At 57.8% G+C, this 57,671-nt stretch carries 50 protein-coding genes, 2 tRNA genes, 1 other RNA gene, 2 pseudogenes and 1 riboswitch; of the genes and pseudogenes, 29 read left to right on the top strand and 26 right to left on the bottom strand.

What is annotated here, in order from left to right:
- Positions 1–67 precede the first annotated feature (67 nt).
- A riboswitch (TPP riboswitch) is annotated at positions 68–163 on the bottom strand.
- Between the two features lie 106 nt (positions 164–269).
- The 3 genes from VB780_RS14775 to VB780_RS14785 all read left to right on the top strand — a co-directional run bounded on the left by VB780_RS14775 (position 270) and on the right by VB780_RS14785 (position 1,324).
- Positions 270–575: a hypothetical protein gene (locus tag VB780_RS14775; protein WP_323351929.1), complete on the top strand. Its 306-nt coding sequence runs from the start codon at positions 270–272 to the stop codon at positions 573–575.
- Positions 563–790 carry a hypothetical protein gene (locus VB780_RS14780; protein ID WP_323351930.1) on the top strand — a complete coding sequence of 76 codons (228 nt, stop codon included), beginning with the start codon at positions 563–565 and terminating at the stop codon, positions 788–790. The genes VB780_RS14775 and VB780_RS14780 overlap by 13 nt, the downstream gene beginning before the upstream one ends.
- A gap of 114 nt (positions 791–904) precedes the next feature.
- Complete coding sequence (locus tag VB780_RS14785) at positions 905–1,324, top strand: ACT domain-containing protein (RefSeq protein ID WP_323351931.1); 420 nt, start codon at positions 905–907, stop codon at positions 1,322–1,324.
- Here the strand turns inward: VB780_RS14785 and VB780_RS14790 are convergent.
- On the bottom strand, positions 1,290–4,283 hold the full coding sequence (locus VB780_RS14790) for a COR domain-containing protein (RefSeq protein ID WP_416349238.1): 2,994 nt from the start codon (positions 4,281–4,283) through the stop codon (positions 1,290–1,292). The two genes, VB780_RS14785 and VB780_RS14790, sit on opposite strands and share 35 nt — an antisense overlap.
- Here VB780_RS14790 and VB780_RS14800 point away from each other — a divergent pair.
- From VB780_RS14800 to VB780_RS14845, 10 genes are all read left to right on the top strand, one after another.
- Positions 4,201–4,398: a hypothetical protein gene (locus VB780_RS14800; RefSeq protein WP_323352299.1), complete on the top strand. Its 198-nt coding sequence runs from the start codon at positions 4,201–4,203 to the stop codon at positions 4,396–4,398. The genes VB780_RS14790 and VB780_RS14800 overlap by 83 nt on opposite strands.
- A 31-nt stretch (positions 4,399–4,429) precedes the next feature.
- Positions 4,430–4,663, top strand: coding sequence for a hypothetical protein (locus VB780_RS14805; RefSeq protein ID WP_323351932.1), 234 nt, complete (start codon positions 4,430–4,432; stop codon positions 4,661–4,663).
- Positions 4,660–4,929: a type II toxin-antitoxin system RelE family toxin gene (locus tag VB780_RS14810; protein WP_323351933.1), complete on the top strand. Its 270-nt coding sequence runs from the start codon at positions 4,660–4,662 to the stop codon at positions 4,927–4,929. Before VB780_RS14805 ends, VB780_RS14810 begins: the two co-directional genes overlap by 4 nt.
- Positions 4,930–5,120: 191 nt before the next feature.
- Positions 5,121–5,417 carry a hypothetical protein gene (locus VB780_RS14815; RefSeq protein ID WP_323351934.1) on the top strand — a complete coding sequence of 99 codons (297 nt, stop codon included), beginning with the start codon at positions 5,121–5,123 and terminating at the stop codon, positions 5,415–5,417.
- A 176-nt stretch (positions 5,418–5,593) separates the two neighbouring features.
- Positions 5,594–6,583, top strand: coding sequence for a glutathione S-transferase family protein (locus tag VB780_RS14820; RefSeq protein WP_323351935.1), 990 nt, complete (start codon positions 5,594–5,596; stop codon positions 6,581–6,583).
- 80 nt (positions 6,584–6,663) lie between these two features.
- Entirely contained in the window at positions 6,664–7,101 is a 438-nt protein-coding gene (locus VB780_RS14825; RefSeq protein ID WP_323351936.1) for a hypothetical protein, read from the top strand.
- An 853-nt stretch (positions 7,102–7,954) separates the two neighbouring features.
- Complete coding sequence (locus VB780_RS14830; RefSeq protein WP_323351937.1) at positions 7,955–9,265, top strand: CmpA/NrtA family ABC transporter substrate-binding protein; 1,311 nt, start codon at positions 7,955–7,957, stop codon at positions 9,263–9,265.
- A gap of 114 nt (positions 9,266–9,379) precedes the next feature.
- Entirely contained in the window at positions 9,380–10,225 is an 846-nt protein-coding gene (gene ntrB / locus VB780_RS14835; RefSeq protein WP_323351938.1) for a nitrate ABC transporter permease, read from the top strand.
- Between the two features lie 230 nt (positions 10,226–10,455).
- Positions 10,456–12,456, top strand: a complete 2,001-nt coding sequence (locus VB780_RS14840) for a nitrate ABC transporter ATP-binding protein (protein WP_323351939.1) — start codon at positions 10,456–10,458, stop codon at positions 12,454–12,456.
- Positions 12,457–12,575: 119 nt separating this feature from the next.
- The gene (locus VB780_RS14845) at positions 12,576–13,412 is read left to right on the top strand and encodes a nitrate ABC transporter ATP-binding protein (protein WP_323351940.1); all 837 of its coding nucleotides are present in this window, start codon (positions 12,576–12,578) and stop codon (positions 13,410–13,412) included.
- A gap of 141 nt (positions 13,413–13,553) precedes the next feature.
- Here the strand turns inward: VB780_RS14845 and VB780_RS14850 are convergent, their stop codons facing one another.
- The 8 genes from VB780_RS14850 to VB780_RS14885 all read right to left on the bottom strand — a co-directional run bounded on the left by VB780_RS14850 (position 13,554) and on the right by VB780_RS14885 (position 26,039).
- Positions 13,554–16,118 (bottom strand): O-antigen ligase family protein, encoded by a 2,565-nt coding sequence (locus tag VB780_RS14850; RefSeq protein WP_323351941.1) that lies wholly within the window; start codon positions 16,116–16,118, stop codon positions 13,554–13,556.
- A 44-nt stretch (positions 16,119–16,162) separates the two neighbouring features.
- Complete coding sequence (locus tag VB780_RS14855; RefSeq protein ID WP_323351942.1) at positions 16,163–18,790, bottom strand: O-antigen ligase family protein; 2,628 nt, start codon at positions 18,788–18,790, stop codon at positions 16,163–16,165.
- Positions 18,787–20,253, bottom strand: coding sequence for a sugar transferase (locus VB780_RS14860; protein ID WP_323351943.1), 1,467 nt, complete (start codon positions 20,251–20,253; stop codon positions 18,787–18,789). Before VB780_RS14860 ends, VB780_RS14855 begins: the two co-directional genes overlap by 4 nt.
- 114 nt (positions 20,254–20,367) lie before the next feature.
- Entirely contained in the window at positions 20,368–21,168 is an 801-nt protein-coding gene (locus VB780_RS14865; RefSeq protein WP_323351944.1) for a WecB/TagA/CpsF family glycosyltransferase, read from the bottom strand.
- Positions 21,169–21,175: 7 nt separating this feature from the next.
- Complete coding sequence (locus tag VB780_RS14870; protein ID WP_323351945.1) at positions 21,176–22,246, bottom strand: NAD-dependent epimerase/dehydratase family protein; 1,071 nt, start codon at positions 22,244–22,246, stop codon at positions 21,176–21,178.
- A gap of 75 nt (positions 22,247–22,321) precedes the next feature.
- Positions 22,322–24,355 (bottom strand): DUF3352 domain-containing protein, encoded by a 2,034-nt coding sequence (locus VB780_RS14875; RefSeq protein ID WP_323351946.1) that lies wholly within the window; start codon positions 24,353–24,355, stop codon positions 22,322–22,324.
- Between the two features lie 77 nt (positions 24,356–24,432).
- The gene (gene mutY, locus VB780_RS14880) at positions 24,433–25,692 is read right to left on the bottom strand and encodes an A/G-specific adenine glycosylase (RefSeq protein WP_323351947.1); all 1,260 of its coding nucleotides are present in this window, start codon (positions 25,690–25,692) and stop codon (positions 24,433–24,435) included.
- Positions 25,689–26,039 carry a DUF760 domain-containing protein gene (locus VB780_RS14885; RefSeq protein ID WP_323351948.1) on the bottom strand — a complete coding sequence of 117 codons (351 nt, stop codon included), beginning with the start codon at positions 26,037–26,039 and terminating at the stop codon, positions 25,689–25,691. Before VB780_RS14885 ends, mutY begins: the two co-directional genes overlap by 4 nt.
- Positions 26,040–26,641: 602 nt before the next feature.
- Here VB780_RS14885 and egtB point away from each other — a divergent pair.
- From egtB to eno, 4 genes and pseudogenes are all read left to right on the top strand, one after another.
- Complete coding sequence (egtB, locus tag VB780_RS14890; protein ID WP_323351949.1) at positions 26,642–27,952, top strand: ergothioneine biosynthesis protein EgtB; 1,311 nt, start codon at positions 26,642–26,644, stop codon at positions 27,950–27,952.
- Positions 27,953–28,037: 85 nt separating this feature from the next.
- Complete coding sequence (gene egtD, locus VB780_RS14895; protein WP_323351950.1) at positions 28,038–29,009, top strand: L-histidine N(alpha)-methyltransferase; 972 nt, start codon at positions 28,038–28,040, stop codon at positions 29,007–29,009.
- Between the two features lie 213 nt (positions 29,010–29,222).
- A pseudogene (locus tag VB780_RS14900) lies at positions 29,223–29,383 on the top strand (transposase); the annotation flags it as partial.
- Between the two features lie 195 nt (positions 29,384–29,578).
- Positions 29,579–30,877 carry a phosphopyruvate hydratase gene (gene eno, locus VB780_RS14905; protein WP_323351951.1) on the top strand — a complete coding sequence of 433 codons (1,299 nt, stop codon included), beginning with the start codon at positions 29,579–29,581 and terminating at the stop codon, positions 30,875–30,877.
- 239 nt (positions 30,878–31,116) lie between these two features.
- On the opposite strand, the gene VB780_RS14910 is transcribed toward eno, so the two are convergent.
- Positions 31,117–33,285: an alpha/beta hydrolase family protein gene (locus tag VB780_RS14910; RefSeq protein ID WP_323351952.1), complete on the bottom strand. Its 2,169-nt coding sequence runs from the start codon at positions 33,283–33,285 to the stop codon at positions 31,117–31,119.
- Between the two features lie 148 nt (positions 33,286–33,433).
- On the opposite strand from VB780_RS14910, the gene VB780_RS14915 reads away from it, so the two are divergent.
- Both VB780_RS14915 and VB780_RS14920 read left to right on the top strand, forming a co-directional pair.
- Complete coding sequence (locus tag VB780_RS14915; protein WP_323351953.1) at positions 33,434–35,866, top strand: CHAT domain-containing protein; 2,433 nt, start codon at positions 33,434–33,436, stop codon at positions 35,864–35,866.
- 55 nt (positions 35,867–35,921) lie between these two features.
- Positions 35,922–37,226, top strand: a complete 1,305-nt coding sequence (locus VB780_RS14920; RefSeq protein WP_323351954.1) for a YegS/Rv2252/BmrU family lipid kinase — start codon at positions 35,922–35,924, stop codon at positions 37,224–37,226.
- 587 nt (positions 37,227–37,813) lie between these two features.
- Here VB780_RS14920 and ssrA read toward each other — a convergent pair.
- Positions 37,814–38,217, bottom strand: a transfer-messenger RNA (tmRNA) gene (ssrA, locus tag VB780_RS14925).
- Positions 38,218–38,591: 374 nt separating this feature from the next.
- Between ssrA and VB780_RS14930 the strand changes: the two genes are divergently transcribed.
- Positions 38,592–39,029: a hypothetical protein gene (locus tag VB780_RS14930; protein WP_323351955.1), complete on the top strand. Its 438-nt coding sequence runs from the start codon at positions 38,592–38,594 to the stop codon at positions 39,027–39,029.
- Between the two features lie 73 nt (positions 39,030–39,102).
- Here the strand turns inward: VB780_RS14930 and rpmA are convergent, their stop codons facing one another.
- Positions 39,103–39,381, bottom strand: a complete 279-nt coding sequence (gene rpmA / locus VB780_RS14935; protein ID WP_323351956.1) for a 50S ribosomal protein L27 — start codon at positions 39,379–39,381, stop codon at positions 39,103–39,105.
- A gap of 53 nt (positions 39,382–39,434) precedes the next feature.
- Positions 39,435–39,833, bottom strand: coding sequence for a 50S ribosomal protein L21 (gene rplU / locus VB780_RS14940; protein ID WP_323351957.1), 399 nt, complete (start codon positions 39,831–39,833; stop codon positions 39,435–39,437).
- 272 nt (positions 39,834–40,105) lie between these two features.
- Between rplU and VB780_RS14945 the strand changes: the two genes are divergently transcribed.
- From VB780_RS14945 to VB780_RS14960, 4 genes are all read left to right on the top strand, one after another.
- Entirely contained in the window at positions 40,106–41,137 is a 1,032-nt protein-coding gene (locus VB780_RS14945) for a GDSL-type esterase/lipase family protein (RefSeq protein ID WP_323351958.1), read from the top strand.
- A 116-nt stretch (positions 41,138–41,253) separates the two neighbouring features.
- Positions 41,254–42,312 (top strand): DUF4268 domain-containing protein, encoded by a 1,059-nt coding sequence (locus VB780_RS14950; RefSeq protein ID WP_323351959.1) that lies wholly within the window; start codon positions 41,254–41,256, stop codon positions 42,310–42,312.
- A 27-nt stretch (positions 42,313–42,339) separates the two neighbouring features.
- A complete protein-coding gene (locus VB780_RS14955; protein WP_323351960.1) occupies positions 42,340–42,816 on the top strand; it encodes a YchJ family protein in 477 nt (158 codons plus the stop codon).
- A gap of 107 nt (positions 42,817–42,923) precedes the next feature.
- Complete coding sequence (locus tag VB780_RS14960; RefSeq protein ID WP_323351961.1) at positions 42,924–43,850, top strand: lysophospholipid acyltransferase family protein; 927 nt, start codon at positions 42,924–42,926, stop codon at positions 43,848–43,850.
- A 207-nt stretch (positions 43,851–44,057) separates the two neighbouring features.
- Here the strand turns inward: VB780_RS14960 and VB780_RS14965 are convergent.
- From VB780_RS14965 to VB780_RS14975, 3 genes are all read right to left on the bottom strand, one after another.
- Positions 44,058–44,129 (bottom strand) — tRNA-Thr (locus VB780_RS14965).
- Between the two features lie 13 nt (positions 44,130–44,142).
- A tRNA-Tyr gene (locus tag VB780_RS14970) sits at positions 44,143–44,224 on the bottom strand.
- 88 nt (positions 44,225–44,312) lie between these two features.
- Positions 44,313–44,693: a hypothetical protein gene (locus VB780_RS14975; RefSeq protein WP_323351962.1), complete on the bottom strand. Its 381-nt coding sequence runs from the start codon at positions 44,691–44,693 to the stop codon at positions 44,313–44,315.
- A gap of 86 nt (positions 44,694–44,779) precedes the next feature.
- Here VB780_RS14975 and VB780_RS14980 point away from each other — a divergent pair, with 86 nt between their 5' ends.
- A complete protein-coding gene (locus VB780_RS14980; RefSeq protein ID WP_323351963.1) occupies positions 44,780–45,082 on the top strand; it encodes a DUF6439 family protein in 303 nt (100 codons plus the stop codon).
- A gap of 56 nt (positions 45,083–45,138) precedes the next feature.
- On the opposite strand, the gene VB780_RS14985 is transcribed toward VB780_RS14980, so the two are convergent.
- From VB780_RS14985 to VB780_RS15000, 4 genes are all read right to left on the bottom strand, one after another.
- On the bottom strand, positions 45,139–45,486 hold the full coding sequence (locus tag VB780_RS14985; RefSeq protein ID WP_323351964.1) for an ATP-binding protein: 348 nt from the start codon (positions 45,484–45,486) through the stop codon (positions 45,139–45,141).
- A gap of 603 nt (positions 45,487–46,089) precedes the next feature.
- Complete coding sequence (nblB, locus tag VB780_RS14990; RefSeq protein WP_323351965.1) at positions 46,090–46,752, bottom strand: phycobilisome degradation protein NblB; 663 nt, start codon at positions 46,750–46,752, stop codon at positions 46,090–46,092.
- A 128-nt stretch (positions 46,753–46,880) separates the two neighbouring features.
- Positions 46,881–47,345 (bottom strand): CBS domain-containing protein, encoded by a 465-nt coding sequence (locus VB780_RS14995; protein ID WP_323351966.1) that lies wholly within the window; start codon positions 47,343–47,345, stop codon positions 46,881–46,883.
- Between the two features lie 84 nt (positions 47,346–47,429).
- Positions 47,430–48,464, bottom strand: coding sequence for a M42 family metallopeptidase (locus VB780_RS15000; protein WP_323351967.1), 1,035 nt, complete (start codon positions 48,462–48,464; stop codon positions 47,430–47,432).
- 215 nt (positions 48,465–48,679) lie between these two features.
- Between VB780_RS15000 and VB780_RS15005 the strand changes: the two genes are divergently transcribed.
- Positions 48,680–50,038 carry a phospholipase D-like domain-containing protein gene (locus VB780_RS15005; protein WP_323351968.1) on the top strand — a complete coding sequence of 453 codons (1,359 nt, stop codon included), beginning with the start codon at positions 48,680–48,682 and terminating at the stop codon, positions 50,036–50,038.
- 2 nt (positions 50,039–50,040) lie between these two features.
- On the opposite strand, the gene VB780_RS15010 is transcribed toward VB780_RS15005, so the two are convergent.
- Positions 50,041–50,373 carry a hypothetical protein gene (locus tag VB780_RS15010; protein ID WP_323351969.1) on the bottom strand — a complete coding sequence of 111 codons (333 nt, stop codon included), beginning with the start codon at positions 50,371–50,373 and terminating at the stop codon, positions 50,041–50,043.
- Between the two features lie 274 nt (positions 50,374–50,647).
- Between VB780_RS15010 and VB780_RS15015 the strand changes: the two genes are divergently transcribed.
- Positions 50,648–51,208, top strand: a complete 561-nt coding sequence (locus VB780_RS15015) for a hypothetical protein (RefSeq protein WP_323351970.1) — start codon at positions 50,648–50,650, stop codon at positions 51,206–51,208.
- A 497-nt stretch (positions 51,209–51,705) separates the two neighbouring features.
- Here the strand turns inward: VB780_RS15015 and VB780_RS15020 are convergent, their stop codons facing one another.
- Entirely contained in the window at positions 51,706–53,106 is a 1,401-nt protein-coding gene (locus VB780_RS15020) for an amidohydrolase (protein WP_323351971.1), read from the bottom strand.
- A 493-nt stretch (positions 53,107–53,599) separates the two neighbouring features.
- Here VB780_RS15020 and VB780_RS15025 point away from each other — a divergent pair, with 493 nt between their 5' ends.
- Positions 53,600–53,848 (top strand): nucleotidyltransferase family protein, encoded by a 249-nt coding sequence (locus VB780_RS15025; protein WP_323351972.1) that lies wholly within the window; start codon positions 53,600–53,602, stop codon positions 53,846–53,848.
- Positions 53,838–54,185 (top strand): annotated as a pseudogene (locus VB780_RS15030) (DUF86 domain-containing protein). Before VB780_RS15025 ends, VB780_RS15030 begins: the two are co-directional and overlap by 11 nt.
- Positions 54,186–54,196: 11 nt before the next feature.
- Here the strand turns inward: VB780_RS15030 and VB780_RS15035 are convergent.
- The 4 genes from VB780_RS15035 to VB780_RS15050 all read right to left on the bottom strand — a co-directional run bounded on the left by VB780_RS15035 (position 54,197) and on the right by VB780_RS15050 (position 57,594).
- Positions 54,197–55,228 (bottom strand): aromatic ring-hydroxylating dioxygenase subunit alpha, encoded by a 1,032-nt coding sequence (locus VB780_RS15035; RefSeq protein ID WP_323351973.1) that lies wholly within the window; start codon positions 55,226–55,228, stop codon positions 54,197–54,199.
- A gap of 35 nt (positions 55,229–55,263) precedes the next feature.
- Positions 55,264–55,572, bottom strand: coding sequence for an isochorismate lyase (locus VB780_RS15040; protein ID WP_323351974.1), 309 nt, complete (start codon positions 55,570–55,572; stop codon positions 55,264–55,266).
- A 32-nt stretch (positions 55,573–55,604) separates the two neighbouring features.
- Complete coding sequence (locus VB780_RS15045; RefSeq protein ID WP_323351975.1) at positions 55,605–56,675, bottom strand: aromatic ring-hydroxylating dioxygenase subunit alpha; 1,071 nt, start codon at positions 56,673–56,675, stop codon at positions 55,605–55,607.
- 82 nt (positions 56,676–56,757) lie between these two features.
- A complete protein-coding gene (locus VB780_RS15050) occupies positions 56,758–57,594 on the bottom strand; it encodes an ABC transporter permease (protein ID WP_323351976.1) in 837 nt (278 codons plus the stop codon).
- Positions 57,595–57,671: the final 77 nt, after the last annotated feature.

Below are 57,671 nucleotides of genomic sequence, written 5' to 3' on the forward strand. Positions count from 1 at the left end.
GCCTCAGAGAACACAAAACTCGCAGAACACGTACAGGTGAGGAGACGTTGCAGCCCAAAGCCGCGCGTAGCCTCAATTCACGCTTTCCTCCGCTGGCATTAACCAGGTCAGGTTCCGAGGGTATGATCTCAGCCCGATTGCTCGGACACCCCTAGCAGCTAGCATCCTACCACTGGTGACGGATCTGGAGCTGGGTGATAATAAAACAACAGACCTGACTGCCGGTGGCGGCTAATCACCTAGCAGCAAGGGACGAAGAAGAGAGGCATATGAACAGGCTTGAGATTCTGACTCCCTTGAACTTCTCTGTTCCCACCTCAGATGACCACTGGCAAAGACTCATTAAAAAACACCCCGACATTGCCGACCTTGAAGCGAAGGTTAGACAAGCCTTGGCAGAACCTGATGAAATTCGTCAGAGTAGTCGTGATGTCAATGTGTTGCTGTTCTACCTGACCCTAAAACAGCAGCGGTGGGTAGCTGTAGTTGCTCGCAGGCTGAATGGAGAAGGCTTTTTAATCACCGCTTACCAGACCGACGCTATCAAAGAAGGAACCCAGCTATGGCACAAGTGAAAATCTATTACGAGCCAGAGCTAGAACTGCTGACGGTATTTTGGCAACCGCCCCGCAAAAATCAAATCGCCACAGAACTGGGCGATGGCGTGATTTTGATCAAAGACGAAACTACTGGGGAGCCTATCGGGATGGAGCTACTCTCCTACCGCCCTAATGACGATCGCTTTGACAGCGTCAGCGTTGAAATGGGCCGCTTGGCCGAAGCACCCTAAGAACTCAGGCCATGGCTGACCCCGTTGCCCTCTAGATATCTATGCCCTATTTGAAGCTTCACTGCCTTTCACCCAACGGACTAATAGCCCAATCGCTCCTCGGTGCCGATGATCATGGCTGGAGAAACTGACCTGACCCAATTGCTCAAAACCATGCAGCCCGTGCTGCGAGAGGGGGAGTATGTGTTTTGCACTTTGCCTGACGCTACACAATGCCCGCCTCACCTCGACCCGGTGGGCTATTTCAAAGAAGATGAAGGGCTAACGCTGATGTTGCCCAAGTCCCAGGCTGATACAGCAGGGCTACCCTACACAGCCGTCTTCGCTCTGATCACGCTGACGGTGCATTCTAGCTTGGAGGCGGTGGGGTTTATGGCGGCGATCGCAACCCACTTAGCCAGCCACGGCATCAGCGTTAACCCGGTCTCGGCCTTTTACCACGACCACCTGTTTGTGCCCACCAAAGATGCTGAGCGGGCAATGGCCCTGCTGCAATCCCTTACCGACTCAGCTTGCTCTCAATCACCCGCTTAATGCCCGTCTCCACGTTCAGCCAGGCGGCATCGCGGTCTTCCCACTGCACCACTGGTTCCCCGTTTTGCGGCAGCCAGCTGAGCTTGTTGAAGGGTGTCCCCCGCCAGTCTACCGGGCGCAGAATGATCGGGATGACTCTGGCATCGCCTGCCTCGTGGCGCTCCATCGCTCGATTCATTTCGATGTCGTAGCAGTAGTCGGAGGCGATGAAGTCGGCGCTGACCAGCAGCAAAATGATGTCGGCGCGGTTGAGGTTGTCGTCGATTTCGCCTGCCCAGTCGTCGCCGGGGAGAATTCGGCGATCATGCCAGGGTTGAATTAGCCCCTGCCGCTGGAGCAACTTCAGGTGGGTCTCAAGCTGCTCGCGCAGCAGGTCGTCTTTGTGGGAATAGCTGAAGAATAGGCGCAGGGCCTGACTGTGGCGATCCATCGCGGTGGTGGGTTGGCGGGTGCCCTCTAAATCTACCCCGTTCAGCAAGTCGCGCACGTTTAGACTGATCAGCCCTTCCCCGGTGAACACATCAAAGCTGGTTTGCCGATGCTCTTCGCGCACCAGCAGTTCTTTGTAGTCCACCGTTACGTCGGGATGCCCTGGCACGGGCACCAGCTCTTTGGGGGTGAACTTAAAGCTGCGGTGGATGCGCTCAAAATCGGAGCGAATCACCGCCAGTAGCCTGCGCCGACTGGCCCCTGGCCCATCCACACTGATGGAAACGCAGCGATCTTGGGGGTCGGCTTTGACCAGGGCGCGGTTGCCCTCAAAGGTGAGAATGACCCCAGTGCGCCAGCGCAGCTGGTGCTCGCTCAGCACGTGGGTACGCACAATGAAGCGGGGCAGCAGCCCCTCGGGCAAGATCGGGTACTGGTAGCGAAAGTTGAGGCAGTTGGCTGGGTCAAACTCGGCGGCGGCGGTGGGCTGCTGCTTGTCGAGCAGGTCGGGGATGAGGTAGCGGTGTTCGTCTTCTTCAAACCGGAAGCACAACTCGAATTTGCGCATTAGCTCTAGCAAAAAACTGTGGCGCTCAGCGGGGTAGTTTTGGGCATCAAGGTTGCGGGAAAGGCAGGCGGCTTCGAGTTCGCCTTTGCTGTGGGCGAGTTCGTCGGCGTTGAGCAGGGTGTAAATGCCACTAGTAACCCAGTGGGGGTTGAGCACGTGGGTATCGCGCAGGCGGGGGTCGTCTTTGTAGTTGAGGGCAATGCCGAGGCTGTGGAGGTGCACGGCGAGGGAGTCTTGCGCCCCATAGTCGGTTTCGCCATCGGTCTGGCAAATAGCCCGATATTGCTCGAAGGAAATGTAGTTATCGGCCATTTCGGACAGCTTGTTTTTGATCGCCACCCAACTGGCGGGGAAGGGATCGCGCAGGTGCTCTAGGGCATCGGTTTCGCGCTCGATGGCGGCGCGGAGGTGGTCAATGCCCTGGCCGGTTTCGCAATCGGTGGTGATAAACTCGCGAATGTTGAGGAATTTTTGCTGCAATGCGCCCCGGTTGACATCGAACGGGTGCTCTTTGATTTTGTTAAGCACAATGATAACCGGGGAATCGCCGCCAAAGCTTTGGATGAGTTCGAGCCAGTACTCGGCATCGGCATCTTCGTGGCCCTGACGACCGTTGAGAACGAGCAGGTAAAGGCTGCGCTCGGTGAGAAAGAACTGGTGGGTGGAGTGCATAATCTCTTGCCCACCAAAATCCCACACATGGAGCTTGATGTCTTCAGTATTGTTGAGAGTAATCGGCCACTGCGTAATTTGAATGCCCTCCGTTTTGGCAGATTTTGGATCAAATTTTTGACAAGTTAAACGATTAACTAGAGATGTTTTTCCAACTGCGCCAAAACCCAAAAAAATCAGCTTTGCTTCATTAAGAGGTGTATCGCTTGCTTGAATGCGAAAGTAGTATTCAAGGATGTCTTGGGGCTTAGCAGCAGTTGCTCCTCGACTAACTTCTTCCCAAGTTGGACCAAGTATTTCAGAAGATAATTCTAAGCCTACATTATCGTGGAGATAAAAGCGATTCAGGTTAACGAGATCTGCAATACTTTTAGGTAATTGAATTAACTGATTTTTATGAAGATAAAGCTCCACCAGAGAATAGATCTTCCCGATGCTATCGGGTATGGTTTTAAGTTGATTTTGGTCGAGATAAAGGCGACTTAGATTGGAAATATTTCCAATTTCACAAGGCATTTCTTGCAGTAGATTTTGAGAAAGATAGAGGCGGTTTAGTTCAACAAGTTTTACAATGCTTTCGGGAACTTCTCGCAGCTTGTTTTTTTGGATATAAAGCTCCTTAAGGCCTTTGATTTCTCCAATGCTTTCAGGTATTTCTGTTAACTGGTTCTGATAAAGATAAAGTCGGGTTAGGTTGATTAACTCACCAATATTCTTGGGTATTGAAGCCAGTTTGTTCTGCTGAATATAAAGTTCTGATAAATTTATAAGATTTTCAATCCATTCAGGTACATTTTTTATGTGATTTTGGTCTATTGAAAGTACGGTTAGTTTGGTAAGATTTTCAATGCTTTTGGGTACTGATTTGAATTGATTTTTGAAGAGATAAAGCTCTGTTAGATTGACAAGGCTACCTATTTCTTTCGGAATCCTTGTCAGTTGGTTCTGAGAAAGATCGAGTACGGTCAGATTAGTAAGTTGACCGATACCTGTAGGAATCACTGTCAGATTTAAGCCAGATAAATCAAGTTCAGTTGCATCACTCTCCAAAGCTTCCTGAATGCGGTGTTCTGCCTCTGCCATCGGGTTAGGCCATTCCCCCACTGGCACGATCGCATCTACCTCCACCCCCAACACCCCAGCGATCGCCCTCACACTCTCCCCACTCACCCGCTTCCCCCGCTCCGGGTGAAACAACCGGCTCACCGTGTCAGCACTCACCCCCGCCCGCTCGGCGATCGCCGCAAATGTCCACCCCCGCTCCGCCTTCGCCGCCTGTAGCAGCTCCAGTCCCTCCGGACTAGCGAGAAAACCGCGCGATGTAGACGACATAGGCGTTGGCGACAAAAAGAGCTTTGTTCAAGGGTATCCGGCGATGCCAGAAACTGGGGCTTTTGCCCCGTAGTACCATTGAGGCATACCAAAGAGGTTTAGCCATGTCCAAGAGCGCTATTGAATACCTCACAGACGTGGAAGGAAATCCTAGAGCCGTGGTCATTCCTATCGACCTGTGGCGGCAGCTCTTACCCCAAGGGGGCGACTCCACTGAAGAGCTAGCTGAGAACCTAGAAGATTATTGTCTCAACAACGCTATGGATGAGGCCCAATCGACGCCCCTGCTAAACCGGGAAGACGCTTTGCAGTTCTTGACTGAGGAAGACGGCGATTGAAGGTTGAATACCGCAAACTCTTCTTAAAAGACCTGAAAAAGCTCAAAAGTCAACCTGTTTACCAGCAAATTTACGATTTAGCCTTCACGGTCTTGCCTGCGGCTACCGATCTCACAACTCTGCCCAACGTCAAAGCCCTAGTGGGTAATACCAACCGCTACCGAATCCAGCTTGGCAACTACCGCATCGGTCTGGAACTAAATGGTGAGACCTTGGAGATTATGCGAGTTTTGCACCGTCGAGATTTTTATCGCTACTTTCCTTAACGATATAGGAGTTGGCGACAAAGAGAGCTTTGTTTAAGAGTATCCGGCGATTTCAGAAACCGCGACATCCGGACCCCAGGGTTCTGCTTGGGCGCAGTATCACCCTTGGCGGTTGGACTAGAACCCTGAGGTCTCTGGTCTGCGATCGCCATTATGATTGAGACACAACTCACCCGGCAGAGCCATTGGCCATGACCGCAATGCCAGAACCTAGAGACTTTCAAAGCGAGGTGCTGGAGCGCCTGGAGCGTCTAGAACAAAGGCTAGACATCAGCGTTGATCGCCTTGAACAAAAACTCGACACTGATATTCAGCGTCTGGATGAGCGCACCAACAAATGGGAAGAGCGTTTTTTGCAGCTGTCGAAAGACAACCTGGCCATTTCACGCACCGTCATCATCGCTGCCGCCACCGTCGTTATTTTTGGTAGTTTGCTCGATAAAGCCGAGATTTTAGTAGAAGGCGCAACCAGGCTGTTTGGAAAGTAGCGATCGCACAATACGCAGCCATATCACTACATCGGTCATCCCTGCTTTAGCGGCCCGTTGAGCCGCTACCGGGTTATGGGGCTCTTGGCTAGGGATTCTTTCCCAGGCCAGAGGACGCTTTTGGGCCGAAGCGATAAGCTAAAACTAATTATGTGAAGAAAAATAAAGGAGACCCCATGGGACTGGGCTTACTCGTCAATGGCCAGTGGCAGCAAAAGCGCGACCAGGAAGATGAGCAGGGTCGCTTTGTGCGACCCGAGACCGACTTTCACCACTGGACTAAGGCCGATGGCAGCAGCGACTTCAAACCAGAGGCAGGGCGCTACCACCTCTACGTCTCTCTGGCCTGCCCCTGGGCCAATCGCACGCTGATCATGCGCGAGCTGAAGGGGCTCACGGATGCGATTTCCCTATCCGTTGTGGATCCTTACATGAGCGATGATGGCTGGTTCTTTAGCGACTACCCTGGCTCAATCCCGGATACGGTAAATGGAGCCAAGTACCTGCGCGAACTCTACACCAAGGCCAAGCCCGATATCTCGGGTCGGGTGACGGTGCCCATTCTGTGGGATAAACACACCGAAACCATCGTTAACAACGAGTCGAGCGAAATTATTCGCATGCTCGACACGGAGTGGAATGAGGTAGCTACTAACGACGTTGATCTATATCCCGACCAGCTACAGTCCGACGTTGACGCGGCGATTGACGCCATCTATCAGCCGATCAACAATGGCGTTTACCGAGCCGGGTTCGCCACCAAGCAGGGGGCTTACGAAGAGGCGGTGACTGACTTGTTCGACGCCCTCGACCATTGGGAAGGCGTGTTAGACAAGCAGCGCTACCTATGCGGCGATCGCATCACCGAAGCCGACATCTGCATGTTTACTACCCTCTATCGCTTCGATGCGGTCTACTACGTGCACTTCAAGTGCAACCTGCGGCGCATTGTGGACTATCCCAACCTGTGGGGCTACCTGCGCGATCTGTATCAGCAGCCCGCCTTCAAGAACACCTGCAATATGGATCACATCAAGCGCCACTACTACATGAGCCACCCCGGCGTGAACCCGCACCAGATTGTGCCTCTGGGGCCGGTGGTTGACTTTGACGAAAAGAGCGATCGCGCCAAACGCTTTAGCCTGACTGCCGGTAGCGCCCGGTAGATGGGGCTGTCGCAAAAACGCCTTGCCGTTGCTGGGCAAAGGGTTTAGCCTATGCGAGACGTTATGCAAACGGTGAGACGATGGATTTAATGGGTATGGTCAACCAGGCGATCGCCTCCTCCGATACTGAAGCTAACGGTAGCCTGATCGGCTCCCTGCTAGGTAACCTCAACAACGCCCCGGTAGACAATAACAAAATTGGCGGCATTGCCAGCAGCCTCCAGGGCGTGCTCCAAGATAAGGGCAGGGGCAATCCGGGGGGACTAATGGGGACGCTGCAAACCGTGGCGGCGACGGGTGCGGTAGAGCGACTGTTGGCCAATGAGCAGATTAGCGCGATCGCCCAGCGAGTTGGGGCCGATCCGGCGATGGTCAAAAGTGTGACCCCACTGATCGCTCAATTCTTGGTCAAAGGGTCGAATGCTCAGGGCGGCGGGCTGCTGCAAAAGGTGCTCTCCGGCGAGGTTGACCTAGGGCAAATGGCCGGCCTGATCGGCATGGCCAACAAATTCCTATAGGGCAAGATGCCTGGTTTAGGGGTTAGGGGTCGGGTCTCTGGGCTAGTTGACAGCGTTGATGCTGAAACTAGCAGAGACCCGACCCCTTTTGAGAATTAGGGTTTGCTGGAGGCGATCGCGCAGGGCCACCAAGCTTGACCAAGCCGCATCCACGCTCGCTCTCCATCGTCCTGAAAGGGGCATCCGCCAGCCCAGACAGGCCCGTCAGCGCCAGCACCGTCAGGTTGGGCACACCATAGTTGCGATCGCTCCTAGAGCAGCCCTCTACACAACGCTCAATCCATCTCCAAGGTTGTGACTGTGGTCCGCGGTGCGCTGAAATCACGGGTCACCCGGCGGATTATGCAAATCCTACATGTTGGTCATGCGATAAAAGGATGGCCTGGTACAAAGCGTAACTAAAAATACAAAACACGTTGCAAAGTTTGAATAATTTAAGCTCAAATACCACAGTAAAAAGCAGCAAAAATGCTGGATTTTACTCGGTATTTTGATCGCTAAAAAATCGCGGGGCTAAGGCTTGGTGAATTCTGAACACTGCTTTGCAAAACGGTTTAACCCTCTGGAGAATTTTTTCTTTGGACAGCGATCAACTAAGCGTCATACTGCTCTAGGGGCAAATCTAAGTCTAAAACCTGCCAATCAATCCCCTAGATTCTCTTTTGTTCTGCCAACGTTGCAACAGTTTGTCTTAGCAACTTCTGTTTCTATGGAGAGCTAAACCCTGGCATCGGTGGAGCAAAAAAATAGGTGAGATGCAGGTCTTCTCTGGACTAACTACAACGGTGAGACGCCGATACCCCGATTATTTTTCCTAATTCACCGCATTGCATAACGTTGGAGTGAGTGCAACATGACTCGACTAAATCGCCGTAGATTTTTGATGACCACTGGCACCGCCGCTGCCGGTACTGTGCTGCTCCATGCATGCAGTCAGGGTGGGTCTAACCAAGCTTCAGATACCCCAACAGAGGTGGCCCTTGACCCCGCCGAGGCACCAGAAGTTACTACCGCCAAGCTGGGCTTTATTGCCCTGACCGACTCGGCCCCGCTGATCATCGCCAAGGTCAAAGGCTTTTACGACAAGTACGGCATGACCGACGTGTCGGTGGAAAAGCAAGCATCCTGGGGCACCACCCGCGACAACCTGGTGCTGGGCTCGGGCGGCGGCGGCATCGACGGGGCACACATTCTCACCCCCATGCCCTACCTAATCTCTGAGGGCATTGTCACCGATGGCAATAAGGTGCCGATGTATATTCTGGCCCGCCTCAACGTCAACGGTCAGGGCATTTGCCTGTCTAACGACTACACCGATCTAAAAGTAGGCGTTGACAGTACCCCCCTTAAGGAAGCCTTTGCCCAGCGCAAAGCCGAGGGCAAAGAGCTGAAGGCCGCCATGACCTTTCCCGGCGGCACCCACGACCTGTGGATTCGCTATTGGATGGCCGCAGGCGGCATTGACCCCGACCAAGATGTATCGACTATTGTGGTGCCCCCGCCCCAGATGGTGGCCAACATTAAGGTGGGCAATATGGATGCCTTCTGCGTGGGCGAGCCCTGGCCCCTGCAAATGGTGAACCAAGACCTGGGCTACAACGCGCTGACCACTGGCCAGCTGTGGAAAGACCACCCCGAAAAAGCCTTCGGCATGCGGGCCGACTGGGTAGACGCCAACCCGAAGGCGGCCAAAGCACTATTGATGGGCACCATGGAAGGCCAGATGTGGTGCAGCCAGCCCGAAAACAAAGAAGAAATGTGCCAGATTCTGGCAGAACGGGCCTGGTTTAACGTGCCCTTTGACGACATTATTGATCGCTCCCAGGGCAAGTATGACTTTGGCCTAGGTCAGGCTGAAGAACTGCCCGACCTGATGCAGAAGTACTGGAACGACAATGCCTCGTACCCCTTCAAGAGCCACGATTTGTGGTTCTTAACCGAGAACATTCGCTGGGGCTATCTGCCTGCCGATACCGATACTCAGGCCATGGTGGATGCGGTCAACCGCGAAGATCTGTGGCGTGAGGCGGCAACGGCCCTGGGGCAAGAGGCGATGATTCCCAAGAGCACTTCTCGGGGGGTTGAGACCTTCTTCGACGGCACCACCTTCGACCCCGAAAATCCTAAGGCCTACCTGGATAGTTTGGCCATCAAACGCGTCTGATTCTTTCTCCCCTGGCTCCTCTCCCCCACGGAGAGGGGCGCTAGACAGATTCCCCGAGTCTGCTGATTCTCCCCTTCCTTCGTCCTCTGTTTTCAAGCCTGGAGATGCACCCCGATGACGGCACCCCTCGATATTCGTCCGGCGCGATCGCGTTTTAACCTGCAAAAGTTCGCCAATTCGTCGCTGAACTGGCTCAAGGGATTGATTCCCCCGGTGGTGGCGATTCTGATCTTCTTGGTCATCTGGCAGGTGCTCACCATGGGGCCTGATGCCAACCTGCCCACCCCAGTGCGCACGGTGCAAGACACCTGGGAGCTGATCATCAACCCCTTCTTTAACTACGGCGGCACCGACAAGGGCCTGTTTTGGCAGGTGTGGACGAGTCTGCAACGGGTGGCCTTGGGCTTTACCCTGGCGGCGATTGTAGGCATTGCCCTAGGGATTTTGGTGGGCACCAGCTCACTGATGTACAGCGCCCTCGACCCGCTGTTTCAAATTTTGCGCACGGTGCCACCCCTGGCCTGGCTACCGATCTCCCTGGCGGCGTTTCAGCAGGCCAATCCTTCCGCTATTTTCGTGATTTTTATTACGGCGATCTGGCCAATTATTATCAACACCACCGAGGGCGTGCGCCAGATTCCGCAAGACTATACCAACGTGGCGCGGGTGTTGCAGCTGTCTAAGTCGCAGTACTTCTTTAAGATTTTGTTTCCGGCGACGGTGCCCTATATTTTCACCGGCCTGCGGATTGGCATTGGCCTCTCTTGGCTGGCGATCGTGGCAGCGGAGATGCTGATTGGCGGCGTGGGCATCGGCTTCTTTATCTGGGACGCGTGGAACAGCTCGCGCATCAGCGACATTATTATCGCCATTATCTACGTGGGCATTGTTGGTCTGCTGCTCGATCGCCTGATCGTATTTGTCAGCACCCTGGTACTACCCGAAGAACAGAAGCAGTAGGGTGGGCACTGCCCACCATTCTCCTGCGCGGCAATAACTCACCTCCCATGATGCGCCGCATTCAACCTGTGATTCTGCCAAAGTCCCGTAGGGTGGGCACTGCCCACCCTACTTTCTCATCATCAACATTTATTAACGTTCTCTATTGGTGCATCGCTGCGTGAATGCACCACACGCTGCCAAAATTTCTGGCTCGACCGCTCGAACTGCACCTTCATTCCCTGAGCACTATGGCTGTCTTTGTAGAAGTTGACCACGTCGATCGCGTCTTTAAGCTGCCCACCGGGGGCGAATACATTGCCCTAAAAAATATCGACCTGCAAATTCACAAGGGGGAATTTGTCTCCCTGGTGGGTCACTCGGGCTGCGGCAAATCGACTCTGTTAAACATTCTCTCGGGGCTAGACCAGCCGAGCGCCGGCGGCATTGTGCTGGAAGGGCGGCAGGTGACCGAGCCCGGCCCCGATCGCATGGTGGTGTTCCAAAACTATTCGCTGCTGCCCTGGCTGACGGTGCGCGAAAACATTGCCCTGGCGGTGAACCGGGTGATGAAGAAGCACCCCCAGGCGGTGCGCGATCGCATGATCGACCACCACATTGAGATGGTGGGGCTGCAAAAGGCGGCGAACAAGCGCCCCGGCCAAATCTCGGGCGGCATGAAGCAGCGGGTGGCGATCGCCCGCGCCCTGGCGATTCGCCCCAAGCTGCTGCTGCTCGACGAGCCCTTTGGCGCCCTGGACGCGCTGACGCGCGGCGGTCTGCAAGAGCAGCTGATGAAAATTTGCCAAGAGAACGAAGTCACCTGCGTCATGGTCACCCACGATGTGGATGAGGCGCTGCTGCTGAGCGATCGCATTGTGCTGATGACCAACGGCCCCGAGGCCCACGTTGGCCAGATTGTCGATGTGCCCTTCCCCCGGCCCCGCGAGCGCATGGAGGTGGTCAAGCACCCCAACTACTACAGCCTGCGCAACGAGATCGTCTATTTCCTCAACCAGCAGAAGCGGGCCAAGCTGCACAAGGCCAAGCCCGTGGTGGCCATGGCCGCCAACGGCCTGGAGAAGGTGAATCTAGAGCTGGGCTTTATTCCCCTGGTGGACTGTGCGCCCCTGGTGGTGGCCAAAGAAAAGGGTTTGTTTGAGGCCCATGGCCTCAGCAATGTGACCCTGAACCGCGAGCCGAGCTGGAATGCGATCGCCGACGGCGTTGCCACCGGCCGCCTCGATGCCGCCATGATGGTGGCGGGTATGCCCCTGGGCATGACCCTGGGCTACGGCAACCAGCAGCCCCGACCCATGGTTAGCGCCCTCACCCTGAGCCGCAACGGCAACGCCATCACCTTTAGCAAGCGGCTGTTTGATGACGGCGTGCGCAGCCTAGCCGACTTTAAAGCGGCGATCGATCGCCGCCCCGATCGCGTCCACACCCTGGCGGCGGTGCACCCCACCTCGATGCACAACCTGCTGCTGCGCTATTGGCTGGCGACTGGCGGCATCGACCCCGATCGCGACGTCAGCGTCACGGTAATTCCCCCGGCGCAGATGGTCTCGACCCTAAAGTCGGGATCCATTGATGGCTATTGCGTTGGCGAGCCCTGGAACGCCCGCGCCGTCAGCGAGGGGCTGGGCGTGGTGATGGCGATCGACGACGACATCTGGCCCGGCCACATCGAAAAAGTGCTTGGCGTCACCGAAGCCTGGGCCGAACAGTACCCTAAAACCCACGTGGCCCTGGTCAAGGCGCTGCTCGAAGCCTGTGAGTACTGCGACGATCGCCGCAACCGCGAAGAAATTGCCGACATGCTCTGCCGGCCCGAGTACGTGGGGGCCGACGAAGCCCTAATTCGCCAGGGCTTCTTGGATCCCTACGATCGCGGCGACGGCAGCGAGCCTGAGCAGGTGCTCAACTACATTCAGTTCTTTACCGGCAAGGCCAACTGCCCCGACGTCTCGGAGGCGGTGTGGATGATGACCCAGATGGCTCGCTGGGGCATTACCCCCTTTCCCCGCAACTGGCTGGCAGTGGCCGAGCGGGTCAAACGCCCCGATATCTTTGGCCAGGCCGCCCGCGAGCTAGGACTGGTGGATATTGGCCGCGATCGCCACCCCATTCACCTGTTCGATGGCGCTGTCTTTGACCCCGATGAGCCGCTGAAATACCTGGATCAGTTTGCCATCAAGCGCGACCTGCGGGTCGAAGAGGTGCCTATGGATGCCGTCAGCGTCCGGTAGGGTTCTCGCGCTTCAGAAACCGGATTTCTTCTACAGATTTCTGAGCTAGGCCAAGTTCTCCGCAGAAACCCGGTTTCTGGCCCATTGCCCCCACCCCTTACCCACTTACTCCCCTGACCATGCAAGTGCTAAACACTCCTACCCAATCCACCACCCACCTTCAAACCCAGGAACCGTTCCTGATTTTCGATAACCTGTCTAAGGTCTACCCCACTTCCACGGGCGATTTTGTGGTGCTCGACGGCATCGACCTGGCCATCAACGAAGGCGAGTTTGTCTGCGTCATTGGTCACTCGGGCTGCGGCAAATCGACTCTGCTGGATATGGTGGCCGGGTTTCGCCAGCCCACTAACGGCGAGGTGCGCTTGCAATCTCAAACCATTCAGGAACCCGGCCCCGATCGCATGGTGGTGTTTCAAAACTATTCCCTGCTGCCCTGGCTCACCGCCTACGAAAACATCTACCTGGGCGTGAAGTCGGTTTTCCCCAACAAGCCCGAGGCGGCAAAAAAGCACATCGTTATGGAGCACCTGGAGATGGTGGGCCTGGCCGATGTGGCCAACAAAAAACCCAGCGCCCTCTCCGGCGGCATGAAACAGCGCGTCTGCATTGCCCGCGCCCTGGCCCTGCGCCCCAAGGTGCTGATTCTCGACGAACCCTTCGGTGCGCTGGATCCAATCACCCGCGAAGAGCTTCAAGAGGAACTACTCAAAATCTGGCAAGACAACCAGATCACCGTGCTGATGATCACCCACGACATCGACGAAGCGCTGTTTTTGAGCGATCGCGTGGTGATGATGACCAACGGCCCCGCCGCCAAAATTGGCGAGGTGATGATGGTGCCCTTTGCTCGCCCACGCGATCGCGCCCGCATTATGGAAGACCCCCGCTTCTACGAGCTGCGCAACGAAGCCCTCGACTTCCTCTACCACCGCTACGCCCACGACGATACCTAGAGAAAACTCTCTCAATTGGGCTGTAAACCCTGCCTCGGGCGCAAACCGTGCGCCCGAAGCAGGTGATCTAAGGCCACACCCAACGTAGGGGTAAACGCCGTTTGCCCGCTGCAAGATCTATCGCCGCGACGGCAAACACTGCTACTGCGATCGCAGCCTGACCTGATACGGTTCCAAAGCCCTGTCCAGCTCTGGCAGGAACACTGGCGAGGTAAACAGCGGCTCGAAAAACTGCACCACCGGGATATTCTCTACCCGAGGCAAAAAGTCTGACGGGTTAGGGCCGTCGATGTGGCGGCTGAGCACCCCAAAGCCCAGGCGCTGGCTGCGAGGTTGCCAGCTGGGCGCGGTGCGCTGAAGCCAGTCGGTGAAACTTGTAGCGGTCTCCATGCTGGCGACCAGCTGGCCGATCACCTGGGGCGGCGGCAGCGCCTGGGCCAGGTCATCAATATCTTCGGGCTGAGTCACCCAAGCTCTTTCGAGCAGCGCTTGGCGCTGGTCGGGAGTCTGCCAGGCGAGAATGGCGTACTTAGCCGGGGTTTCGGGCCAGGTGCTGACATCCACAGGTTGGCCTTTAGCCAGGTTGAGAAAGCCCTGCTGGAGATTGCCGCCGCTGGTTTGCCAGTCTTCGGTTGCCCCAGCCAAGTCGCCGCGCCACCAGCGCAGACTGCCTCGGGCCTGATGCAAAAAACCGCTCAGGGTGGATTCGCCAGCCTGCTGAAGCAGTTCGCCGTAGCGCTGTTCGAGCAGATCGAGCACGGCTGGGTAGACCTCAGCAAAGTCTTCCACGCGCCACAGGGGGCTGGTGATTAGGGTGGGATGGCGGATGGCCTCTAGGGTGAGAGCCTCGGTGGCGCAGTCGAGGTCGCCGGTTTGCAGGCAGGCAAACCCCAGGCCAAAAAACACGCCCATTTTGGCGGGCACCAGGGCGATCGCCTCCCTAAACGACGCCTGAGCTTCGTCCAACTGGCCATTTTCAATCTGGAGCCAGCCCAGGTTTGATTGGCCAAATTCCTGGTAGGGCACCGCCCGGTTGCCGGTTTTAAACCAGGCGATCGCATCGTTGAGCAGCACCTGTCGCAGGGGCGGATTGTCGCCCGATTGCAGGGCAAACTCGCCCAGGTGATAGCCCAGCTGGTAGGGGTAATAAGGCTCCCAGGGGGCCAGGTTGTGGGCCTGCTCTAGCTGGTTGGCAAAGCGATCGATGTCGGCGGGTTCTGCTGTGAGCGCCGAGAAGCCGCTGCTGGCGGTGCTCCAGGCGCGGTGGGTGGGCACTAGCCAGAGGGTCATGGCCAGGGTGAGGCCGAGGCCGACTCCCGCAAACAATCGGTGCCGACGGGGCGACGGGGCCAAGTCCTCGGGGGTGGAAATGGGGTTAAAGGTGCGGGCGAGCACAGCCAGGTAGAGGGCGAGGGTGCCTGCGATCGCCGGAATATCGAGCTGGTAGTCGGTTAAACTCATCAGCCCAAAGGCAAACAGTCCCGCCAGCAGGCTCCACACCAGCACCGGGGGCAGTCCGGCGGGAGTATTCTGCGCGCCCCGCCGCATCCACCGCACCGTCAGCAGCACTAGCAGCACCACCAGCGCTACAGCCACGGCAATTCCCCAGAGGCCCAGTTCACCCCACAGCTGCGCCGGGGTGCTGTGCAGCTGAAACTGTAGCTCGGCATCGCGCCCGGCCCAGTGGGGGCGATACTTCTGGTACACCAGCGGCACGCTGCCCGGCCCCACCCCGGTAAAAGGACGGCTCAAGCCCATGCGCCAGCCCGTAGCGTTAGTCACCACCCGGTAGGACAGTTCTCCTCCAGCGAAGTTGCCCTGGGCCAGGTTGCCCAAGACCTGCCGCAGTCGGGGGTTGGCGATGATGCCCAGAACGCCTAACCCCAAGGCGGTGCCACCGATCGCCAGCGCCAGGGGCCGGGACAAGCGGTTGTAGAGCAGAGAAATGCCCACCGCGATTAATCCGGTGATCATAAGTGCCAGCCAGCCGCCGCGCGAGCTGGTGGTGTAGAGATTGAGTAAGCCGAGCACCATTCCCGCTAGCCATAGCCAGCGTCGCCCGCCCCGATCGCTCCAGGCCAGGCCTGCCAGTAAAGGCAGCACCAGCACCAGGTAGCCCGCCACGTAGTTTTGATGGCCAATGGGCTGCCAGTTGCGCAAGCTGGTGAGCCCAAAGTTAAACGCCTGGTTGACGCCGTAGCCCTGAAGGGTTGTCAACCGAGCCAGCTCAGGCTGATAGATCTGCGTGATCCACAACAGCAGACTGAGCAGAATGAAGGCCAGACTCAAGTAGCCCTGAAACCGCAGCAGAGTGTGGAACCGCTGGGGATGGCGGAGCCAGCTGCCGAGGGCGTAGAGGGTTGCGATCGTCCCCACTGCGGCCCACCCATACCACCGCGCCTGGGCCGGAAACTCTGCCCCCAGCGTTGAGATCACCAGCCCGACCACGGCCAGCAGAGCCACCCAGTCAAAACCGTTCCCCAAGCGAGCGAGGGGGCGGTGCCATAGCTGCCACAGCAGCCAGAGCAGGGGCAGAGTCAGCCCTACCTGCCACAAAAATACCCAGGGCCACGACACGATCAGGGTGCTGCTGCCCGGCAGCAAGGTAAAAACTACGTAGAGCGCTGCTATGAGCAAGGCTAGCAGTGTGCCATCGCTGGGGTCTTGGGCTGAAGGTTTGGGCTGGGGTAGAGCATCCTCGGTCATGGCTTGGGTAGATAGGTAGGGGGCGGATGGGTTAGGGGTGCTGACTAATCTGGATGGGTCAGGCGAAAGTGGTTGTGGGTCGGGTGGGGCAGGCCCAGGGTTTTGGTGCGCAGAGCCTCAAGGCGATGGTCGAGGGCGGGAAATTCTCTTGGCCAGGCGGGGAAGAGGTTGAGCTTGGCTACCAGGGTATAGCGCTGGAGGTTTGGCGGCGTCAGCATCAGAGTAATTTGCTGAGCCTGGTAGTTGCGGTAGGCAAAGGTGAGCGACCCCCGATAGCCCTCCTCTGGGTTGGTGACGATGGCGGTTAGCCACAGGCGCAGAGGTTGTGTGCCAAGGCTTTCTTCGATTAGCAGAGCGTCTAGGTCAGATGGGGCGTCCTGAGGCTGGGCTGGGGTGGCGAGGTAGCTATCGGGGTCGAGCCAGGCGGCGAGCAGCCGTAGCTCGGGGCTCTGCTGGCCTAGTCGCAGGTTGCGCGCTACGGCCTCTCGGGCGGCATCGGGGTCAGAGGCGGCTAAGAGCAATCCCGCAACCACAGGCCGCAGCCGGTTGGGATCGACCTCCACAAGAGGTTTTTCAGTCCACCAGGCGATGAGGGCGCGGGTTTCGTAGAGGGTCGTAAAGCCGGGGGTGTCGGGAGTAACGCTCGCCAGCAAGGCATCGTATTCGGCGAGGGCAGTCTGAACTACAGGGGCATAAATTGTCTGATAGGGAGCGGCTTTCCACTGGGGATAGGTCAATGCAGCGGGGTTGACTAGGGCTTCTAGGGTAAAAGCCACTATGGCACCTTCTTGATTCCCCGTTGTCAGCAACAGATCGCCCAGCAGCCAGTAGCCGTAGTGGCGGTGGCGCGGCATTAGCTGAACCGCTTGGGCGGCGTAGGGTAGGGCGGTGGTTGGATCCGCTTGGTGCAGCACCGCCAGGTTGTGGTTAAACCAGGCATCGTTGGGGGCAGCCTGCTGGGCCTGCTGGGCATAGTCGAGCAAGAGCGATCGCACATTCTCCTGCGCCTCAGACTCTTCTAACATTTGGTCTAGATTCCACAGGGCTTCAGTAGCCACCGCTGGAGCAGTCGGATCCCATGGGCTCAAGCGATAGGCCTTATACCAGCGCGTGTCGGCCAGGTTGAGCTGCTGGTTATAGAAGGCGCGATCGGCCAGGGCACCGTAGGCCACGGTGAGGCTAAAGGGTAGCCACAGGGTCAACAGCAGCCCCAGCCATAGGGCGACGGCCAGGCGCGATCGCCGTCTGGCATCCTGGCCCAACGGTGTAGCTCTGGGCAGATAGCGATCGCCCAGCGTCACCAGCAGCACGACCAACCCTAGCAGCGTCCCCGCAAGGGGAATGTTCTCCAGTTGGTAATCGGTCAGGCTAGAGACTCCATAGGCCAAAAAGCTGCCGCCCATGCCGCCCAACAGCGCCCGATCTATCGGTTCCAGCGGCTGTCGCCACAGCCGTATCCACAGCCGTATCCACAGCACTATTCCGGCTAAAAATACCCCTAACCCCACCAACCCCAGCTCCCCCGCAATCTGCACCGGGGTGTTGTGGAGCTGCTGAATGTGGTCGAGGCCCGCCCCGGTTTCGATCGGGCGATAGAGGTTTGACACTCGGCTCATAACGCCGGGGCCAACGCCGAAAAAGGGGCGATCGCGCAGAATGTTGCCGCCTAGTCGCAGCATAAACCAGCGATCGAGGGTAGGGCTGTCGGTAATACCGCCCGCACTGAACCAGGCGCGAATGCGTGGATTGCTGGCCAGGGCCAACCCCAGAGCTAGGAATCCCCCCAACCCGGTCAAACTCCAGCGCCAGCGTTGGGAGGGTTTGAGGTATCTAAAACGGCTCAGCCAGGTGACCAGCAGCCACACCACCAGCCCCAGCGCCGCCCCCCGCGACCCGCTGACGTACAGCGCCGCCAGCATCAACCCGGCAGCAGCGATCCAAATGCCTCGCAGCCAGCCCGTGGTGGCCACCGCCGCCGCTACCGCCAGGGGCAGCATCAGCACAAAATAGCCCCCCACAAAGTTGTGGTGCCCCAGAGGCTGATGGTTGCGCAGCGCCGTCAAAAAGTTATCTGCCGCCCACATAGCGTCGTCGGGTCGCCACAGAACCAGGCTCACCACTGCGGTTCCTGCGGCCACTACAACCAGCCCCCACCACAGCCGTAGGCGACTCAGCCAGCTGCGTTGGCCAGACCCCGCCCCAGGCGCATCGACCACGTTGCGGTAGAAGTACAGCACCGCTATATAGGTCACCACCAGGCTCACATTCCACAGCGCCACGCGGGGAAACGGTGATACCAGAGCCGATAGGGCTAGGACAATGCCCATGCCCAGGGCCACCCAATCTAGTCCGTAGCCTAGGGCGTAGAATGCCCGTCCCGGTTCTGGGCCAGATTCTCGTTCTGCGTCAGTTTCCCTATGTTCTGGAAAGCGCAGCCGCCGCCACAGGCCCACTAGCAGCGCTACGCCGCCCCCATGCCACAGCAAAATCCAGGCCCAGCCCACCATGCGGTAGTAGCTCAGGGGCAGCCAGCTAAAGGTCAGTAGCACCAGTCCTCCGGCCAGCCATAGCCCTGGCTTTTGGCTAGCCCAGTTCCGACGATGGCCGATTCCCGAGTCCGCCGCATTGCCGGAATCTGTTGCCCCTGGCGGTGGGACAGAATCGGCGGTCAATAGGCCCCCTTGCCCCAGAGCACAATTCCCAGGGTGGCGGTAAGAATCTCTAGATCCAAGTTCAGTGACCAGTTGTCGATGTAGTGCAGATCGAGGCGAGCCACATCGTCGAACGTGTCGATGTCAGAACGGCCCGAAATTTGCCACAGCCCCGTCACTCCCGGCAGCACCTGATGACGAATGTTGTGCCAGCCGTCAAACTTAGCCACATCGCGCACGGGCAGCGGGCGCGGCCCTACCAAACTCATCTGGCCACAGAGCACGTTGAATAACTGGGGCAGTTCATCGAGGCTGGTGCGGCGCAGCAGGCGACCCACCCGCGTAATGCGCGGGTCGTGCTTGACCTTAAACAGCACCCCATCCGCGGACTCGTTGTGCTGCTCTAGCTCGGCCTGGAGCCGAGGCGCATTAACTACCATGGTGCGAAACTTCCACACCTGGAAGATGTTGCCGTGCAGGCCCACCCGCTCCTGACGGAAGAAGATTGGCCCGGCTGAGTCGAGGCGAATGGCCAGGGCGATGCTCAAAAGCACCGGCCCCAGGGCAATCACCCCGAAGCCCGCCCCCAGGTAGTCCATCCCGCGTTTGAGGCGGTAGTCCCAGCCGCCCATCAGGGGGGCGTCGAGGCGCAGGGTGGGCAGGCCCGCCACGGTTTCAGGCGTGCCCCGGCGGTAGAGCATGTCGCGGCTGGTGGGGAGCAGCTGCATGGCAATGCCCGCTCGCCGCAGCTTCCAGTACAGCTCAGAGGCCAGGTCGGCAGAGGGAATGCTCTCGGCCAGCACCAGGGTGGCCCCGGAGGCCAAAATCGCCTGGTAGGTGGTGGCAGAGTTGGCGGTACTGGCCAGGGCGGCTCCAATGACGGGGACACTGGCCCGTTGGGAGAGCACGTCGGCTAGGCGCTTGAGCCGGGGAGCGGGGGCAATCAGAAAGACTGAGGAGGGCACTTTGGCTTGAGTAAGGGGGCGTAGCAGCAGCGTCGCCACCAGCCGCAGCCCCACCACCAGGCCCACCCCGCTGAACCAGGCCGAGAAAAACAGCGATCGCGGCAAATCCAGCTTAGGGTCGTAAAAGTACATAACCACCAGCGCGCTCAGGTAAACCAGGCTGAGCAGCTTGCCCGCCCGCAGGTGCTTTTGCCCCTGAGATTTGGTGTCGTAGAGGCCGCCGTAGGCAAACAGCCCCACAGCACAGGCCACCAGCACCCAAAATGGACTCGGCAGTCCCAGCCAGGTCCACCATACGAGCTGGGCCGGAATGGGGGAGAAGAATTGGTTGAGCGATCGCGCAATGTGCCACGACAGCCCCAGCGCCAGAATATCCGTAGCCAGCAGCACCAGCCCCCGCCGCCCTGGCCCAGCAAAGGCATCGCGCAGCTGAAATCTTAACCCCCGAGGGGCACGAATATCTTGACGGTGGCGGGGCCGCTGTTGCATCACGGCGGGTACGGCACGATGACAATCCATAGCAGGGGGCAGACGCATAGGGATGAAGTTGCCCTCAGTATTCCGCAATTGTGCTGAGAATCCATCATCGGAGGAATTGGTTCATGGCGCTGACCATGACCGATGGCAACAACATTAGCTATATCGCAGGGGTTCGGGGGGCTGGGGTAGAGGCTGTTCAAAGCGACGCAGGTGTAGCCATTGCAGCATTAGTAACCAGATATATTGCGGATTGAGCAGTACGTATCGTCGCCATAACCGACCGGGTTCCTGCCCTAGACGAAATAGCCATTCCAATCCGTACTTTTGCATCCAAGTTGGTGCTTGGGGCAGCAGACCAGCATGGAAGTCAAAGGCAGCACCTACAGCGATCGCAGGTATAGCCAGTAGATCGCGATTTTCATAGACCCAGACCTCCTGGCGGGGGCAACCTAAGCCCACAAATACGATTTGAGCACCGCTCGCTACAATAGCGGCTGCGATCTGCCGCTGTTCCGTAGCGGTTACCTGTTTGAACTGAGAGGGGGTGTAGCCCGCCACTCTCAGTCTAGGGAACCGCTGCTGTAAATTTTTCACTAGCGCTGCTAAGACGGTTTCTCGACTGCCGTAGAGATAGATAGGTAGATCCTCAGAAGCAGCGCGATCGCAAATCCTCAACATAAGTGTTGGCCCATAAACCCGATCGCTCAGATTTGCGCGGTGTAGCAGGTTTAAAGCCCAACGCACCGGCTGTCCGTCAGGCACCACCAGGTCTAAATGGTTGAGACGATAGCCCTGTTCTGGGTCGAGGGCACCGGTCATCACTCCATGCACCGCCAGGGCAGATAGAGTCAACGGCGCTCTAGCCTTGGCCGCAGCAATCACGTGCTCAACCGTAGTGTCATAGTCGATGGCGTTGACCTTGATTCCCAGCACATTAAATTTGCCTTGATCCATTACAGGGCTACCTCTGCTGCCAACGGGCTTGATTAGCGGTGTAAATCTCCTGCAAAATCTCAGCTACATCATAATTTTGCTGCCAATGGGGATAGTGCTGGCTGAATTTTTGAGTATCGCTAATCCACCAGATATGGTCGCCAACGCGGTTGGTATCTGAGTAGCTCCAGGCCATCTGCTGACCGGTAATTTGCTCGCATAGGGCGATCGCCTCTAGCATCGAGCAATTGCTAAACCGCCCACCACCAATGTTATAAACCTCTCCACTACGCGGCGCTTTAAAGACCTGATCAAAAGCCTGAATCAGGTCAGCACTATGGATGTTGTCGCGCACCTGCTTGCCCTTATAGCCGTAAACCGTATAGGGCTTGCCCGTAGCTGCACACTGCATGAGATATGCCAAAAATCCGTGCAGTTCAGCTCCAGCATGGCTTGGGCCAGTCAAACAACCGCCCCGAAAGCTAACAGTTTTAAGACCAAAGTATCGACCATACTCCTGCACCAGTACATCGGCAGATGTCTTAGAAACTCCAAACAAACTATGCAAAGTTTGATCGATTGACATGTTTTCTGGAATGCCCTGCTGGTAGGGATGGGTTGGGTCAATCTCCCATCGTTTATCCAGTTCTACCAGGGGCAGTCGGTTGGGAGTATCGCCATACACCTTGTTGGTCGAGGTAAAAATAAACACAGCCTCGGGGGCAAACTGCCGAGTTGCCTCTAACAGGTTTAGGGTGCCATTTGCATTGATAGTGAAATCAATCTGGGGGGCTCGAGCGGCCCAATCATGAGACGGTTGAGCCGCCGTGTGAATAACCAGTTTGATGGCATCGCCATAGTTGCGAAAAATATCTGCGATCGCGCTTTCCTGACGAATATCTGTGTTGATGTGGCAATAGGTTTTACCCAGCTTGGTCTCCAGACGGCATCGATTCCAATCAGTAGAAGCTTCTTGGCCAAAAAAGAAGCTGCGCATATCGTTGTCGATGCCAACGATATCTAGCCCCTGCTGGGCAAAAAACATCGCTGCTTCAGACCCAATCAGCCCGGCAGACCCAGTAATTACAGCAACACTCATGGCAGCGCCCCTTATATGGCCTTCATTTTAAAGGGGAAGGTAGTAAATGCGGCTTTAAAGCCGCGTTATTGCCACCTAATCTCTGCGGGGGGCGAGGCCGAGCTGGCTCTGAAGCTCCATGTGGTTGGGGGTGAGGGCGGTGGTGGCGCTAAGGCTGCGCAGGCTGCCGAGGTAGGGTTTGGCGACATCAAAACTGGGGTCGTCGTGGAAGCCAAATACCTCGTAGGCCAGGGCTAGGGTAGCGCCCACATTCACATAAAAGTAGCCATCATTAGGGTTAGGAAAGGTCGCCGTCGCCTGGTCAAACAAGAAAAAATCGGCCAGAGGATCGTGGGGCGAGGGGGCCAACACACTGGCCATGGGCACCGCGCCGGAGGTAATTGCCAGGGTATCGTCGGTGACCCAGCCGTGGCTGCCCACGCTGAGGTCGGGCACAAAGTCACCGTTAAAGCTAGAAAATAGCTCCCAGCTGGTGGCGGGCTGTTGGTTGACGGTTCTAGGATTGACGGCCAAGCCGACGCTGGGCAGCAGGTCATCCACGGCAGCCAGGGTACGGTCGGCGGTGGGGCGATCGCTCGTCTGTAGCAGTAGCCCTAGCCCCACATACTGCAAAGGGCCACCCTCGACCGGGAAGGCGGCGATCGCATATTCCCCATCCATCCAGCCGAAGACATCGTCGTCGAGATCGAGCCCGGTGAAGAGGGTGAACCCAGCGCGCACCGTGGCTAACCCGTCGCGGGTAAAATCGCTGGCCTGGTCTAAAATTCTGGCTACAGTGCGCCAAAACCCCGCGATGTTGCGGCCACTCGTGACTACAAAGGTCGAGGCAGGCAGCAGCTCTAGGGGGCTGTCGGCGTTGGCCACGGTGGGGGTGAGGCCAAAGGTAAAGGGCACTGCATCGTAGTAGTAGCGGCCCCGAACCTGCATGCCGGTTTCTAGGGGATACACCAGCGCCTCTAAGGTGCCGCCAAAGTTGAGCGATCGCAGGCTTTGCAGCGTCTCGTCATCTAGGCTGGCGGAGGGTAAGGGAAAAGGCAGCGGCAGCTCGGCGGCGGGCAGATCCGTGGTCGGGAGGTCGTAGTTTAGTAATTCCAGGGCGTTGCCGTAGACGGCAAAGAGAGCTTGGGTGCGCTGGCGATTGGCTAGGGTGCGCTGAAACTCTTGGCTATCTATTAGGGATGGCGCGGCTCTATCCTGGCGCAGGCGCAGGTATTGCTCAATGGCGGCGGGGTTTTCTGCCGTGATCAGAGCGTCGGGCAAAAAGGCTACGGCCAGGCCGCTAGGGCCAAACTCTGGCAGGGGTACTGGCACCTCAACTTCAAGGTCTTCCCCCTCCTCGTGGAAAGGTTTGACGGTAAGGGGAAGCCCTACGGCTCCATTGAAACGTAGGATTTGCGTTTGGGTGGGGCGGGCCTTCAGGGGCGCAATCTCGGCGTCCTCAGCCTCAAAGCTGCTCTCATCTATGATTTCTGGATCCGCTTCTTCGTCCCAAGTGCAGTCATCGGCGTTGGCCTCGGCGGGGCCACAGGCTTCTGGAATGGCTGGCTCAGACCAGTCTTCAAACTCGGGGGCGGGCCAAAAGTAAATTTCGGTGCCCAAAGCAGTGGTGATCTCAGGGGTATCCCCTTGTAGCTCAAAAAAAGTGTCGCGAAAGGCGTTAAAGGTTTCAGCATCAGTGACTGGGGCCACCATAATTGAGGCCTCGGCAATGGTTGTAGTCTCCCCAGGCAGCACCGGCAGCAGCGCTACCACAGCAGTGTCGCCTATCCAGGGGGCCACTTCGCTGGCGAAGTCAATTCCGTAGGGCAGGTAGGGCAACCCTGGCAGGGCTGGGGTCAGTCCCTGTTCTTCATCCAAGAGCTTAAAGAGTTGGTACTGGCTGAGCTGGCCCCAGGTGTCGGCGGTGGTGTCGATTAGCAGCACCAGGGCAGTGTTGTTGGGCAGGTGATGCCAGATGTCGGCTTCGGCGGCGTGGGTGGCTAGGGGCGGAATGGTGCCAACCGCTAGCCCTGACCCCATCAGACCCAAGACCAGCCTTCGTCCCAGGGGATAGAGACTTGTCCACTGTACCCATTGATTCCAACCCCATCCCCGATTCCCAGTGCCCATAGCTATGCAGCGCTCCAAACAATCTTTTCTATCAAAACCGAGGGAAGGAGCGATGTCTGTAAACTATGGCGGTTTGTTTACGTTGCAGGCGCAATTTCGACCACATCCACCGGCGTTTGTCCTGCCGTGTAGGCTCGCAGGGCATTGATGATGTGGATATTGGCCTTGGGGAAAGGAAATTCTTCAATGGTGTCGAGGGTGACCCAGCGCACCTCGTCGCACTCGATGGGCTGGGGGTCGCCCGCCAGATGGGTGCAGTGGTGCACGTTGAGGGTGACTTTAAAGTGCGAATAGGCGTGGGTGACGGTGCAGAGGCGATCGCCCACCGCAATCTCAATTCCCAGTTCTTCCTGAATTTCTCGCGCAATACAGTCCTCAATCGTCTCGCCCGGCTCAATTTTGCCGCCGGGGAACTCCCACAGCCCGCCCAGGAGCCCCTCCTGCTTGCGGCGATCGATCAGAATTTGGTCTTGCTCATTCCAGATCACAGCGACGCCGATTTGCTTGTGGGGCAGGGGGCCTTTAGTTTCTGACATGGGCAGCTCCGATTGAATATTGCGATTATAGGCACAGCAGTAGGCCTGCCAGGGGCAGCGATCGCAGGTCGGATTTCGTCGCGTACACAGCGTCGCCCCCAGATCCATGATCGCCTGGTTAAAGTCGCGGGGATTTTGGGGATCCAGAAGATGCTCCGAAAGAACCCACAGATCCTTTAGCGCCCTGGCCGGAGGCACCGGCAGCGCCACTAGCCGGGCCAGCACCCGTTTCACATTGCCGTCGAGAATGGCGTGGGGCAGGTTAAACGCCGAGCTGAGAATACCCCCCGCCGTGGTTTTGCCAATGCCGGGCAGGGCGGTGATGGCGTCAAAATCTCTGGGAATTTGGCCGTGATGGTCGCTCATCATGCGCTGAGCGGCTTTGTGCAGATTGCGGGCGCGGCTGTAGTAGCCCAGCCCTTCCCAGGCTTTGAGCACCGTTTGCTGGTCGGCGGTGGCGAGAGACTCCACGGTGGGGAACTGCTCTAGCCACCGCTGGTAGTAGGGCAGCACCGTCTTCACCTGGGTCTGCTGGAGCATGATCTCAGACACCCAGATGGCGTAGGGGTTGTCGATATTGCGCCAGGGCAGGGCGCGGCCCCGGTCGGTATACCAGGCCAACAGCCCGCTTCGCAACGCCTCCACAGGAAAATCCGGCCAGGGCTGAGTCGCCTGGGCCGGATTGGGGGAAAACGGGTGCTGGTTTAGAACCCTCGTTGTGCTTGTTGTGTAGGAACCTTCGGTGTCGGGCACGGTAGAGCGGCGACGACCAGAGGAGGAATTGGGGATGCTATGGCTCACTCAATCTCAGGGGCAGATTCAGCCGACATCAGCGAGTCCTCGAAGGCCATGCGCTGTTCGGCACCCCGCAGAAAATACCCGCTCATCATAGCAGAGGCCAGCAATCGGCCCAGGTTCTCGCGGTTGGTGGTAATTTCTACGTCGAAGTGCTGGGAGGGCAGCCCGCCGAGCAGGCCGATAATGTTGTGCTCCATCATCTGCTGCACTTCGGTCGATGCAGGGTTGGAGAGCTGGGCGATGGTCTCAGGGCTCATGCCGTGGACGTACTGCATGAGTGAGCTGGGATGCTCAGAAGAGTTTTTGAAGCCGTTGAAAAGGTCTTGGGCTTTACCGGAAGAATTGCTCACAGGGGATACCTCGCGTGGCTAGCAGTGTGCGTGCGGCCTGGGTTTATCGGATTGAGCTGGATAGGGTTAGTGTTCCCCATTGGGAGTGGAACCCTAACGTTTTGTTGTCTACATCACTATTGACTATCTACATGCAGTTGCTCGGTCATTCCTGAAACCCATGTGATTAAGTTAACAGTCTAGGTTTTATGGCTGGGTAGGTAGAACCGTACCGTTGGTGGAGGGGTTTTGCCCCGCACCGAGAATTTGGGATGTCTCATCTATAGATAGATGTTTGAGTCAAACCTAGGGTTCAAGCTAAAACAAGACTTTCTCAGAGTATTCCATTTTACTCAGCATTGCAGCTGGGGATGCGGGCCTCAGCCTGTTTGACTGGTTCTGGCACGACCAGAGTAAGCACTGAGCTGGAAACACTCTCGGGGTACTCCACTAAAACAAAGTTCTCGTAAGGCCGAGTTCTTGGGCTATAGAGCCTCTCGCCATGCAAGCCCTGAATTTAGCTGGAACACTCTAATGAAAGTCTTAGGCAATTTAAGGCAATCATCATTTTACGGTGAGCCCTATCTGTCACAATTGCCAGCAATATCCTCAAAAGCCCCAAAATGACGCTTTCTTCACCCCTCGCTCCGCCTGTAGATATTCCTCTGGCAAACGCTGACACAATCTCCCGTTATTGGACTGTACGCCGCCTCAGCGAAGCCCTCTGTCAGCCCCTTGAGATTGAAGACTACGGTGTGCAGGCCATGGCCGATGTCAGCCCGCCCAAGTGGCACCTGGCCCACACCACTTGGTTTTTTGAGACTTTTCTGCTGCGCCCCTACCTAGAGGGCTATCAGGACTTTCACCCCGGCTACGGCTATTTGTTTAACTCGTACTACGAAGCGGTGGGCGATCGCCATCCCCGGCCCCAGCGCGGCCTGCTGTCGCGCCCCACGGTGAAAGAGGTCTACCAGTATCGCGCCCATGTGGATGGGGCGATGGAGCGGCTGCTGCGCGATGGGCAAGGACCGGCCCGAGAGGGCCATCGCCCCATTCACCCCGCTGTGGCAGAACTGACCACCCTCGGTCTGCACCACGAACAGCAGCATCAGGAGTTGTTGCTCACCGACCTCAAATACAACCTGGCCATCAACCCCCTGCGCCCCGCCTACCGTCCAGATGTTGCCGTAGCAGCTTCCAGATCGCCAATACCACTGGAGTTTGTGGATTTCCCTGGCGGGCTGTACGACATTGGCCATCAAGCCCCTGGGTTTGCCTTCGACAACGAAAGCCCAGCCCACCGGGTCTATCTCCAAGACTTTGCCCTGGCCAACCGCCTCGTCACCAACGGCGAGTACCTAGAATTCATCGCTGACAAGGGCTATCAGACTGCCGCCCACTGGCTGGCCGAGGGCTGGGCCATGGTGCAGAACGAAGGTTGGCTGGCCCCCCTCTACTGGGAGCAGCGCGACGGCCAGTGGTGGCTCTTTACCCTCGGTGGCCTACAGCCGGTCAACCTAATGGAGCCTGTGTGCCACCTCAGCTACTTTGAGGCCGATGCCTTTGCCACCTGGCGCGGCTGCCGACTGCCCACCGAAGCCGAGTGGGAAGTCGCTGCCTCAGGAGTTCCCCTCCAAGGCAACCTCCTTGCTGCCGACCGTCTGCACCCGCAACCGGCGTCTGAATCCCAGCTAATTCAGCAGCTCTACGGCGATGTTTGGGAATGGACCCAGAGCGCCTACCTGCCCTACCCTGGCTTTCGCCCGGCCCCCGGTGCTGTGGGAGAATACAACGGCAAGTTTATGTGCAACCAAATGGTGTTGCGCGGCGGCTCCTGCGTCACCCCAACCGGCCACATTCGCCCCAGCTATCGCAATTTCTTTCCGCCCAGCGCCCGGTGGCAGTTCAGCGGCCTGCGGCTGGCGAAGGGGTAGAGAGCGGATGGGTAGATGTTGTGCCAGAAAGCGTCACCCCCCCACTCACTCATCCACTCACTCACTCATCCACTCACTCCCCCCCATGCCCCCCACTTCTCCCACCAAACCCTCCCCCGTCAAACTCTACGACTTTCACCCCCCGGTGGAAGATTTTCGCAGCGCGGTACTGCGCGGACTGAGCCAGCCGCAGAAGGTGCTTTCTCCCCAGTTTCTCTACGACAAGCGGGGGTCTGAACTGTTTGACGCCATCTGTCGGCTGCCGGAATACTACCTGACCCGCACTGAGATGCAAATTCTACGGGACAATGCCGAGGATATTGCGGCGACGCTGGGCGATCGCGTTCTCGTCGAGTTAGGCAGCGGCAGCAGCCAAAAGATTCGCATTTTGCTGAGCGCTGCCCCCCAGGTGAAGACCTACGTGGGGGTCGATATTTCGCGGCAGCACCTGCAAGAGGCCTGTGCCGCGCTGATGGACGATTTTGAAGGGTTAGATGCGATCGCCGTCTGCGCCGACTATACTCGGCCCCTGCCCATTGCCGCCATTCCAGAGCTACAGAACCGCCCCACCATTGGCTTTTTCCCCGGCTCTTCTATCGGCAATTTAGAGCCTGCGGAGGTGATCGCTTTTCTTAAAACCGTGGCGGTGCTGGGTGATTTGATTGTGGGTGTCGATCTGAAAAAATCTCCCATTATTCTTGAACCCGCCTACGACGATACCCAGGGAATTTCTGCCGCCTTTGCCCTGAATGTGCTGGTGAGAATTAATCGGGAATTGGGAGCTAACTTTGATCTGAGCCAGTTTGAGTATCGGGCGCACTATAACGAGAAAGCAGGGCGGATCGAGATGGCGATCGCCAGCCTGTGCGACCAAACCGTGCACCTAGATGATACAAAAATTGCGTTCAAGGCCGGTGAAACCCTGCGTACTGAGCACTCCTACAAATACACCATCGATGAGTTTCAGCTCTTAGCTATGGAAGCCGGGTTCCAACCCGTGCAGGTGTGGACAGATAAGCATCAGCTCTTTAGTCTTCACCATTTGAAGCAGATGTAGAGCTATCTGGTCGTGCCCTAAATTAAGCCATTCAAAAACTTTAGAGCTGATTTATAAAGTGAAGCTTAAGCAGCCAATCGACGCAGCATGAGACGGATAAAAAGCACCGTAGATCATGGCTTCAGCATTTTCAGTGTGCAGATCATAGTCCTGAGAGGGTGTTTGAAAAGTTAGGACTTGAGTAAAAAAGCTCAACCGGTGTAGGGTGCAGATAAACGCTGGGTGGTCGAGCGCACCTTTGGCTGTTTGCGTAGCGTCGCCGAAGGCGTTAAGGGTGCCGACGCTTGGTGCGAGACTACGAACGGCTGCCGGAAACGTTGGAAGCCCTCATCTACCTCGCCATGATTCGTATTATGGTCAGGCGATTGGCATAATTTTTGGCCCCGTCCGACTTTTCAAACACCCTCTTAGATAACTCGCTGCGCCGATCGCCCAAACGGTGGCCGAAGTGACGTTAGAAGAAGGCTTTCACCCGGTAGGATACTACAGGATAATTGAGCGCTTCAGCGCGATCGCCCGAAATGGCGGGGTCTGCAACGGTCTATGGAATTACCAACGGAGTAATGGTTATGGTCGCAATTACATCGGTTTACGGCAGGCAGATTCTAGACTCGCGAGGCAACCCCACGGTTGAGGTCGATGTGGTGCTAGAGGGTGGGGCCAAGGGTCGGGCTGGCGTGCCCTCTGGGGCATCTACGGGCATTCGCGAAGCCCTAGAGCTGCGAGATGGCGACAAGGCTGTCTACGGCGGCAAGGGCGTGCTCAAGGCCGTGGCCAACGTCAACGACACCATTGCCCCGGCCATTCTGGGGATGGATGCGATGGATCTCGCCGCCGTAGACCACAAAATGCTGGCCCTAGACGGCACTGACAACAAGGGCACCCTGGGCGCTAACGCCATTTTGGGCGTGTCGATGGCGGTGGCGCGGGCGGCCTCGGTCGCCGCCGATATTCCCCTCTACGTCCATTTGGGTGGCCCCGACTCGGTGCTGCTGCCGGTGCCCTGCTTCAACATCATCAACGGCGGTGCCCACGCCGACAACAGCGTCGATTTTCAAGAATTTATGATTGCCCCCGTGGGTGCCCCCACATTTTCTGAGGCGCTGCGCTACGGGGCTGAGGTCTACCACGCCCTCAAGTCGGTGCTCAAAGACGCGGGCTATAGCACCGCCATTGGCGACGAGGGCGGTTTTGCCCCCAACCTCAAGAGCAATGTGGAAGCGATTGAAGTAATTCTCAAAGGCATTGAGAAAGCGGGGCTCAAGCCTGGGGATGACATTGCGATCGCCCTCGACCCCGCCGTCAGCGAGCTTTACCAGGAAGACGGCAGCTACCTGTTCTACAAGTCCGACAACAGCCGCAAGTCCACCGCCGACATGATCGACCTGTGGGAAAGCTGGGTTGACCAGTTCCCTATTGTGTCGATCGAAGACGGGCTGGGTGAGCAAGACTGGGCGGGCTGGCAGGCCATGACTCAGCGGCTGGGCGATCGCATTCAGCTGGTCGGCGACGACGCCTTTGTCACCAACCCTGCCATCATTGCCCAGGCGATCAAAGACGGCGTCGGCAACTCGACCCTGGTCAAGGTTAACCAAATCGGCTCGATTACCGAAACCCTTGAAGCGATCAAAATGTCCCACGAGGCGGGCTACACCTGCATGGTCAGCCACCGCTCGGGCGAAACCCCCGACGACTTCATCGCCGATCTGGTGGTGGGTGCCATGACCGGCCAAATCAAATCGGGTGCCCCCTGTCGCGGCGAACGCCTCTCCAAGTACAACCAGCTGCTGCGCATCGAAGAAGAACTCGGTGCCAAAGCCCAATACGCCGGTCTCAACACCTTCAAGCGCAAAACCCTGACCGTCTAGAGACATCCCATCATCCCCACAACTCCTCCTTGAGGGGCGAGAGGAAAGCTAAACCCAAACTAAACTGTCGTGGCCCTGCTGCGGCAGTTTTTGTCCGTAGGGGCTGAGCATGCTCAGCCCCTACGGGGTGTTGGCCTTGAAGTCTGGGTGTCTAGCTTCGGATTTGCGTCCTCCCGCATGCGACAACGGCCTAATTCAAAACAGGCGCTTGACGGTTAATTCGGTATGGCTATATCTGCCTAAGGCTGCAAATACTGCCGAAAAAACTCGATTTGCAGCTGCGCTGCCAGGGGCTGATGCCCCGACCCGTAGAGGCTGTGCCCCACTCCCTGAAACTCGTAGAGGGTGACGGGTACCTCCGCTTGGTCAATCACGTCGTGGAAGTTGCGGGCCACATCGACCTGCAAAAAGTCTTCAGCCCCGTGGAACAGCAGCGTGGGGGTGCGAATCGATGCGGCATTGTAGAGCGGCGACGCCTGGAGGTAGGCGTTGGGAGCTTCCATCGGCGTTTGCCCCACCAGGTATGACAGCAGCGACGAATAGCCCAGCTGCCACTCGGTCAGCGTGTCGAGCAGCGAGCACTGGGGGTTAGCCGCCGCCGCTAGCCGGGGGTACTGGCTGGTGAACTGGGCCGTGTAGTAGCCTCCGTAAGAGCAGCCCGTGATCCCCACCTGGGCAGCGGTCGTCCATCCCTGCTGAATCATCTGGCGAACGATCTCGGCTCCCTCCTGGAGGTCGAGTTGGCCGAAGTTTTGGTCGTCGGCCAGGGCGCGGTAAAACTCGGGGCCAAACCCCTCGCGTCCCGACAGGGGCACCACCAGCACCGCCACGCCAAAGTTGGGCAGCAGATTCAGCGGCATCTCGACCTCGGTGGCAAACTCATTCACCATCGAGAAGCCCGGCCCCCCCTGCTGCCAAACGACAATCGGCACCCCCTGGGGCGGAAAGGTGCTGCCCGCTGGCTGAATCAAAAAGCCCTGGCGATTCCCCTGCCCAGTTGTAAAGCTCACTGGATCCATCTGCACCCGATTGCTGCTGGCGACGGCTTCGTTGATAGTGGTGAGCGATCGCGGCTCCGACTCGCCATTAGTGGCGAGCGCAAATAGCTCTGGCGGCTGCGTCACCGACGAAAAGCCGTAGACCACAGTATCGCCATTCTCACTGGCAACAATCGATGCCGGATCCACGGATCCTGGTGGCAGGGGCAGGGGCGTGAGGGTGCGATCGCTCAGGTCGTAGACATGCAGGTGGCGGTTGATGCCCTCGGTGCCCCAAAACAGCAGGCGATTGTCGCCCAAAAACTCCCCCCCCGACTCCGTTGGCCCCCGCAGGGCATCGGCTGTGATAGTGTCCAACACCGTCCCCGCCAGGTCATAGACCTCAAAATAGGCCGACTCAGGGAACACGTAGGAGGGGTGTTCTCGGCCTGCCACTGTGCTGGGCCGATAGCGTTTCAGCAGCAGTCGTTGGCCATCGGGGCTGAGGCTGGCCCCGGCAAAGGGGGCTCCGCCGGAGGCCGGGGCCGTCAGCTCCAGGCGCAGCGGCTCAGTCTGGGTAAAGTCAAACACCCGCACGGTGCTGTGCTGGTGAAAGGGGTTGTCTGCCGGGGCCAGGCGACCCAGGGCGTCTTGCACCACTGGCTTGGCCAGGCTGGGGGTGTTGGGGGTGCGATCGTACAGGCGGCGTTCTTCCCCCGACGACATCACCAGGGCCACCTGATCGCCGCTCTCTGACCAGGTCAGCGGTTGAATCTGTAACCCTTCGGGCAGTTTGGCCACTTCTAAGCGGCGCAGCGACGGCAAAAACACCACATAGATGGTGTCTTCCTCTTCGCCATAGACCCGCAGGGCAAACTTAGAAAAGTCGGGGGCCATCCCCAAAATCTCCCCATCTTCCGGCTGGGTGGGGTAGACCTGGGTGCGCGACGCAATTTCCGTCACCCGGTTCACCGTAATGATTTCCCACGGGCCGTAGGGATCCTGCTGTACAAACCTCAGGGTGTCGTTGTTAATCCAGCGCAGGGGAAGATCGGGGTTGACCAGGTCATACTCCAGCGCTAGGGCCTCGCTCAGGGCACCGGTGCGCAGGTTGAGAAAATGCAGACTGCGATCTTCCGTAAAGATGCGGCTGCTGACGGCCACCACCAGGGTAGAGCCATCGGGGCTCAGGGTGCTAAGCACCTCGATCTGCCGCACCCCCAGCAGGGCGTCGAGCCGGGTTTGATCGGCCTCGGCCAGGGGAGGCACCTCAAATCCATCCAGCTCCACGGAGATGATTTCTGCCCGTCCAGCAGTTGCCGCTATCAAAGCCGTGAGGGTGGCTAGGGTGAGCGATCGCATCACCCCAGCCCCAGATATCCCCCTCAATCCACTGCCCCAACCACCCAAATTACGCCAGGAATTCGCCACCGAGGCCCTGTAAATAAAGACAAGCCATCATAGCGCCATCCCTCCAGCGGGCGGGCGATCTAACCAGAGTTTGTTAACAACCCCGCTGCCCCTATCCCCGAGACCAACCCAGCAAGCTACCGTGAAAGAAACTCACCCCCTACCGCCCGTGACCCAGGCCGCGACCCAAGAATTTCAGCTTTCGATCACCCCCGTGGGGCCAGATGCCTACCTGCTGCGCATCGAAGACGTGGCCCCTGGGGTACCCCTGGCCGAGGCCCAGGTCACCTGGCCCTTGGAGACTTGGTTTGCCCAGGCCGAGGCGTTGTTTCAGGATCCTCTACAGGCTCTGCTGACCACGCCCGCCCCCCTGGCCCTCGGCCCCGACAGCCCCTGGATTCAGCTTGGCCAGACCCTGTATCAGGGGCTTTTTCAGGGCCGGATCCGCGATAGCTGGGTCGCCGCCCAGGGAGTGGCCCAAAACCGGCGACAGCCCCTGCGCCTGCGGCTCGGCTTTAAAGACAGTCGGGTGCAGCGCCTGCCCTGGGAACTGCTTTACGACGGCGATCGCCCCCTGGCCACTGGTCTTGATGTCACCCTGTGCCGCTATTACCAGGCCCAGGCCGTGACTGAGCTGGCGGCGATGGTGCCCCTCTCTCCCGCCAGCGATCCCATTCGCTTACTGGTGATTATCTCGGCCCCCAGCGATCAGGAGCGCCTAGCCCTGCGCCAAGAGGTGCAGAGCCTGATCGACAATCTTCAGACGACCGCCCCCGGCCCCCTCACCCTTGATCTGACGCTTTTAGAGCAGCCGGGGCGGCCTGAGCTGGTTCAGGCTTTAGAACAGGGCCAGTTCCAAATTCTTCACTACGCGGGCCACAGCGACGCGGGCGAGACCGGTGGCGATCTGTTTTTGGTGAATCGGCAAACGGGTCTGACAGAACGGCTCAGCGGCGAAGACCTGGCGGGCCTGCTGGTGAACAATGGCGTTCGCCTGGCGGTGTTTAACTCCTGCCGCGGGGCCTACACTCCCCACGACGATGCCCAGGCGGGCTGGCGCGACCAAAACCTGGTGCAGGCCCTGGTCAACCGGGGGGTACCCGGCGTTATCGCTATGGCCGATCGCATTCCCGACGATGTGGCCCTTACCTTTACCCAACTGCTCTACCGCAACCTGCACCAGGGGCACCCCATCGACCTGTGTCTCAGCCGGGTACGCCAGGGGCTGATGTCGGCCTACGGGTCAGACCAGCCCTTCTGGATGCTGCCTCTGCTCTACCTGCGCCCCGACTTCGACGGCTACCTCTACGCTCCTGAACGCTCTGCCACCCTGACGAATGGCTTGGGCCATGACGACTCGGCTGAGTCAGCCCTGATTCTGCCCGATTACAGCAGTGACCCTGAGATATCCAGTCTGGCGGCGGAGGTCTTTACTCAGCAGGCCAAGGATACCGCCAGCGATCGCGCTGCCCCACCCCTCTACGACTGGCTACAAGATCTAGAGCCGCCTCAGCCTGCCGATGCCGCCGTGATCAGCCTAGTGCAGCGGTTGTCTCAGCCCCAACAGCCCTCGGGCGATGGTGCTGACGGGGCGGACTCGGGCGATCGCCCCCTGCTAGCTGACCCCGCCGAAAGCCTGCTGCCCCAGACTCAGCCTGTGCCTACGGCTCTATACCCTCCGCCCCCAGCACCATCCCCCGATGCGCCCCCGGCTGACCCGGTGCCGCAGACCTGGCCCCTCCTGCGCCGCTGGTCGGTGCCCCCTAAGCTTCTGGTAGCGGGAAGCCTGGGCCTGGCGGGCCTAGGGGCCGTGCTGGGGCTGGCCATCCTCACCCTAACTACGGTCAATCGCCCAGCGGTGAGCGATCCCGCCGATCTACCGCTGGCCAGCGGCGATCGCACGGGTTCCTCCGCCAACAGTTCAGCGCTGCTGTCGGGGGCGCTGAATGCGATCGCCCTGGGGCGCAACGACACCGCCCGCACCCTGCTCGAACAACTGCTCGATCGCGGCGAACTGACCACCGTCGAGTCAGCAATGAGCGCCATCCCTGGGTCACAGCTGCTCGACCCAGACCTCGCCTACGTGCGAGGGCGACTGGCCTGGCAGCAAATGGTCGCTGGCAGCACCGCCGACACCTCCCCCAGCGATGCCCTGCGCGCTTGGACCCAGGCCGTTGAGGGTCGCCCCAACTTTCTCGAAGCCTGGGTGGCGCTGGGGTTTGCCCATATGGCCATGAATGACTACGACCAGGCCATAGCGGCTTGGCAGCGGGCGATCGCCCTTGACCAGCGCCAGCGACGCGACATTAACCCCAGTCGCCCTCAGGTAACCGTTCCCATCACGGTCAACGCCTACGCGGGGTTGGCCCTGGCGTACCACAAAAACAGCGAGCTTGCCATTGTGGACGCAGAGCAGGCCCAGCTTCAGCAGCAGGCCCAGGCTTACTTCGCCCAGACCCTCGCCCTCGACTCCACCGTGGTCAACCCCAATGCCCTAGCCCTCAACTGGCAATGGTCACCAGCCCTGATTGGCAGTTGGCAAACCGCCGTTGCGCAATTGGCCGTCAGCAGCGGCGAGACTACCCTAGAAACCCCGAATTGAGCTTTTCTGACCGTCCAAAGGGAGTGCTAGCATAGATAGACTATTGAGACCCGCTATGCCCAGCACCCTCGCTATTCTGGCCCATCCCACCCAGGTTACCTTTGTTCTAGATTGGCTCTCGAAGCATGAGGGGGTGTTGACTCACTTTCAAATTATGGCTCCGGCAGAAATGGCTCAGGGCATTGAACAGGGTTGGGATCTGAAAAATATCGAGCTCATTGCCCTGAGAGAATCTGGCCAGGGGGGCGATATCGAGCTGGCTAGCCACATTATCGCCGGGGATGTGGCCGGAGTGATTTTCTTTACCGACCCAGAGGCGATCGCCACCGCCTTTCCCAGCTTTAGCCTAGTGCTACGGGCTTGCCAGATCCAGGGCATTCCCGCTGCCCTCAACGACGTGTCGGCCACCCTGCTGCTGCGGGGCATCGCCGAAAGCCAAATCGCCTACCTGATCTTCAACCCGGTGGCGGGGCAGGGCAACCCCAATGCCGACCTAGCGCTAATTAAAGAGGTGCTTGAGCCCCAGATCTTGGTCAACGTGATCATGACCAAGCCCGATACGGATCCGGCTGAGCAGGCGCGGGAGGTAATTGAACATATCCACTCCAAAAATGAGCACGACATGGGCCGCAGCTTGATTATTGCCTCCGGCGGCGACGGTACGGTGTCGGCGGTGGCAGGGGCCACCATCGGCACGGGCATTCCCCTCGGGGTTATTCCTCGGGGCACCGCCAACGCGTTTTCGGTGGGGCTGGGCATACCGACCAACCTGCGTGCCGCCTGCGAAACGATTTTGGCTGGCAACACCCACGTGATCGATGCCGCCCGCTGCAACGATATGCCCATGATTCTGCTGGCGGGGGTGGGGTTTGAGGCCGGTATGGTTGACGGGGCCAGTCGCCAGCTCAAAAACGAGCTGGGCAACCTGGCCTACGTGCTCTCGGGGGTGCGACAGCTGGCCGCCGCCGAACCCTTCGAGGCCACTCTCGAAATTGAGGGCGAGGTCTCGACTGTCACCACCAACGCCATTACGATCGCCAACGTAGCGCCCCCAACCTCAGTACTGGCCCAGGGCATGGGCGAAGTTATCCCCGACGACGGTCTGCTAGAGGTAACTATTGCCACCAGCACCACCCGGCTTCAGGGGATCAATGCTCTAGCTTCGCTGATGGCCGCTGCGGCCTGGGGCAACCCGACCCAGCGGGACGACATCACCTGCCTGCGCACCAATCGCATCAAAGTTACCACCGACCCACCGCAAAAGCTAGTGATCGACGGCGAGATTTTAGAAGCCAACCCCATGGTGTTTGAGTGCCTGCCAGGTGCACTCACGGTTCTTGCACCCCTCAAAACCTTGTAGCCGTGACCCCACCGCGGCAAGGCGGCAATAGCTAGCTGGCCAGCGCTAATTCCTATACACCCAATCTGAACCTAGGAAGCCCAAATTACGCAAGGGGGCTCTTTGGGCCGCATTCCCTACATCTTTTGCTGAGCGATCGCGCCGATGATTTGCCCACCCGAGACAGTCAGCACTTACCGTTAAGAACTATGGTGGCGCTCGGGTCGATACTCCCGCAGCCAGCAGCGTTCTAGGTAGCGCACCTGGTGTAAATACCAAAACCGCCAAGGATTCAAAACGGTTTTATAGTTGCGACAGAAAACCGGTTGGTAAAGATAAGGCAAGATAGGAAACTGCATTGTTCTAAATAGGTTTGATCAATAGTGACGAATCTGGACTAGCATTCGCTTAAGGACTTATTGCAACGGCAACACAGCCGTCAGCCAGGGCTGCTTTCTCAGTATAGGCAGATGAAAAAAGAGACCCAACACTGGGTCTCTCAGATGGAAAGATAATTAATAATCGAACACAGATTTATACTGTTGGCCGAGTAGCTCGCCCCGTCAGCGGTCTATCAACGCGACGACTGGGAGGCTACCTGGCACGGGAAATGGAGCTGACGGGAGTCGAACCCGTGTCCGCTCTGAGTATTAACACACCACTCATTCACAGGCTTAGCCCCTCTAACCCTCGGGGCCGGAACCGCCACTTATCCCGGACGGCGGGATTCTCTGGCTAAGTCTTAGTCAATGAATCCACCAGAGGAGAATCATTGAAGCATCCGTTGGGGTTTGTCCATAGCTCTTAACGGAGTCAAACTATGAACGCTCGCTAACTAGGTTAGGTCTAAACTAGGTTTAGATTAAGCGGCAACAGGTGCAGCTTTACGAGCAAAAGGAACGATGTTGTTCGCATTTACGTTTGTTTTGAGCCTTGATTTGCGAGAGTAGACTCCCTCTCGGCCTGTATCACAGCGTGACTTTCGTCAAAACGTCGAAACCGTTACAGCCCCACGATATTGCTACCTAATCATTATAGATCATTGTTTTGCATGATCGGGGGTTCCTTCGTCACCTGGGTGCTCATGGGCAGGCTCAGTCAACGACCCGGCTTAGGGAATAAGGATCGCTGGCTGAGCGGAGTCGAAGCCCGCGATCTGGGGCGATCTCCGGTAGAAATCCCTTATGCCGACAATAATCTTTCGTAAACTCGATGGTGTAGTCATCAAAGTATAATATTTACTTAATGGAATGGTTCTGTTTGTGGCGGGGGTTGCCCATTGGCAGCATGCGCCAAGGCAGGCTCAATTATTAATCACATTTCATAGTTAGATCAGCCTTTTGCCCCTGGGGCGGCTGTTTGCAGCAATAAGGACTTTTTACCCCTATGACCACGACCAACGACTCTAGCAACGGCAGCGCCGATACCCCCGAGAAAGAACCTACCCGCTCGACCCGTGGCGGTCGCGCCAAGCGTGCCACAGCTTCCGGCGGCATTGTCAAGGCTAGCCCCCAAAATAGCGACGTCCTGGTACTAGCCGACAACACCCGGGTGGTCGAAACCGACAGCCTACCCAACCATCGTCCCATTGCCCTGAGCAACTTTGAAATCGTCGGCACCCTCGGCCCCGAGCGCCCCATGGGTCGTCCCATCGGGGCCAACACCTTTGAAATTTCAACCGTTGATACGTTGCCAGGGCACCGTCCGGTGGGCGTTAGCACGCTGCACATCGCCGACATCCACACTCTGCCCGGCGATCGCCCCATTGCCCCCAACGATGAATTAGATCCTCCGGCGTCTATTCTGATGGGCTATCTAGACTAGGCATCCGCCAACAAAAAAGCTCCTCGATCCCGAGGAGCTTTTTTGTTGCGCCAGTGAAAGTGAAAGCTGCAATTTATTTGGCAGCTACAGCGGGCACCGCAGCGGGATAAACGCTGACTTTCTTGCCGTTTTTGCCGCGACGCTCGAAGGTAACTACGCCGTCTACCAGAGCAAACAGGGTGTCATCGCCACCGCGACCCACATTGTTGCCGGGGTGAATTTTGGTGCCCCGCTGGCGAATCAAAATGTTGCCAGCGATCACGGCTTCGCCACCGTAGCGCTTGACGCCGAGGCGCTTAGCATTTGAGTCGCGCCCGTTGCGAGTACTACCTGTACCTTTCTTGTGAGCCATGGGTGTATTCCTTCAACCTACCTACTGTTTAATCTAGCGCGAGTTGGGAGGGCTTAGCTCTCGACTTCGGCCTCAACCGCTGCCTGCTCAGCAGCAGGCTCTTGAGCGGCGGCAGAGTCACTGGCGATCGCCTTGCCATTCATCTCAATGGAGTTGATCATCACTCGGGTGAGTTCTTGACGGTGGCCCTGCTTTTTACGGGTTTTCTTCTTGGGCTGCATCTTATAGACGATGATCTTGCGGCCCCGCAGGTGGCTGACTACGCTGCCTACCACAGTTGCCCCTTCCACCACCGGTTGACCGACTAGAGATTCGCCATCGTTGTTGACGAACAGCACCCGCTCTAGGGTGACCTGGTCATCTACCTCTAGGGCTAGGCGATCCATGTCGTAGAAGCGACCCGGCTCTACCCGCAGCTGCTTTCCACCGGCTTCAACAATTGCGTATGTCATTACTTTTACCTCATAACCGCCGTACAGGTGCCAACTGACCCCAGGGCTGGGGCTCCACTCCGGGAGGCGTTAGCCTTAGGAACCTGATCCGAGCGCATAAACACAGTCTTCCATTATCGCGAAGCGGTTCCAGCTCTGTCAAGGGGTTAAGACAACTCTCTGCAGCGGCTGTCGCGGCGAGGCTTAGTTTGCCCACGCTTGGGTCGAGATCGCTAAAGAACGCCGCCATTTCATCCTGATGGGCGAGGGCTGGGCCTGGAGAACGAATTGGGATGTTGAGGCAAAGTGTGGTGATGGATGTTTGGCTATTGGCGGCTCAACTGGCGTTCGGCAGTGGAGCACGCCCCTCTGAGGTGGCGGAGACAGCTGCCAGTCTCCCGTCGAGCGGCTGGGCCAATACATTGTTGTCCTCCGCTGACCCAGAACTGTGCTCCCCGGCTAACCTCGCCGATGGGGTCGTCTGCTTTTCAGGCGGGGGAAACATGGCAACGGCTGGCCCAGCTCAACCGCCTCGCTCAATGGGCGCTGCCGCTGTCCGCTGGCCCCGACCCGAGCAGGTGATGACCCCTAGCCGCCGTCCCACTGTTCCTCGGGCGGATATTGGAGCCCGACCCGTTACCGGTGCGCAGCTGTACCAATTTCGCACCGCTGCCCTTCGGGCGGGAGCGCTCTACGCCCAGGTGGCCCCCTACGACTACATCAATCAGTGGCAGCGGGCGTTTGTCTCTCCCACCCACGGCGACTGGCAAGCACTGCTGGCTGCTGAGGCAACCGCTATGGCCCGCCGCCAAGGGGAGGCTCCGCTGACGGTGATGGTGGGCGATTCGCTGGCGCTGTGGCTGCCGGTAGACGATCTGCCCGCTGACCAGCTGTGGCTAAACCAGAGCATTTCGGGAGAAACCACGGCTCATATGCTGGGGCGGCTGCATTATTTTGCCGCTGCCCGGCCCCAGACCATTCACCTGATGGCGGGGATCAATGACCTCAAGGTCGGGGTGCCCGAAGCTCAGGTAATTGACAATTACTATCAAATGGTGGCCCGTCTGAGGCAGCAGCACCCCCAGGCGCGGTTGGTGGTGTACTCTATTTTGCCGACGCGGCTGCGGGAAGTGTCGAGCGATCGCATTCAGCGAGTCAACCAGCGGCTGGCTGCCCTGGCAACCCACCAGGGCGCGACTTATGTTGACCTACATTCCATCTTTAGCGACAGCCAGGGACTCTTGCGGGCAGACCTCACCACCGACGGACTGCACCTGAGTTCTCAGGGCTACACCCTGTGGCAGGCGGCGCTAGCCAGCTATTGATTGGCCTAGCACTAGAGGGTAGCTAGGGTGAAACGCTTCCAGGACGGGGCATCGTTGTGGGTCGGCGGCACGCCATAATAGGATTAACTACTGCCCTTTGCCAGAGCGAATTACCCGTGCCTAAGCGAGCTGCCAAACCCAAGCTGGGACGACTGGAAAAACTCGACCCCACCGACTATTGGCAAACCCAGGCCGATTTTCAGCAGTGGCTCACTGAGGCAGAAACCTTGGAATTACTGGGTGAAGCTGCTGGGTTGAGCTTAGACCCGCTGGAGGACGAGGCTCTCCCGGAACTTGACTATGTGTTGCTAACTGAGGCCGAGAGCCGGTTGCCGGTGCTAGTAGCGGCTTATCGGTCGGGGGCTGACCTGAGCGATCTGGGCCAGCTGTTGGCCTGGGCTGCCGCCGAACATGCTGCTAAGGTGGTTTGGGTCGCCCCCGATTTTTCGGCATCAGTGGCGCTAACTCTAGACTGGCTTAACCAGCGCAGCGAGGTCACGTTTTTAGGCCTGACGGTGGAGCTGTGGCAGATTGGCAAGACCGCTATGGCCGCCAACTTTATTCCGGTGTGCGGGGCAGTGGAAGACGGCGAGATCGATCCAGAGGCTGAGGATCTTGAGGAAACCCCTGCCAGGGAGCCGGAGCCGGAGCCGGAGCCGCTAACGCCCCTACAGCAGGAAAATTTAGAGTTTTGGAGCGGCATGTGCGATCGCATGGATCGCCAGGGCAGCCTGGTGAAGCCCGGTTCGCCCACTTCGGAGGCCACCATGGGCTTTGCCATCGCCCGAGCCGGGTTTCGCCTCAACGCCATTCTCGATCGCGACCACGGCAGCCTCTACACCGAGCTACTGCTCTCGGGCATTGATGCCCAGCCCCACTTTCACCTGCTGGCCGAGGAGCGCGAGGCCATCGCCGACGAAATGGGCCTGCCCCTGATCTGGGATGGTGCGGGCGATCAGGCCTGTATGGTGGCGAGCACCCTGGCGGCGGTCGATTTGGGCGATCGCGATCGCTGGCCCGAGTACCAGGCCTGGTTCTGCGACTGCCTGGAGCGGTTCTACGAAGCCTTCTTTGACCGCATTAAGCGGCTCGATGCCAACGGCTATCAGCCCCTGCCTAAACAACGGGCAAGTTTGACCGATACGCTGGTTTTGCCGGCGCGACCTCGGGGTTAGAGGAGTGGATCGGTGGGTGAGTAGCGTATGGGAATAGGGGCTGCGGAGCGGTGTCCTTGCCACAGCGGGGAGAGTTTTGGGGATTGTTGTCAGCCCTATCTATTGGGTAAGGCGACACCGACGGCGGAAGCGCTGATGCGATCGCGCTATACCGCCTACCACCAGGGCAACATTGACTATCTGATCGCCACCCACCACCCGACTCAGCGGTACGCAGGGCAGCGGGCGGCGATCGCGCAAAGTGTGGCGACTACCACCTGGCTGGGGCTGCGAGTGATGGCGACCGAGGCTGGACTGGCCATTGATAGCAAAGGCGTGGTCGAGTTTATTGCCTACTACCAAGACCCTCGACCCGGTCAGATCCATGAGCGATCGCGCTTTGTGCGGCAAAAACAGCGCTGGTTTTATGTGGATGGTGATGCGCTGCCCCCGGTGCAGCCCAAGCGCAGCGATCCCTGTTGGTGCGGTAGCGGCCAAAAATACAAAGCCTGCCACGGCCGCTGAGGAAACTTAAAGAATTACCGAAAACTTTAGCCATCCTCGGCGGCGGCAATTCATACTCATGGCAATTCTGTCCTGGGGCTTTGTCAGGACGCATCTAGGCCACTGCCATGACCGACACCCTCCAGCCCGCTGAGCTGACCGCTCCATTGACGCCAGAGGCCATCGTTCGGGTGCGTGAGGGGGTGGCCACATCGCAAAATTCAGCAGTGCGCCAGTGCATTGAGTTAGACCTGGCTGAGCTGAGTGCGATCGCCCAGGGCACCGCCGACCGCCGAGTCAGTGGCCGCATGCGGCGCTGGTTGATGCGGCGCTTCATCAAAGCCTGCTTTCAGGTGCGCATCGAGAATCCAGAACATATTCCCACCGAGCCCAACGTACTCACCGCTAACCATCTGAGCCATTTAGACCCGTTTCTGCTGCTGGCCTTTTGCCCCCCCACCCCCTACTACTACATCCTGGGCGATGCCCGCACCCTCTACAACAAGCGTTGGAAGCGCTGGCTGATTGGCTGGGCCGGGGGCGTGATTCCTCTGGAGCGTTGGTGGAAGGAGGAAATGGCCGTAATGGCCGCCGCAGACCATGGACAGGATGACCTGAAACCGCTGGCCGCCGAAATTCGCGCTCACGTGCCCAACGGCAGCTCCATTCAGCAAATGCGGCAGATCGACCAGGCGGTGCAGGCTCTGCTGGCCCGAGGCGACGGCATTATGCTGTTTCCCGAAGGTCGCCTCGGGGAGCGGGAGGGGCACATGCACCCCCTCCGCCGTGGCACCGTCCTCTACGCCATGCGTTCAGGGGTGCCCATCTACCCGGTAGTAATTATCGGCACCAAAATTCTCTACTTTCGCAAACAAATTACCCTCCGGTTTGGCCCGGCAGTTCATGTGCCCCACCAACCTCGACCCAAGCGAGTGGCCATTGACGCCGCCCTGGCCGAACTAGAGACAGCCTTTCAAGCCCTGCTGCCATCTCAGTACCAAGAGCCCCTGGGGCCTCAGCCGCTGCGTCACTGGCTTAACCACCTCTTTTGGTAAGCGGCTCAGCCGCTTAGACGGGCAGTATATAGAACGGATCACAAAAAATGAATCTTTTAGGTGCTGCCGGAGCCCTTGGGGCGATCGCCCTGGGGAATTGAGGATAAATCGCCGGGTTGGTCACGAATTGGCCACAAAAGCCTACAACGGTAGCTTAGAGGGCAATTGTGATCTGCTCCGCGAGTCACTCTGTATGAAGTCTTGGCAAGCCCTTAACGAGATTTGAACTCGTGACCTCTCCCTTACCAAGGGAGTGCTCTACCACTGAGCTATAAGGGCAAATTGTCGTGGATGGGCCGGGCTGGATTTGAACCAGCGTAGGCGTAGCCAGCGGATTTACAGTCCGCCCCCATTAACCACTCGGGCACCGACCCGCTCTATCCACGATTTATAATCCTAGCATGGTAGGGGAATTACTTTTGGGCAACTTAAAAAAGTTCTGCTTGTTTTTTGCCGAGTAGGTTATCGGGCATAGACAAACCAGGCCAAAACCCAGCCCAGTAACAGCCCTAGCCCGCCAAACCGCACCGCCTGCCAGAACGGCTCTTGCAGATGCTGCCACGATACAACTCGACTGGCCAGTTCCATCTCAAAGTTGTCGGCGGCTTCCTGTAAACGAATCATCTCCTGGGCTGAATGCTGAGTGTCTGCCGCCGCATCGTTTGCTTGAATCTGCTGAAGCTGTAGCAAATTCGAGACGCCAACCTTAAGCTGGTGTAGGCGTGCTTCTAGCCCCTCTAGCTGATGCATCAGCTCAGCCAGAGAACGGGGGGCATCGTCGGCAGTACCGCCTAGGGATCCTCGCTGACTGTGGTATCGCTTTTGCCGGTGGCCTGGGTTCATTGTGCAAAATAGAGAGAGGTGTCTGCCCTGGCGGAGTGCCGAGGCAGAGTATATCTTCTAGTTAACCCCAACTGGTTTCAGGAACTATGGCTTTTTCGTTTGATCCGTCGATGACGCCTGCCCAGGCGGCCAAGCCCGCCGCCGATTTGACCGACCTGGAACTCGCTCAAATACTGGCGGAGCGGTTGGCCATTAAACCTGCTGACTGGCATCGCCTCAGCCGCGATCGCCGGGTACGCGCCAGGGAACAACTGGCGGCGGCGCTGGTGTTTTTGCTCAAGCAAAATTCTGAAGAAGCCCTAATGCGGGTCGAGCAGGCGGCAGGCTGGCTCAACCGCAGTCTGCAAGCGCCTCCCTGCCCCACCCACGGCGATCGCAAGGCCCCCTGAACTAGCCATAGAAACTAGTTAAGCCTGGTAAGTAGCGCTAACTGCTAACAGGCTAATCAGCGAATGAGCGGTAGCCTACGGGGTTGCCGCACGACCTTGCCCAGGTGCAGCTCACGGCCTCCGTTGTACCAGGTGACCTGATCAAATATTTGGTAAAGAATGTAGAGCCCTCTACCGCATTCGTCGGGATGAGAGGTGCAGTCACCGTCATCGGTTTCGTCGCACCCGCAGGGATGGCTAAAACCGCCGCCCTGGTCGGTGATGACCCACCATAGGTGAGAGGCCGATGCCGTGTATTTAACAGAAATGCACTTAGCTGGGTCGAGCCGATTGCCGTGCTTGGCGGCATTTACAAGAGCTTCTTGTAGCCCTAACTGCACCTCGGCACGCCAAGTCGTGGGCACATTTCTCAGCAGAAGTTCTAGAACAGGCTGCAAGTATAGGGTGGACACAAAACTCAGAGTGTCCCATTTTTGCTGCTGTACAGATGGAGAAATTGCTATCACTCAGGCCATCTCCAATGTCTTGAGTTGAATGATGGTTTAAGGCTCTAACTTAGCGGCCAGAAATTAACCGGCAAAACCGAATGGTAACGACTTATAAGTTATTTGTATTTTTTATGACTTGCCTAGAGATAGCTTTTATGCATATCCCTTGGCAACACCTACCCTATATAAGGCCTAGTCCAAAATAGTATTTGGATTAGAAACTTTGGGAGATGAAATTGTTTTAGGCCAAGCAATACAACCACTATTTCACTATAGCAAACTTTGCCGGGGCTTCGTCAATGGCAGGTGCATTGTGGGGCAATCCCCTATTTCAGAACCCGTTTACCTGCATAGGGTACCGGCGCAGATGCTGCTTTGGCCTGGCCTAACGTTTGCCGCAACAAGCACAGCCCTATCTACCTAAACGCGACTTGCGGCGGGAAAACGCATCCTGAAGGAGAGGTTGCGTAATATTAAGTAACTTAAGATCGCCAGCCCATCCTGGCAAAAGCCATGTTGCTAGAGGCCTAGGTGTTGTCGGGCAGTGCCAGCGACAATATCAGAGTCATCGTGGGTAAGCTGTTGCAGAGCCGCCTCAGCGTCGGGCTCAGCAAACTGGGCCAGGGCCTGCACTAATCGGTGGCGCACTTGCCAGTCGGGATGAGTGGTGTAGTTGAGCAGCAGGGGTAGGGCACGGCGATCGCCCAGTTCACCCAGGGCACCAATGGCAGCAGTGGCGATCAGCTCGTTATCTGAAGTGAGAGCCTCTTGCAAGAGGTCAAAGGCCTGGGGCTCTCCCAGCTCACCCAGCGCCGCCACAATGCTAAATTTCACCAGCCACTCGTCGGTGCTGTGGTAGAGCGTGGCCAGTTCGGGGTAGGCAGTTGTGAGTTTCAGCCCGCCAATCGTGTCGGCGGCGGCGGCTTGTACATCAGGGTCAGGGTCTTCGGTGAGCGATCGCCGCAGCAGCGGCTCTACAGTGGCGATATCTTGCTGCCCCAAGCTGGCAATTTGGCTGATGGCGGCATAGCGAACTCGGGCGTTGCCGTCGTTGGCCGCCAGTTGCACTAGCTCGAAGGCAACGGCGGTGTCTAATTCACGCATTTGGTTGACCGCCCGCAGCCGATCCCCGTAGTCGTCAGAGTGGAGCAATTCTCGAACCGAGTCTGGGGTAATAGCCATTTTGTAGAGATAAATACAAATTTGCTTTCTCTACTATCGGCCATTTTGGGGATCAGCGATAGGGATATATGGGGAGTAAGTGGGTAGATGGGTAAGTGAATAGTTACTCACCCACGCACGCACGCACCCTAACTGTAGCTATTCGCCATTTCCCGCACGATGTCGCCTCGGGTGAGGATGCCGACCACTTGGTTGTCAGCATCCACAACGGGTAGGCGGCGCACCTGCTTTTCGTGCATCAGGTGGGCAGCTTCGCGGAGGGATTTGTCGGGGGCAACGGTGACGACGTGATCGGTCATGACGTCTTTGACGAGCTGACCGAGGGCTTTGTGAAGTTCCTGGTTGTATTGGGTGGGGTTTTTCAGATAGATTACGCTGTCGAGCAGCATGATGTAGGGGGGCATATCGACCCCAGTAGTCTGCCACATTAGGTCAGACTCCGACAAAATGCCGACCAGATGATTGTCTGCATTGATGACCGGTAGACCGCCCACGTGGTTGTCGGCCATCAGCTGAATAGCATCCTTCAGCACGGTGTCGGGGGCTACCGAGATCGGGTTTGAGGTCATTACATCCGCGACGGTTTTGGCCATGGGGTTATTTCAGTACTTGGTTGATGGGTGAGCCGACTGGGCTTGATCTCATTCTAGAAAAGTTCAGCGCTAACCGTAGGGCTGTCACAGGTCGTTACAGTAGTGCTCTAGAATGTCGGCGCAGTGGGCGATCGCCCCTAAATGCGCGATCTCATAGCCGTGGGTGTTATGGGTCGGGAAGCTGAGACAGGCGGCCCGCGACACATGGCCAAACTTCATGGCGATCGAGCCATCGCTGCCAAAACCGCTAATCACCGCCATTTGAATTGGGAGGTCGTGGGAGGTTGCGGCTTGGCGCAGTTCGGAGTTGAGCCCTTCGTCGTAGAGGCCGTAGCCATCCTGACTCAGCAACACCGGCACTTCTCCTGGCTGAATGGAGTATTCCGCCGCCAGGGGGCAAATTTCTAGGGCAATTAGAGCCTCTAATCGATGGCGCTGGGAGAAGTACAGCGCACCGATCGCCCCCACTTCTTCCTTAGCAGACGCCACCAGATAGACGGTTACAGGCGGTTGCTTCAGCTGCTCGGCCAGCCTCAGCAAAATCGCCAGGGAGGCCTTGTTGTCGAGGGTGTAGCTGGCGATGTAGTCGCCCAGGCGAAAGGGTTGTTTGCGGTGCTTGCCCACCACTACCCGGGTGCCGGGGCGAATGCCAGCGGCAGCGAGTTCTGGGGGCGATCGCTTAGTTTCGACCCAGGCAGTTTCCCAGGTGACGGGCTTGCTCTCCTGCTGCATCTTCTGGGGCGACTCGTGGGAGACATGGCGCGAGCCGAAGCTCAAAATGCCGCTGATGGTCTGATGATCCCCGATTAGATCCATCACGCCCTCGCCATAGACCCAGGGGAATGAACCGCCCAGCTTGCGCACCGACACCCGACCGTCGGCGTAGATGCTTTTGACCAGGGTGCCAATCTCATCTTTGTGGGCCGTAATCGCGATCGCTCGGCTATCGTCGCGCCCTGGGATTTTGGCGATCACGTTGTCGGCCTCATCGCGCCAGTGCTCTACGCCTAGATGCGCCAGATCAGCCATTAAGTGCTGATTGATTTCGTCCTCCGCGCCGCTGGGCGAATGGCACATGACGAGGTCTGAAATCTTTGTAAATAGGGCATCGTAGGGCATGGGGTATGTGAGTAAGTGGGTAGGTGGGTTTTGCAGTCTCTTATTTTCTCATCCACACACCCACGCACACCCGCACCCATATCTTTCTCCCCCGTTAGCCAGTCCGTTTTGGTGGGCTGACTATAAATAGAAAAGTTCTCTTAAAGCTTGTGCGTCTATCTAAATCTCCCTGGGTGCGCTGGGGGATCGGGTTTGGGATTGGGCTCCTGCTATTTGTGGGGGTCAGTAGCCAGTTTCGCAGCGAGGCTACGCTGCCCACCCTCGATCCTCTGCCGCAGGATCCGTATATTCAAGCGTATTTTAACCACAACCAGGCGGCCGTCTACACCGATCCCTACCGCAACATTACTCGCCACGGGGATGATTTGGAGCAGGTGGTTGTGGATGCGATCGCCACCGCCCAAACCTCCATTGACGTAGCGGTGCATGAGTTCTCGCTGCCGGAGATCGCCCACGCCCTGGCCGATCGCAAAGCGGCAGGGGTAGAGGTGCGAGTGGTGGTCGAGAACACCTACAGCACGCCGGTAGCCCAGCGAAATTCTGCGGCATTTGCCCAAGCCGATGAACATTCCCAAGACAAGATTAACGATCTCTATGCCTTTATTGATGTCGATCAAGATGGGGTGCTGAGTGAGGGGGAGTTGGGCAATCGCGATGCCCTCACCATTCTTGCCCAGGCCAACATTCCTTTAATTGACGACACCGCCGACGGCAGCAAGGGCAGCGGCTTGATGCACCACAAATTTATGGTGATCGATGGCCGCACCGTTGTCACCGGCTCCGCCAACTGGACTTTGAGCTGCACCCATGGGGATTTTTCGGATCCCGATAGCCGGGGGAACGCTAACAGCATTTTGGTGATCGACAGCCAGCCCCTGGCCCAGCGGTTTCAGCAAGAGTTTGGCTACCTGTGGGGCGATGGCCCCACAGGGCGACCCGATAGCCTGTTTGGGCTGCAAAAACCTCACCGTACCTCGGCCCTGGTCTCGCCCCCCGGCTCGGTGCTGGAAGTGCAGTTTTCGCCCACTTCTAAAACTCAGCCATGGGCGCAGAGCGTCAACGGACTGATTGCCAAAACCCTGGGCCAGGCGAGCCAGAGCGTTCATCTTGCCCTGTTTGTCTTTTCTGAGCAGGCGATTAGCAACCAGCTGTTGCCGTTGGCAAACCGGGGAGTGCCCATCAAAACTCTGATTGACCCCGGTTTTGCCTACCGCAGCTACAGCGAGGGGCTCGACATGCTGGGGACAACGCTGCCCGACCACAACTGCAAGCGAGACAACAGCGTGCCCTGGGCCAACCCAATCACTACCGTGGGGGTACCGGCGCTGCCGCCTAGCGATAAGCTGCACCACAAGTTTGCGGTGCTCGACCAAAACATTGTGCTGGTCGGCTCGCAAAACTGGAGCCAGGCCGCCAACACCACTAACGACGAGAACCTGCTGGTGATTCGCAACGCCACCGTGGCGGCACACTTTGAGCGCGAGTTTCAGCGGCTGTACGACGGGGCCGAACTGGGCATGACGCCGCAGCTACAGGGGGCGATCGCCCGGCAGCAAGAAAAATGTGGCCTGTAGCGTCACGCCACTGACTTACCAAACCAAAACGCCTTAGCATCGTCCCAGCTAACGCGATCGCCCAGCGGGTCTTCCCCAATCAGCGTATCGACATGGGCTGGCTGGAGTTCTAGCCAGCGCAGAGTTTGGTGCAGGCTCCAGCCCCGATATTGGGCAATGCCGCGAATGTCTTGCAGAGTAATGACCGGCCAAGCCGCCTTGAGCCAATGGCTGAGGGTATGGGGATGTATCTGCAATGCCGTTGACAGATCGCGATCGCTGCCGTGGTAGCTCAGTTCTAGCTCAAGCCATTCGACCAAGGCCTGTACATTCCAAGGGTAATAGGCGGTGCTCATGGGTAAACCTCGCTGGGTCAACCCCATCAAATCCTAGATTTAGGCCGATGTTCCCTAGGGCTGTTTCGAAGGAACAGGTTTTCACAAACCAATTGATTTCCATCAATCGAGCCTTAAGAATTGAATCCAGTTGATTTAAGGACACGTACTCAAAAAACGTCTTCAGCAATTCCAGAAAAGCTAATTCCTAGAAATAGCATCCTCAGGACTGTCCAGGAGACAGGTTTTTAGGTGATACTGGAGCCACGTCCTGAGGATTGTCCAGAGGATAGCGATGAACTCCGGAGAAATTGATCGATATCCAGTCAACCAGCTGCACGACCGCTACAGTCTGGCCCGCAGCGCTGTGTATAAGCGTATGCAGGATTTGAGGATTGTCCCTGCAAAAGTCGGGCAGCGCTCCTACATCACAGCCCAACAGTTGCAGTTGATGGATGAACTGCACGTATTCATTAACCAGGGTGGCAGCGCCGCCGAGTTTCTTGAAGCGCGAGGGCTACGGCAGGGCAACAACGGCAACGGGCAATCGGGCAGCGGCTCTGACCTGGCAATTAACCCCAATGATGTTGGCGGCATAATTGGGGCGCTGGCTGAGTTAATGGGACGTATGGGGTTTGGGCAACCCGACCCCATGCAATACTTTGAAACCCTTGAGAACGCCGCTCAGAATGGCTGGCTGCCCAGCACCAGTGAGCTAGCTGATTTGATTGACCTATCCCCCCGAGAAATCGAGAGCTACGGCGATCGCTTCTCTGAGGCCGGGTTTATCTTTAGCCGCTCTGGGTACCGAAAAAACGGCGAAATTGCCTGGAAGGTCACAAAGCGTTTAAAATAAAAAGACCAGCAGTTCCAGTGCTGGTCTAAATGGCAAGTTAGTTGTTTTCTTTTTTTCCTTTGGTGGTGATGTTGGTGGTAGCACTGGCATCACCTCTCTTTTTGGAGGGGTAATGGGCTGTTAGCCGCTCTGGCGTGAGAGTTTGCCAGCGGGAGCTAAACCCACCAGTGGGGGCAGTATCTCCCTGGGCCCTTCAACCTTGGTCTTATACTAACATGTCCTCAGGATATTCCTGAGGACATGTGCAGAAAATTCCTGAGGACATTCCTCAGGACAGACGAATTGAGAAGAGCTCTATCGAAATGGATCCTAAAAGTAGTGATAAAGGACTGCCTGTGATTTTGACGACATACCCATCAAAGATGTGAAAGCTAGTCTTAGGAGGGCTCCGCAAGGCGAAAGCTGGACAAAGAATCTGCCTATCTCAAATGTGGAAGGGTATTGATGTTTAGTCATGTCGTCGTCGCGAAGATAGCCCATAGACAGGCGATGAAATTCTAGCGATTTAGCATGACCTCTCGGTAGTGAGGCTCGACGGGGTGATGGGGTGGTTCTGCTGGGTGAACTGCTTGGGGCTGGTGTCGCAGCATGTGGTGCAGGGCAGCGGTGTCTACGGTGAGCACCCGTCCCTGATCAACCAGTTGTCGTCCCTGCACCCATGCGGCTTCAACTACGTCCGTAGGTCGTCCCAGTATCAGCAGTTGTAGCGGGTTGTTGCGGGGCAGCATTGAGGGGTGGTTGAGGTTGTAGAGCACCAAGTCGGCGTCCATGCCGGGGGTAATGGTGCCGGTGCGATCGCCCAAGTTCACCCCTTTAGCTCCGCCCATCGCCGCCATCTGCACCGCCTGCTCGGGAGTCAGCCAGTGCTCATAGTCCTGATCGGTCACCGTGTGCAAAATCGTGCCGAGCTTGATGGCTTCCAGCAGATGCTGGGCATCGTTGCTGGCGGCTCCATCGCAGCCAAAGCTGACGTTCAGTCCCGCTTGCAGGCCCTTGAGAACAGGAGCCAAACCGCTGCCCAGGCGCAGGTTGCTGACCGGATTGTGAACGAGGGTGGATTCAGTTCTTGCCAGTAGCTCAATATCGGCATCGTCAATCCAAACCCCGTGGGCGACGGAGGTGCGGGGGGTGAGGCAGCCCAAATTCTCTAGGTGCTGGACGGCGCTGATGCCGTAGCGCTCTTGGGCGAGGCGCTGCTGGGCGCGGGTTTCAAGCAGGTGGGTGTGGTAGCAGAGGTTGAGGCGATCGCTCAACTTCCCGCAGCCCGCCAGCAATTCGTCAGAGCAGCGATGAAACCCCGTCGGCCCTACGCCGATGTAGATGCCTTGGTTGGGGTCGTGGAATTCCGCCACGATCGCCTCCATCATCGCCAGCAGCTCTGCCGCCGATTGCGGCGACGCCGCCTGGGGCAGCAGGCACCCCCTCGGGAATCCCGAGGCAAAGGGCAAATCTTGAATCAGCGGCGCGATCACCGCGCGAATGCCTACGGCTTTGTAGCCCCGCACCAGCGCATCCACTGTTTCCATCTCCTGATGCGGGAGAACGTAAGCGTGATCCATGACGCAGGTGCCGCCGGAGAGTAAGGTATCCACCGCTGTGCTGACCGCGCCCCAGTAGAACTGATCGAGCTGCCGAGGGGTGGAGTCGAACACGTTGGCCAGCCACAGTTCTAGCGGCAGTTGGGGAATGAGCCCCCGCTGCCACACCTGAGACGAATGGGTATGGCCGTTGACAAACCCCGGCAGCAGCAGTTTGTCGGTACCGTCGATGAGGCAGGGGGCGACGGGGAGGCTGTTGGCGGGGGCAACGGTGTGGATGCGATCGCCCATCAGCAGCACATCGACCAATTCGAGGCTGCCATTTTGGAGCGTGAGAACGGATTGGATGAGGGTTTGCATAGGAATTTTGGATTTTGGATTTTGGCGACTTGAGGGGCTGGCTGGCTGGAGGGTGGTCTAGAGCATTGGTAGAGTAGAGCTAGAAACCCGTAGCCGATGAATTATGTCCACAGGTGTTAGAGGATGTTTGAAAAGTCCTATTTCTTGTAGCAAAAGTGGAGATCCCCCTAAATCCCCCTTAAAAAGGGGGACTTTTACCCCCCTTTTTAAGGGGGGCAGGGGGGATCGGCAGGTGACTAAAACTACAGCAAATCACTTTTCAAACGCCCTCTTAGCTCGACTTTATCCAAATATCCGTATTCACTGAACGAGGCACCAAGGCTTTTACAGGATGTAGCCAGGTCTTTTTCCAGGATTGCTGCCTAGGGCTGACATCTGAAAACTCAGAAGCCTTATGGGGAGAGGGCTTTGTCTTCTGAACTGCACCTAAATCCAAATGGATAAAGTCGAGCTTAGTACAAACGAGGTTCTCAGCCAAATTAGGGCCCATAGAATGACCCTCGAAACAATGGGGGTGAAGTCGCTTGGGTTGTTTGGCTCTGTCGCTCGCCATGAAGCCGATGCCGAAAGTGACGTAGATATTTTGGTGGAATTCTCTGAGCCAGTGGGGTTTTTTCAAGTCTTTGATATCCAATACTTTTTAGAAGATTTGCTTCAGTGCTCCATTGACCTGGGCACGGTAAACCCTCTAAAAGAACACCTGCGAACCCCTGTTTTAGAGGATATGATTCGTGTCTTCTAGGGATTGGCGATCGCGAGTTCAAGATATTTTGCTCGCCATTGGAACAATTCAGCAGCGTACTCAAGGTCTTGACTTTCAGGCGTTTGAAGGCAATCCAATTCTCGTTGAGTCGGTGATCTATCAGCTCATTGTCATTGGTGAAGCTGCCGCCAATATTCCCCAAGACATTAACCAGCAGGCTCCAGAACTGCCCTGGCGGTAGATGACCGATATGCGCAACATCATGGCCCATGCGTACTTTCGAGTAGAGCGCACTATGGTTTGGGAAACCGCTGACAGCAACCTAACGCCGTTAATCGAGCCGTTACGCACCTTGCTACACAATGAATCTATCTAGCTGTACCGAACCTATACCTCAGCCAAAATATGCGCCTTGTCTTGAGCTGACCCATGGGCCTTGATCAGGGCGGCAAGCTGGCGGCGCATGATGATGCCAGGCTGGTCTGAAGGCATGTGCTGCTCCGCCGCCACGTCCACCGGGGTGTCGGAGTCGGTGGATTCGAGCACGACTTTGTCTTCGTCCACCACCTGGCGATCGAAGGCGACGATCGCCTCGGCGCTGGCGTCGGCCTCGCTATCGTTGCGAACGCAAAACTGCACGATTTGGGAGGTGCGATCGCCCACCGGAGTCGCCGCCGTAAAGATCAGGTGCATCAGTCCGTTGGGATAGGTGATTTTCAGCGTGCGGCTAAAGGGCACGTACCAGGTGGACTCAATGTCTCGCAGGGTTAGGCTGTCGGGAATGTTGAGAAGCTGCTGCTGGAGCGGCGGGTTGACCACGGGCACGGTGGCGTAGGCTTTGAGGCCCAGGTCCAGGGGCACCAGCTCCGACTTGACGGGTTTGGGCTGCTCCGTCACCCCAAACGATTCGGCGTGGACGATGCTGAAGTGGGCATTGTCGAAGGAGTTCTCCATCACCCGCAGGCCGCTGCACTGCCAGGGTTCATAGAACTGGGGAATCAGCCGATTTTCGGGAGCGTCGGCCTCAGGAATTTCGGGCAGGGGCAGCAGGGGATCGTCGGCTAGACAGACCCAAGCATAGCCGTAGCGCTCGGCACAATGGAAGGCCTCGACTCGGTAGGCCTTGGGAATCGCCGCACCGGGGTCGAGCTGGGGGACTTTGGTGCAGGATCCAGATTTGTCGTAAGCCCAGCCATGGTAGGGGCAGCGCACGCAGCCCTCTTGCACAATGCCCATGGAGAGTTTGGCAGAGCGGTGGCAGCAGCGATCGCGCAATGCAGCCGGTTCCCCCTCCGCCGTCAGCCACAGCACCAGGGGTTCGCCGAGCAGCGTGAAGGATTGGGGGCCGTCAATGAGATCGACGATCGGCATGACGGGGTACCAAAATCGCCGCAGCACGGGTTCTTGGGTAACGAGCATGGGGTTCTCCAAAGGGTGGATGAGGGGGTTAGGACTTAGGATTGTTGAGCTTGAGACTGTTGCCAGTGCTTCATTTCTTCGGCAATGAAGTGGTTGACCAGGTCGCGGTAGAGGGCGGCGATCGCATCACCGTTCAGCCCTTCTTCCTCGGCCCAAACCCGGCGCTGCTGGAGCATAGCCTGAAAGCGATCGGGGGCTTTAACCGCCGCCTCGCTGGTTTTGAACTTAGAGGCGGCTTTGACGTAGGCAAACCGCTGGCCGAGTAGGGCGATCACTTGGCGATCGAGGCGATCAATTTCGGCGCGAATTTCGGCCATATTCTGGCACTGATCGGGGGTATTCATAGGCCCGTAGGGAGATGGAGCGATGCGTCACATTAACCAACGCTAGCCTCTTCCAGAATTTTGGGCGCTGGAGATGACGGATGATCTGGTCGTCGCTGTTCGACTTCGCCGTGGGCCTTCAGCAGCTTAGCTAAGCGGTGGCGCATGAGAATGCCGGGGCGATCGCTCGCCATATGCTGTTCTTCGGCCAGAGTTAGCGGTGCATCGTAGTCGGTACCTTCGAGAATTACGCGATCTTCGGAGGTCACCTGGCGATCGAAGGCGATGATGTCGGCGGCTTTGGCCTCGGCTTCTGTATCATTGCGCAGGCAGAACTGCACCACCTGGGAGTGCTGATCGTCGATGGGGGTGTACGCGGTGAAGATCACGTGCTCTAGCCCGTTGGGATACTGAATTTTCAGCGTGCGGGCAAAGGGCATGTACCAGGTACGGGTGTTGGTGCGGATAGTTTTCTCCCCCTCAATGCCCAGATTTCTCTTTTGCAGATCGGGGTTGAGCACCTCTAGCCAGTGCTTCATCACAAAGCCAAAGTCGGTCTCGGTAACGTTGTCAATCGGCGGCGGCTGGGGGTTCGCCATATCGCCCCAGGAGCTAGCGTGGACGAAGTTCCCGTGGGCGCTGTCGAAGGAATTTTCAATGGCGCGCAGCCCTCCCACCTGCCACGGCTCGTAAAATTCGTGGATGAACCGAAAGTTAGTGTCAGCAAATTCAGGAATCTCGGGAATCGGCTGGAGGGGGTGTTCATCTAGGCAGACCCAGACGTAGCCGTAGCGCTCAACGCAGTGAAAGGCATCGACTCGATAGGTCTTGGGGATCGCTGCGCCCGCATCGAGCTGAGGTACGTTGGTGCAGGTGCCGCTGGCATCGTACTGCCAGCCGTGGTAAGGGCAGCGCACGCAGCCATCTTTGACAATACCTTTCGAGAGCTGAGCCGAACGGTGACAGCAGCGATCGCGCAGGGCAGCGGGCTTGCCGTCGCCATCAATCCACAGCACCAGCGGTTGTTCTAGCAGGGTAAAGGATTGCGGGCCATTGAGCAGATTGTCGAGGGGAATAACGGGATACCAAAATCGCCGCAGGACGGGTTGTTGAGTGGTGAGCATGGGTTAGGTGGGAGTAGGTAGGTGGATGGGGTGGAGAGAAATTCAAAATTCAAAGTTCAAAATTTTGCATTTTGCATTCGCCCTAGTTCTCGTGTTTTATGGCGCTGGCGTGCCAGTCTTTGAGCAGATAGTTCGACAGGGCCGAGAGCAGGGCAAAAATGGCGATACCCGACACCGTGATCAGCAGCAGCGCCGCAAACATGCGGGGAATTTGCAGGTTGTAGCCCGCCATCAAAATTTGGTAGGCCAACCCCGATTCGGCACCACCCGTCCCGGCGACGAATTCTGCGACTACGGCTCCAATTAACGCTAATCCGCCACTAATTCGCAGCCCGGCTAAGAAATAGGGCAGGCTGGTAGGCAGGCGCAGGTGCCAGAGGGTCTGCCAGCGGTTGGCCTTGTTGAGCTTAAACAGGTTCACTAACGAGGGATCGGTGCTGTTCAGCCCCAGCACCGTATTCGACACGATGGGGAAAAAGGCCACAATCCAGGCACAGACCACCAGAGCGGCGAAGGTGTTGCTTTTCAGCCAGATGATGATCAGCGGCGCAACGGCGACAATCGGCGTGGTTTGCAGCAGCACCGCGTAGGGAAAAAAGCTGCGCTCGATCCATTTACTCTGGGCAAAGAGAATGGCGACGAACAGGCCCGAGACGGTCGCCAGCACCAGGGCGGTGAAGGCAATCTTCATGGTCACAAACCAGGAGGGGATTAGCGTTGGCCAGTCCGTCGCCAGGGTTTGCAGAATCAGCAGGGGGCCGGGCAGGATGTAGGCGGGCGTATTGGTGATCCGCACGGCCAGTTCCCACAGGGTGAGCAGAACTAGGCCGACCATCACCGGAGCCAGCACGTCGGGGGAGAGGAGCGCCTTGAGCCACCGGGGCTGGGTTTGGGGTTGTTCTAGGGCGGGAGAGAGCATGAAAGTACCAATTTTGGATTTCGGCTTTTCCGGCTCCCCTCTCCCCTGGGTGAGGGGTTGGGGGAGAGGGCGTTGGG

Source organism: Leptolyngbya sp. CCNP1308 (assembly GCF_034932455.1).
In the GTDB taxonomy this organism is placed as follows: Bacteria; Cyanobacteriota; Cyanobacteriia; order Phormidesmidales; family Phormidesmidaceae; genus Nodosilinea.

Excerpts from the sequence above, each read along its gene's own strand:
- VB780_RS14775 (WP_323351929.1), top strand. The coding sequence starts at position 270 with ATGAACAGGCTTGAGATTCTGACTCCCTTGAACTTCTCTGTTCCCACC.
- VB780_RS14780 (WP_323351930.1), top strand. The coding sequence starts at position 563 with ATGGCACAAGTGAAAATCTATTACGAGCCAGAGCTAGAACTGCTGACG.
- VB780_RS14785 (WP_323351931.1), top strand. The coding sequence starts at position 905 with ATGGCTGGAGAAACTGACCTGACCCAATTGCTCAAAACCATGCAGCCC.
- VB780_RS14805 (WP_323351932.1), top strand. The coding sequence starts at position 4,430 with ATGTCCAAGAGCGCTATTGAATACCTCACAGACGTGGAAGGAAATCCT.
- VB780_RS14815 (WP_323351934.1), top strand. The coding sequence starts at position 5,121 with ATGACCGCAATGCCAGAACCTAGAGACTTTCAAAGCGAGGTGCTGGAG.
- VB780_RS14820 (WP_323351935.1), top strand. The coding sequence starts at position 5,594 with ATGGGACTGGGCTTACTCGTCAATGGCCAGTGGCAGCAAAAGCGCGAC.
- VB780_RS14825 (WP_323351936.1), top strand. The coding sequence starts at position 6,664 with ATGGATTTAATGGGTATGGTCAACCAGGCGATCGCCTCCTCCGATACT.
- VB780_RS14830 (WP_323351937.1), top strand. The coding sequence starts at position 7,955 with ATGACTCGACTAAATCGCCGTAGATTTTTGATGACCACTGGCACCGCC.
- ntrB (WP_323351938.1), top strand. The coding sequence starts at position 9,380 with ATGACGGCACCCCTCGATATTCGTCCGGCGCGATCGCGTTTTAACCTG.
- VB780_RS14840 (WP_323351939.1), top strand. The coding sequence starts at position 10,456 with ATGGCTGTCTTTGTAGAAGTTGACCACGTCGATCGCGTCTTTAAGCTG.
- VB780_RS14845 (WP_323351940.1), top strand. The coding sequence starts at position 12,576 with ATGCAAGTGCTAAACACTCCTACCCAATCCACCACCCACCTTCAAACC.
- VB780_RS14850 (WP_323351941.1), bottom strand. The coding sequence starts at position 16,118 with ATGACCGAGGATGCTCTACCCCAGCCCAAACCTTCAGCCCAAGACCCC.
- VB780_RS14860 (WP_323351943.1), bottom strand. The coding sequence starts at position 20,253 with ATGGATTGTCATCGTGCCGTACCCGCCGTGATGCAACAGCGGCCCCGC.
- VB780_RS14865 (WP_323351944.1), bottom strand. The coding sequence starts at position 21,168 with ATGGATCAAGGCAAATTTAATGTGCTGGGAATCAAGGTCAACGCCATC.
- VB780_RS14870 (WP_323351945.1), bottom strand. The coding sequence starts at position 22,246 with ATGAGTGTTGCTGTAATTACTGGGTCTGCCGGGCTGATTGGGTCTGAA.
- VB780_RS14875 (WP_323351946.1), bottom strand. The coding sequence starts at position 24,355 with ATGGGCACTGGGAATCGGGGATGGGGTTGGAATCAATGGGTACAGTGG.
- egtB (WP_323351949.1), top strand. The coding sequence starts at position 26,642 with ATGACGCTTTCTTCACCCCTCGCTCCGCCTGTAGATATTCCTCTGGCA.
- egtD (WP_323351950.1), top strand. The coding sequence starts at position 28,038 with ATGCCCCCCACTTCTCCCACCAAACCCTCCCCCGTCAAACTCTACGAC.
- eno (WP_323351951.1), top strand. The coding sequence starts at position 29,579 with ATGGTCGCAATTACATCGGTTTACGGCAGGCAGATTCTAGACTCGCGA.
- VB780_RS14920 (WP_323351954.1), top strand. The coding sequence starts at position 35,922 with ATGCCCAGCACCCTCGCTATTCTGGCCCATCCCACCCAGGTTACCTTT.
- VB780_RS14930 (WP_323351955.1), top strand. The coding sequence starts at position 38,592 with ATGACCACGACCAACGACTCTAGCAACGGCAGCGCCGATACCCCCGAG.
- rpmA (WP_323351956.1), bottom strand. The coding sequence starts at position 39,381 with ATGGCTCACAAGAAAGGTACAGGTAGTACTCGCAACGGGCGCGACTCA.
- rplU (WP_323351957.1), bottom strand. The coding sequence starts at position 39,833 with ATGACATACGCAATTGTTGAAGCCGGTGGAAAGCAGCTGCGGGTAGAG.
- VB780_RS14945 (WP_323351958.1), top strand. The coding sequence starts at position 40,106 with ATGTTGAGGCAAAGTGTGGTGATGGATGTTTGGCTATTGGCGGCTCAA.
- VB780_RS14955 (WP_323351960.1), top strand. The coding sequence starts at position 42,340 with ATGGGAATAGGGGCTGCGGAGCGGTGTCCTTGCCACAGCGGGGAGAGT.
- VB780_RS14960 (WP_323351961.1), top strand. The coding sequence starts at position 42,924 with ATGACCGACACCCTCCAGCCCGCTGAGCTGACCGCTCCATTGACGCCA.
- VB780_RS14975 (WP_323351962.1), bottom strand. The coding sequence starts at position 44,693 with ATGAACCCAGGCCACCGGCAAAAGCGATACCACAGTCAGCGAGGATCC.
- VB780_RS14980 (WP_323351963.1), top strand. The coding sequence starts at position 44,780 with ATGGCTTTTTCGTTTGATCCGTCGATGACGCCTGCCCAGGCGGCCAAG.
- nblB (WP_323351965.1), bottom strand. The coding sequence starts at position 46,752 with ATGGCTATTACCCCAGACTCGGTTCGAGAATTGCTCCACTCTGACGAC.
- VB780_RS14995 (WP_323351966.1), bottom strand. The coding sequence starts at position 47,345 with ATGGCCAAAACCGTCGCGGATGTAATGACCTCAAACCCGATCTCGGTA.
- VB780_RS15000 (WP_323351967.1), bottom strand. The coding sequence starts at position 48,464 with ATGCCCTACGATGCCCTATTTACAAAGATTTCAGACCTCGTCATGTGC.
- VB780_RS15010 (WP_323351969.1), bottom strand. The coding sequence starts at position 50,373 with ATGAGCACCGCCTATTACCCTTGGAATGTACAGGCCTTGGTCGAATGG.
- VB780_RS15015 (WP_323351970.1), top strand. The coding sequence starts at position 50,648 with ATGAACTCCGGAGAAATTGATCGATATCCAGTCAACCAGCTGCACGAC.
- VB780_RS15020 (WP_323351971.1), bottom strand. The coding sequence starts at position 53,106 with ATGCAAACCCTCATCCAATCCGTTCTCACGCTCCAAAATGGCAGCCTC.
- VB780_RS15025 (WP_323351972.1), top strand. The coding sequence starts at position 53,600 with ATGACCCTCGAAACAATGGGGGTGAAGTCGCTTGGGTTGTTTGGCTCT.
- VB780_RS15035 (WP_323351973.1), bottom strand. The coding sequence starts at position 55,228 with ATGCTCGTTACCCAAGAACCCGTGCTGCGGCGATTTTGGTACCCCGTC.
- VB780_RS15040 (WP_323351974.1), bottom strand. The coding sequence starts at position 55,572 with ATGAATACCCCCGATCAGTGCCAGAATATGGCCGAAATTCGCGCCGAA.
- VB780_RS15045 (WP_323351975.1), bottom strand. The coding sequence starts at position 56,675 with ATGCTCACCACTCAACAACCCGTCCTGCGGCGATTTTGGTATCCCGTT.
- VB780_RS15050 (WP_323351976.1), bottom strand. The coding sequence starts at position 57,594 with ATGCTCTCTCCCGCCCTAGAACAACCCCAAACCCAGCCCCGGTGGCTC.